This is a genomic window from Candidatus Pelagibacter sp. PS_40 (assembly GCF_059417765.1).
On the sequence record NZ_CM182064.1, the window covers coordinates 1,039,595 to 1,096,477 of the forward strand.

General features: G+C 29.4%; 60 protein-coding genes and 1 pseudogene (2 of these 61 only partly in view). 30 read left to right on the forward strand and 31 right to left on the reverse strand.

The features are described from left to right. From AC5SLW_RS05515 to AC5SLW_RS05540, 6 genes are all read right to left on the reverse strand, one after another. Positions 1-669, reverse strand: partial view of a cytochrome c oxidase subunit 3 gene (locus tag AC5SLW_RS05515; RefSeq protein ID WP_006997778.1) — the 5' portion only. The gene continues 120 nt to the left of window position 1, outside the view; the window shows 669 of its 789 coding nt (coding positions 1-669); its start codon is at positions 667-669; its stop codon lies off the left edge, out of view. A gap of 2 nt (positions 670-671) precedes the next feature. Further along, positions 672-1,208: a cytochrome c oxidase assembly protein gene (locus AC5SLW_RS05520; protein ID WP_011281494.1), complete on the reverse strand. Its 537-nt coding sequence runs from the start codon at positions 1,206-1,208 to the stop codon at positions 672-674. Between the two features lie 121 nt (positions 1,209-1,329). Beyond that, entirely contained in the window at positions 1,330-2,241 is a 912-nt protein-coding gene (cyoE, locus tag AC5SLW_RS05525) for a heme o synthase (RefSeq protein ID WP_006997775.1), read from the reverse strand. Between the two features lie 32 nt (positions 2,242-2,273). Beyond that, on the reverse strand, positions 2,274-3,908 hold the full coding sequence (ctaD, locus tag AC5SLW_RS05530) for a cytochrome c oxidase subunit I (RefSeq protein WP_011281496.1): 1,635 nt from the start codon (positions 3,906-3,908) through the stop codon (positions 2,274-2,276). Positions 3,909-3,910: 2 nt separating this feature from the next. Next, positions 3,911-4,726: a cytochrome c oxidase subunit II gene (gene coxB, locus AC5SLW_RS05535; protein ID WP_271616204.1), complete on the reverse strand. Its 816-nt coding sequence runs from the start codon at positions 4,724-4,726 to the stop codon at positions 3,911-3,913. A gap of 61 nt (positions 4,727-4,787) precedes the next feature. Next, a complete protein-coding gene (locus tag AC5SLW_RS05540) occupies positions 4,788-5,489 on the reverse strand; it encodes an RsmE family RNA methyltransferase (protein ID WP_271579938.1) in 702 nt (233 codons plus the stop codon). Between the two features lie 17 nt (positions 5,490-5,506). Between AC5SLW_RS05540 and AC5SLW_RS05545 the strand changes: the two genes are divergently transcribed. Next, complete coding sequence (locus tag AC5SLW_RS05545; protein ID WP_494574869.1) at positions 5,507-6,169, forward strand: haloacid dehalogenase type II; 663 nt, start codon at positions 5,507-5,509, stop codon at positions 6,167-6,169. Here the strand turns inward: AC5SLW_RS05545 and AC5SLW_RS05550 are convergent. Then, positions 6,162-6,521, reverse strand: a complete 360-nt coding sequence (locus AC5SLW_RS05550) for a winged helix-turn-helix transcriptional regulator (protein ID WP_006997770.1) — start codon at positions 6,519-6,521, stop codon at positions 6,162-6,164. The two genes, AC5SLW_RS05545 and AC5SLW_RS05550, sit on opposite strands and share 8 nt — an antisense overlap. A 94-nt stretch (positions 6,522-6,615) precedes the next feature. On the opposite strand from AC5SLW_RS05550, the gene AC5SLW_RS05555 reads away from it, so the two are divergent. The 5 genes from AC5SLW_RS05555 (at position 6,616) to AC5SLW_RS05575 (ending at position 10,721) form a co-directional block, all read left to right on the forward strand. Then, positions 6,616-6,852: a CDGSH iron-sulfur domain-containing protein gene (locus AC5SLW_RS05555; RefSeq protein ID WP_006997769.1), complete on the forward strand. Its 237-nt coding sequence runs from the start codon at positions 6,616-6,618 to the stop codon at positions 6,850-6,852. After that, positions 6,852-7,262 (forward strand): DoxX family protein, encoded by a 411-nt coding sequence (locus AC5SLW_RS05560; RefSeq protein WP_018413556.1) that lies wholly within the window; start codon positions 6,852-6,854, stop codon positions 7,260-7,262. The genes AC5SLW_RS05555 and AC5SLW_RS05560 overlap by 1 nt, the downstream gene beginning before the upstream one ends. A 97-nt stretch (positions 7,263-7,359) precedes the next feature. After that, complete coding sequence (locus tag AC5SLW_RS05565) at positions 7,360-8,898, forward strand: glutamate synthase-related protein (protein ID WP_011281501.1); 1,539 nt, start codon at positions 7,360-7,362, stop codon at positions 8,896-8,898. A 9-nt stretch (positions 8,899-8,907) separates the two neighbouring features. Next, entirely contained in the window at positions 8,908-9,747 is an 840-nt protein-coding gene (locus tag AC5SLW_RS05570; RefSeq protein ID WP_494574872.1) for a pirin family protein, read from the forward strand. Next, positions 9,747-10,721 carry a quinone oxidoreductase family protein gene (locus AC5SLW_RS05575; RefSeq protein ID WP_271579936.1) on the forward strand — a complete coding sequence of 325 codons (975 nt, stop codon included), beginning with the start codon at positions 9,747-9,749 and terminating at the stop codon, positions 10,719-10,721. Before AC5SLW_RS05570 ends, AC5SLW_RS05575 begins: the two co-directional genes overlap by 1 nt. Here AC5SLW_RS05575 and AC5SLW_RS05580 read toward each other — a convergent pair. Then, complete coding sequence (locus AC5SLW_RS05580; RefSeq protein WP_011281502.1) at positions 10,718-11,122, reverse strand: DUF2721 domain-containing protein; 405 nt, start codon at positions 11,120-11,122, stop codon at positions 10,718-10,720. The genes AC5SLW_RS05575 and AC5SLW_RS05580 overlap by 4 nt on opposite strands. A gap of 52 nt (positions 11,123-11,174) precedes the next feature. Here AC5SLW_RS05580 and ubiA point away from each other — a divergent pair, with 52 nt between their 5' ends. The 5 genes from ubiA to AC5SLW_RS05605 are packed head-to-tail and all read left to right on the forward strand — an operon-like array spanning position 11,175 to position 16,811. Next, complete coding sequence (gene ubiA / locus AC5SLW_RS05585) at positions 11,175-12,038, forward strand: 4-hydroxybenzoate octaprenyltransferase (RefSeq protein WP_494574874.1); 864 nt, start codon at positions 11,175-11,177, stop codon at positions 12,036-12,038. Continuing rightward, complete coding sequence (locus tag AC5SLW_RS05590) at positions 12,038-13,777, forward strand: ABC transporter ATP-binding protein (RefSeq protein ID WP_494574876.1); 1,740 nt, start codon at positions 12,038-12,040, stop codon at positions 13,775-13,777. The genes ubiA and AC5SLW_RS05590 overlap by 1 nt, the downstream gene beginning before the upstream one ends. Continuing rightward, a complete protein-coding gene (locus AC5SLW_RS05595) occupies positions 13,777-15,039 on the forward strand; it encodes a 3-deoxy-D-manno-octulosonic acid transferase (RefSeq protein WP_494574878.1) in 1,263 nt (420 codons plus the stop codon). Before AC5SLW_RS05590 ends, AC5SLW_RS05595 begins: the two co-directional genes overlap by 1 nt. Further along, positions 15,020-15,964 carry a tetraacyldisaccharide 4'-kinase gene (gene lpxK, locus AC5SLW_RS05600; RefSeq protein WP_494574880.1) on the forward strand — a complete coding sequence of 315 codons (945 nt, stop codon included), beginning with the start codon at positions 15,020-15,022 and terminating at the stop codon, positions 15,962-15,964. The genes AC5SLW_RS05595 and lpxK overlap by 20 nt, the downstream gene beginning before the upstream one ends. Beyond that, positions 15,951-16,811 carry a lysophospholipid acyltransferase family protein gene (locus AC5SLW_RS05605; RefSeq protein WP_494574882.1) on the forward strand — a complete coding sequence of 287 codons (861 nt, stop codon included), beginning with the start codon at positions 15,951-15,953 and terminating at the stop codon, positions 16,809-16,811. Before lpxK ends, AC5SLW_RS05605 begins: the two co-directional genes overlap by 14 nt. Here the strand turns inward: AC5SLW_RS05605 and AC5SLW_RS05610 are convergent. Then, positions 16,764-17,003: a DUF2093 domain-containing protein gene (locus AC5SLW_RS05610; RefSeq protein WP_494574884.1), complete on the reverse strand. Its 240-nt coding sequence runs from the start codon at positions 17,001-17,003 to the stop codon at positions 16,764-16,766. The two genes, AC5SLW_RS05605 and AC5SLW_RS05610, sit on opposite strands and share 48 nt — an antisense overlap. Before the next feature lie 21 nt (positions 17,004-17,024). On the opposite strand from AC5SLW_RS05610, the gene purD reads away from it, so the two are divergent. Both purD and rsmD read left to right on the forward strand, forming a co-directional pair. Continuing rightward, on the forward strand, positions 17,025-18,290 hold the full coding sequence (gene purD, locus AC5SLW_RS05615) for a phosphoribosylamine--glycine ligase (protein WP_494574886.1): 1,266 nt from the start codon (positions 17,025-17,027) through the stop codon (positions 18,288-18,290). Next, positions 18,287-18,853: a 16S rRNA (guanine(966)-N(2))-methyltransferase RsmD gene (rsmD, locus tag AC5SLW_RS05620; RefSeq protein ID WP_494574888.1), complete on the forward strand. Its 567-nt coding sequence runs from the start codon at positions 18,287-18,289 to the stop codon at positions 18,851-18,853. Before purD ends, rsmD begins: the two co-directional genes overlap by 4 nt. Here rsmD and AC5SLW_RS05625 read toward each other — a convergent pair. The 6 genes and pseudogenes from AC5SLW_RS05625 to AC5SLW_RS05650 all read right to left on the reverse strand — a co-directional run bounded on the left by AC5SLW_RS05625 (position 18,845) and on the right by AC5SLW_RS05650 (position 25,402). Continuing rightward, positions 18,845-19,987: a phosphoglucose isomerase-related protein gene (locus AC5SLW_RS05625; RefSeq protein ID WP_494574890.1), complete on the reverse strand. Its 1,143-nt coding sequence runs from the start codon at positions 19,985-19,987 to the stop codon at positions 18,845-18,847. The genes rsmD and AC5SLW_RS05625 overlap by 9 nt on opposite strands. Positions 19,988-19,990: 3 nt before the next feature. Continuing rightward, positions 19,991-20,443 carry a DUF3035 domain-containing protein gene (locus tag AC5SLW_RS05630; protein ID WP_494574892.1) on the reverse strand — a complete coding sequence of 151 codons (453 nt, stop codon included), beginning with the start codon at positions 20,441-20,443 and terminating at the stop codon, positions 19,991-19,993. Next, positions 20,430-20,931: pseudogene (gene lspA, locus AC5SLW_RS05635) on the reverse strand (signal peptidase II). The gene AC5SLW_RS05630 and the pseudogene lspA overlap by 14 nt, the downstream one beginning before the upstream one ends. Positions 20,932-20,943: 12 nt before the next feature. Beyond that, the gene (ileS, locus tag AC5SLW_RS05640; RefSeq protein WP_494574894.1) at positions 20,944-23,661 is read right to left on the reverse strand and encodes an isoleucine--tRNA ligase; all 2,718 of its coding nucleotides are present in this window, start codon (positions 23,659-23,661) and stop codon (positions 20,944-20,946) included. Position 23,662: 1 nt separating this feature from the next. Next, positions 23,663-24,580 (reverse strand): riboflavin biosynthesis protein RibF, encoded by a 918-nt coding sequence (gene ribF, locus AC5SLW_RS05645; RefSeq protein ID WP_494574896.1) that lies wholly within the window; start codon positions 24,578-24,580, stop codon positions 23,663-23,665. Positions 24,581-24,583: 3 nt separating this feature from the next. Next, positions 24,584-25,402, reverse strand: a complete 819-nt coding sequence (locus tag AC5SLW_RS05650) for a TIGR01459 family HAD-type hydrolase (protein WP_494574898.1) — start codon at positions 25,400-25,402, stop codon at positions 24,584-24,586. A 123-nt stretch (positions 25,403-25,525) separates the two neighbouring features. Between AC5SLW_RS05650 and groES the strand changes: the two genes are divergently transcribed. Then, positions 25,526-25,816, forward strand: coding sequence for a co-chaperone GroES (groES, locus tag AC5SLW_RS05655; RefSeq protein ID WP_006997749.1), 291 nt, complete (start codon positions 25,526-25,528; stop codon positions 25,814-25,816). A gap of 23 nt (positions 25,817-25,839) precedes the next feature. After that, complete coding sequence (gene groL / locus AC5SLW_RS05660) at positions 25,840-27,504, forward strand: chaperonin GroEL (RefSeq protein WP_006997748.1); 1,665 nt, start codon at positions 25,840-25,842, stop codon at positions 27,502-27,504. A gap of 191 nt (positions 27,505-27,695) precedes the next feature. On the opposite strand, the gene AC5SLW_RS05665 is transcribed toward groL, so the two are convergent. Beyond that, a complete protein-coding gene (locus AC5SLW_RS05665) occupies positions 27,696-29,486 on the reverse strand; it encodes a DEAD/DEAH box helicase (protein WP_494574900.1) in 1,791 nt (596 codons plus the stop codon). A 195-nt stretch (positions 29,487-29,681) separates the two neighbouring features. Here AC5SLW_RS05665 and typA point away from each other — a divergent pair, with 195 nt between their 5' ends. Further along, positions 29,682-31,508, forward strand: a complete 1,827-nt coding sequence (typA, locus tag AC5SLW_RS05670; protein ID WP_006997745.1) for a translational GTPase TypA — start codon at positions 29,682-29,684, stop codon at positions 31,506-31,508. On the opposite strand, the gene yczE is transcribed toward typA, so the two are convergent. Further along, complete coding sequence (gene yczE, locus AC5SLW_RS05675) at positions 31,505-32,152, reverse strand: membrane protein YczE (RefSeq protein ID WP_018413573.1); 648 nt, start codon at positions 32,150-32,152, stop codon at positions 31,505-31,507. The two genes, typA and yczE, sit on opposite strands and share 4 nt — an antisense overlap. Positions 32,153-32,205: 53 nt before the next feature. Here yczE and AC5SLW_RS05680 point away from each other — a divergent pair, with 53 nt between their 5' ends. After that, entirely contained in the window at positions 32,206-32,886 is a 681-nt protein-coding gene (locus AC5SLW_RS05680) for a DUF6134 family protein (RefSeq protein ID WP_494574902.1), read from the forward strand. Between the two features lie 2 nt (positions 32,887-32,888). Here AC5SLW_RS05680 and AC5SLW_RS05685 read toward each other — a convergent pair whose 3' ends face one another. Genes AC5SLW_RS05685 through tldD form a run of 3 tightly spaced genes read right to left on the reverse strand, consistent with a single transcriptional unit; the run spans position 32,889 to position 36,594 of the window. Continuing rightward, positions 32,889-33,860, reverse strand: coding sequence for an NAD(P)/FAD-dependent oxidoreductase (locus tag AC5SLW_RS05685; protein WP_494574904.1), 972 nt, complete (start codon positions 33,858-33,860; stop codon positions 32,889-32,891). Continuing rightward, positions 33,857-35,176, reverse strand: a complete 1,320-nt coding sequence (locus AC5SLW_RS05690; protein WP_271480768.1) for a TldD/PmbA family protein — start codon at positions 35,174-35,176, stop codon at positions 33,857-33,859. The genes AC5SLW_RS05685 and AC5SLW_RS05690 overlap by 4 nt, the downstream gene beginning before the upstream one ends. 5 nt (positions 35,177-35,181) lie before the next feature. Next, the gene (gene tldD, locus AC5SLW_RS05695) at positions 35,182-36,594 is read right to left on the reverse strand and encodes a metalloprotease TldD (protein WP_011281517.1); all 1,413 of its coding nucleotides are present in this window, start codon (positions 36,592-36,594) and stop codon (positions 35,182-35,184) included. Between the two features lie 110 nt (positions 36,595-36,704). Between tldD and AC5SLW_RS05700 the strand changes: the two genes are divergently transcribed. Genes AC5SLW_RS05700 through AC5SLW_RS05710 form a run of 3 tightly spaced genes read left to right on the forward strand, consistent with a single transcriptional unit; the run spans position 36,705 to position 38,006 of the window. Beyond that, positions 36,705-37,067, forward strand: a complete 363-nt coding sequence (locus AC5SLW_RS05700; RefSeq protein WP_494574906.1) for a rhodanese-like domain-containing protein — start codon at positions 36,705-36,707, stop codon at positions 37,065-37,067. Between the two features lie 3 nt (positions 37,068-37,070). Next, entirely contained in the window at positions 37,071-37,418 is a 348-nt protein-coding gene (locus AC5SLW_RS05705) for a thiol-disulfide oxidoreductase DCC family protein (protein ID WP_006997738.1), read from the forward strand. A 45-nt stretch (positions 37,419-37,463) separates the two neighbouring features. Beyond that, positions 37,464-38,006 (forward strand): tetratricopeptide repeat protein, encoded by a 543-nt coding sequence (locus AC5SLW_RS05710; RefSeq protein WP_494574908.1) that lies wholly within the window; start codon positions 37,464-37,466, stop codon positions 38,004-38,006. A 1-nt stretch (position 38,007) separates the two neighbouring features. Here AC5SLW_RS05710 and AC5SLW_RS05715 read toward each other — a convergent pair whose 3' ends face one another. The 3 genes from AC5SLW_RS05715 to AC5SLW_RS05725 form a co-directional block, all read right to left on the reverse strand. Continuing rightward, the gene (locus tag AC5SLW_RS05715; RefSeq protein ID WP_494573954.1) at positions 38,008-38,271 is read right to left on the reverse strand and encodes a hypothetical protein; all 264 of its coding nucleotides are present in this window, start codon (positions 38,269-38,271) and stop codon (positions 38,008-38,010) included. A gap of 782 nt (positions 38,272-39,053) precedes the next feature. Then, positions 39,054-39,182 (reverse strand): hypothetical protein, encoded by a 129-nt coding sequence (locus tag AC5SLW_RS05720; RefSeq protein WP_494574910.1) that lies wholly within the window; start codon positions 39,180-39,182, stop codon positions 39,054-39,056. 87 nt (positions 39,183-39,269) lie between these two features. Next, positions 39,270-40,154, reverse strand: coding sequence for a dihydrodipicolinate synthase family protein (locus AC5SLW_RS05725; protein WP_494574912.1), 885 nt, complete (start codon positions 40,152-40,154; stop codon positions 39,270-39,272). Between the two features lie 50 nt (positions 40,155-40,204). On the opposite strand from AC5SLW_RS05725, the gene AC5SLW_RS05730 reads away from it, so the two are divergent. Beyond that, complete coding sequence (locus tag AC5SLW_RS05730; protein WP_494574914.1) at positions 40,205-41,170, forward strand: glycosyltransferase family 9 protein; 966 nt, start codon at positions 40,205-40,207, stop codon at positions 41,168-41,170. Here the strand turns inward: AC5SLW_RS05730 and AC5SLW_RS05735 are convergent. Then, positions 41,167-41,673, reverse strand: coding sequence for a J domain-containing protein (locus AC5SLW_RS05735; RefSeq protein ID WP_494574916.1), 507 nt, complete (start codon positions 41,671-41,673; stop codon positions 41,167-41,169). The two genes, AC5SLW_RS05730 and AC5SLW_RS05735, sit on opposite strands and share 4 nt — an antisense overlap. A gap of 17 nt (positions 41,674-41,690) precedes the next feature. On the opposite strand from AC5SLW_RS05735, the gene AC5SLW_RS05740 reads away from it, so the two are divergent. Both AC5SLW_RS05740 and AC5SLW_RS05745 read left to right on the forward strand, forming a co-directional pair. Further along, on the forward strand, positions 41,691-43,766 hold the full coding sequence (locus AC5SLW_RS05740; protein WP_494574918.1) for a S9 family peptidase: 2,076 nt from the start codon (positions 41,691-41,693) through the stop codon (positions 43,764-43,766). 98 nt (positions 43,767-43,864) lie between these two features. Continuing rightward, positions 43,865-44,311 carry an Hsp20 family protein gene (locus tag AC5SLW_RS05745; RefSeq protein ID WP_006997730.1) on the forward strand — a complete coding sequence of 149 codons (447 nt, stop codon included), beginning with the start codon at positions 43,865-43,867 and terminating at the stop codon, positions 44,309-44,311. A 47-nt stretch (positions 44,312-44,358) separates the two neighbouring features. On the opposite strand, the gene AC5SLW_RS05750 is transcribed toward AC5SLW_RS05745, so the two are convergent. Beyond that, a complete protein-coding gene (locus AC5SLW_RS05750; protein ID WP_494574920.1) occupies positions 44,359-44,664 on the reverse strand; it encodes a hypothetical protein in 306 nt (101 codons plus the stop codon). Between the two features lie 131 nt (positions 44,665-44,795). Between AC5SLW_RS05750 and AC5SLW_RS05755 the strand changes: the two genes are divergently transcribed. Then, on the forward strand, positions 44,796-46,106 hold the full coding sequence (locus AC5SLW_RS05755; RefSeq protein ID WP_011281527.1) for an NCS2 family permease: 1,311 nt from the start codon (positions 44,796-44,798) through the stop codon (positions 46,104-46,106). 33 nt (positions 46,107-46,139) lie between these two features. Here AC5SLW_RS05755 and AC5SLW_RS05760 read toward each other — a convergent pair whose 3' ends face one another. Continuing rightward, positions 46,140-46,676, reverse strand: a complete 537-nt coding sequence (locus AC5SLW_RS05760; protein ID WP_011281528.1) for a phosphoribosyltransferase — start codon at positions 46,674-46,676, stop codon at positions 46,140-46,142. Between the two features lie 28 nt (positions 46,677-46,704). Between AC5SLW_RS05760 and AC5SLW_RS05765 the strand changes: the two genes are divergently transcribed. Beyond that, positions 46,705-47,001 carry a DUF1330 domain-containing protein gene (locus AC5SLW_RS05765; protein WP_018413583.1) on the forward strand — a complete coding sequence of 99 codons (297 nt, stop codon included), beginning with the start codon at positions 46,705-46,707 and terminating at the stop codon, positions 46,999-47,001. On the opposite strand, the gene AC5SLW_RS05770 is transcribed toward AC5SLW_RS05765, so the two are convergent. Together AC5SLW_RS05770 and AC5SLW_RS05775 are read right to left on the reverse strand one after the other, a co-directional pair. After that, on the reverse strand, positions 46,988-47,623 hold the full coding sequence (locus AC5SLW_RS05770) for a DNA-3-methyladenine glycosylase family protein (protein WP_271564009.1): 636 nt from the start codon (positions 47,621-47,623) through the stop codon (positions 46,988-46,990). The genes AC5SLW_RS05765 and AC5SLW_RS05770 overlap by 14 nt on opposite strands. Continuing rightward, entirely contained in the window at positions 47,616-48,500 is an 885-nt protein-coding gene (locus AC5SLW_RS05775; protein WP_011281531.1) for a DMT family transporter, read from the reverse strand. The genes AC5SLW_RS05770 and AC5SLW_RS05775 overlap by 8 nt, the downstream gene beginning before the upstream one ends. Positions 48,501-48,535: 35 nt before the next feature. On the opposite strand from AC5SLW_RS05775, the gene msrA reads away from it, so the two are divergent. The 4 genes from msrA to AC5SLW_RS05795 are packed head-to-tail and all read left to right on the forward strand — an operon-like array spanning position 48,536 to position 53,788. Next, positions 48,536-48,979, forward strand: coding sequence for a peptide-methionine (S)-S-oxide reductase MsrA (msrA, locus tag AC5SLW_RS05780; protein ID WP_494574923.1), 444 nt, complete (start codon positions 48,536-48,538; stop codon positions 48,977-48,979). Position 48,980: 1 nt separating this feature from the next. After that, positions 48,981-49,793 carry a rhodanese-like domain-containing protein gene (locus tag AC5SLW_RS05785; protein WP_494574925.1) on the forward strand — a complete coding sequence of 271 codons (813 nt, stop codon included), beginning with the start codon at positions 48,981-48,983 and terminating at the stop codon, positions 49,791-49,793. 3 nt (positions 49,794-49,796) lie between these two features. After that, positions 49,797-50,666 (forward strand): efflux RND transporter periplasmic adaptor subunit, encoded by an 870-nt coding sequence (locus AC5SLW_RS05790; RefSeq protein WP_494574927.1) that lies wholly within the window; start codon positions 49,797-49,799, stop codon positions 50,664-50,666. After that, positions 50,666-53,788: an efflux RND transporter permease subunit gene (locus tag AC5SLW_RS05795; protein ID WP_494574929.1), complete on the forward strand. Its 3,123-nt coding sequence runs from the start codon at positions 50,666-50,668 to the stop codon at positions 53,786-53,788. Before AC5SLW_RS05790 ends, AC5SLW_RS05795 begins: the two co-directional genes overlap by 1 nt. Here AC5SLW_RS05795 and AC5SLW_RS05800 read toward each other — a convergent pair. Further along, positions 53,785-54,384, reverse strand: a complete 600-nt coding sequence (locus tag AC5SLW_RS05800; RefSeq protein ID WP_271616188.1) for a transglycosylase SLT domain-containing protein — start codon at positions 54,382-54,384, stop codon at positions 53,785-53,787. The genes AC5SLW_RS05795 and AC5SLW_RS05800 overlap by 4 nt on opposite strands. A 425-nt stretch (positions 54,385-54,809) precedes the next feature. Here AC5SLW_RS05800 and AC5SLW_RS05805 point away from each other — a divergent pair, with 425 nt between their 5' ends. Beyond that, positions 54,810-55,526 carry a 2,3-bisphosphoglycerate-dependent phosphoglycerate mutase gene (locus AC5SLW_RS05805; RefSeq protein ID WP_494574931.1) on the forward strand — a complete coding sequence of 239 codons (717 nt, stop codon included), beginning with the start codon at positions 54,810-54,812 and terminating at the stop codon, positions 55,524-55,526. On the opposite strand, the gene AC5SLW_RS05810 is transcribed toward AC5SLW_RS05805, so the two are convergent. Together AC5SLW_RS05810 and AC5SLW_RS05815 are read right to left on the reverse strand one after the other, a co-directional pair. Continuing rightward, entirely contained in the window at positions 55,515-56,204 is a 690-nt protein-coding gene (locus AC5SLW_RS05810; protein WP_494574933.1) for a sugar phosphate nucleotidyltransferase, read from the reverse strand. The two genes, AC5SLW_RS05805 and AC5SLW_RS05810, sit on opposite strands and share 12 nt — an antisense overlap. Continuing rightward, positions 56,201-56,883: the 3' portion of an aminoglycoside phosphotransferase family protein gene (locus AC5SLW_RS05815; RefSeq protein WP_011281540.1), read on the reverse strand. It continues 283 nt past the right edge of the window; only the last 683 of its 966 coding nucleotides appear in the window; its start codon lies beyond the right edge, outside the window; the stop codon is at positions 56,201-56,203. Before AC5SLW_RS05815 ends, AC5SLW_RS05810 begins: the two co-directional genes overlap by 4 nt.

The window sequence follows — 56,883 nt, forward strand, 5'->3', positions numbered from 1 at the left end:
TGCTCTCATTAAACATACCGCTAAAAATATAGTACCAATGATAACGTGGAAACCATGAAATCCTGTTGCCATATAAAATACTGAGCCATATATATTTCCTGCGAAATCAAAAGTTGCATGCTGATATTCATAAACTTGCAGTAGTGAAAAAGAAAAACCAAGTATCACTGTTAGAACTAGTCCTTGAATAAAGCTTTTTCTATCACCTTCTAGCAATGCGTGGTGTGACCATGTTACTGTCGTTCCTGATAATAATAAAATTAATGTATTGATTAGTGGGATATCCCATGGATCAAAAGTTACAATATCTTTGGGTGGCCATATTCCTCCTATTGCTAAAGATGGAAATAAACTTGCATCAAAATAAGCCCAAAACCATGCAACAAAGAACATAACTTCTGAAGCAATGAACAATGTCATTCCATATCTGTGGTGAATTTGTACTACTGGTGTGTGATGACCTTGGTGCTCTGCTTCGATAACAACATCTCTAAACCACATGTATGTTCCATATAATAGTAGTGCTAATCCCAAATACATTCCCCAAGAAACTTCGCTATGTAGATAATAAACTGAACCTATTGCTAAAATTAAGCATGAAAATGAAACGTAGATAGGCCATGGACTTGGGTCTACTAAATGATAGTCATGTTTTTTTTCTGCGGACATTTTTATAATTTTGATTGGTTATAGTAATCTGATGAAAAAAAAGTATAGGACATAGTTACATCTTTAATATTTTTAGTATTGGGATCATTTACCATTTCTGGATCCAAATAAAAAGTCATAATATAAGTGGCCTTTTCGCCTGCTTTTAAGGCCTGTTTTTCAAAACAAAAACATCCCAATTTGCTATAATATTTACCAAATGATGATGGGGAAACATTGAAAGATGCAACTCCATAAGTCGTTTCATTGCCATAGTTTTCAACTTCAAATTCGATTCGGTTCACTTGACCAATTTTAACATCCATAACATTTGTTTTTGCTTTAAAATTCCAAGGAAGTTTATTTACATTTGTATCAAAACGAACGCTAACTTTTTGGTTTAAAATTATATCTGGCGCTTCTCTTGATATTTGTGTTGTTCCACCAAACCCAGTTACTCTACAAAATAAATCATACAAGGGTACTGCAGCAAATGAGAGTCCTAACATTAAAAAAAATATTCCAGCTAAAAGAATTGGAGTTAAGGTTTTATTTTTCACTATATTGATCTATCAAAAACACCCGTATTATAAAGTGTAAAAAAAAACAGAAATATCATAAATCCTATTATTGCTACTGCTGTTAAAATATTTTTTCGCTTAGTTTTTTTGTCTGGTATCATCATAATATCTTATCTATCAAAAAAATAACGAATATCAAAAACAAATATAAAATTGAATATCCAAATATTGTTTTTGCTTTCTTGGGGTTAAATTTATTTTTTTTAAACTTATAAAGCTCAAAACATAAAATGTTATAATACAATGTAAGCATTAGGGCTGGTACTAGAAATACTAATCCAACAAAATCTATTGCGTAGGGTAAAATAACCATTGGCAACATTAATAATGAATAAACTAAAATATTTATTTTAGTGCTCTCTATCCCATTAGTTAATGGAAGCATTGGAATTTTTGCCTTTTTATAATCATCTGATTTATAAAGACTTAACGCCCAAAAATGCGATGGTGTCCAAAAAAATATAATCAGAAAAAAGGTTATTGGCTCAAGAGATAATGAGTTAGTTGCTATAGTCCATCCAATTACTGGCGGTAATGCTCCTGCAGCACCTCCAATGACAATGTTTTGTGGAGTTTTTCTCTTTAACCAGATTGTATAAACAAAAACATAAAATAAAATTGTAAACAGCAGTAATACTGCTGAAATTGTATTAGCAAAATAATCTAATGCGATTACTGAAAAAAATGAAAGTGATGTTCCAAAAATTAAGGCTTGGTTTTTATTAACCTTTCCCATTGGAATTGGTCTCAAGCAAGTTCTTGTCATTAATGCATCAAGATCAGATTCGTACCACATATTTAGAGCACCAGCGGCTCCTGCACCAATTGATACTAAAAGAATTGCAATCATTGCATCTTTTGTAGAAACTGTAGAAGGCGCCATTAACAAACCCACAGCACACGTGAAGATTACCAAAGACATTACCCTTGGTTTCATTAGCTTGAATAATTCAGAAAAATTAAACACATTCACTTGGTTTAAATTTCTATTTTTTAATTTAGAGTTAATCATCAATATTTAATATAGAAAAAGCTGTAACTTTATTAACTAGATACTTTTTCAGCACCATCTGGATCTTCAAATTTTGGTAATTCCTCAAAAGTATGAAAATTTGGTGGTGATGGTACAGTCCATTCTAGAGTTGTAGCTCCTTCTCCCCAAGGGTTCTGAGCTGCAGCTTTTTTCTTAGAAAAAGAATAAATTAAGTTAGCAAAAAATACTAGTAAGCCAGCAACCGCTATGTATGAGCCGATTGACGAAACATAATTCCATCCAGCAAATGCATCAGGGTAATCAGCATATCTTCTTGGCATTCCAGCTAAACCTAAAAAATGTTGAGGGAAAAATACTAAGTTCACTCCAATGAATGTTAACCAAAAATGTAATTGTCCCATCCATTCTGAATACTCATACCCAGACATTTTACCAAACCAATAATAAAATCCTGCAAAGATTGCAAATACTGCACCTAAAGATAATACATAATGAAAGTGAGCAACTACATAATAAGTATCATGCATTGCAGTATCAACACCTGCATTTGCAAGAACAACACCTGTTACACCACCTACTGTAAATAAAAATATAAAACCTAATGCCCACATCATGGGAGTTTTAAATGAAATTGATCCACCCCACATTGTTGCAATCCATGAAAATATTTTAATCCCTGTTGGGACCGCAATAATCATTGTTGCAGCTAAAAAATATGCTTTAGTGTCTGTACTTAAACCTACCGTATACATGTGGTGAGCCCAAACAACAAACCCAACAACCCCAATTGAAACCATCGCATAAGCCATTCCTAAATATCCAAATACAGGTTTCTTAGAAAATGTTGAAACGATATGACTGATCATTCCAAAGCCAGGTAAAATTAAAATATAAACTTCAGGGTGACCAAAGAACCAAAATAAGTGTTGGTATAAAACTGGATCTCCTCCAGTTTGAGCATCAAAAAATGCTGTTCCAAAATTTCTATCTGTTAAAAGCATTGTGATAGCACCAGCTAAAACAGGTAGTGATAGTAATAATAAAAATGCTGTAACTAAAACAGACCAAGCAAATAAAGGCATTTTATGCAAAGTCATGCCTGGCGTTCTCATATTTAAAATTGTTGTAATAAAGTTAACTGCTCCTAAAATTGAAGAAGCTCCAGCTAAGTGTAAGCTTAAAATAGCAAAATCCATAGCAGGTCCTGGTTGTCCAGCTTTTGACGATAAAGGTGGATATAAAGTCCATCCTCCACCAACACCTTGCTGACCTGGAGGGCCATCTACAAATATTGAAAGTAATAGTAAAATAAATGAAGCTGGTAATAACCAAAATGAAATATTATTCATTCTTGGAAAAGCCATATCAGGTGCACCGATCATAATTGGGACAAACCAATTACCAAATCCACCAATCATTGCAGGCATTACCATAAAGAAAATCATTATTAATCCATGGCCTGTAACTAACACATTATATAAGTGATAGTTGCCACCTAAAATTCCATCACCAGGATGCATCAATTCAATTCTCATTAATACTGAAAAAGCTGTACCAATAATTCCTGCAACAATTGCAAAAATTAAATACATTGTACCAATGTCTTTGTGGTTAGTTGAGTAAGCCCAACGTTTCCAACCTGTTGGTGTGTGATGATCGTCGTGTGATGCTGTTTTTGTGTACATTTTTATTTACTCGCTAGTTTTTTATATTCATTTACTGCAATTGGCTCTTTTGCAAATTTCATTTTAGCCTCTGCTAACCATATTGCATATTCTTCATCTGTCACAACTTTTACTGTGATAGGCATAAAAGCATGCTCAATTCCACAAAGTTCAGAACATTGACCATAGTACGTTCCAACTTTTTCAGCTTTAAACCAAGTTTCGTTTATTCTTCCAGGAACTGCGTCTCTCTTAACTCCAAATGATGGTAATGCCCAAGCATGCAATACATCATTAGCTGTAATTAAAACTTTAACCACTTTATTAACTGGAACAATAACTTCATTATCAACAGTTAGTAATCTTGGTTGGTTTTCTTTTAATTCAGCTTCTTTAATCATATACGACTCAAAAATAATATTTTCATCAGGATACTCGTAGCCCCAGTACCACTGGTAACCAACAGCTTTAATTGTTAGGTCAGCTTTTGGAATAGTATCTTGTTTATACAAAATTTTAAAAGATGGAACGGCCATCACTATTAAAATCAAACATGGAATGAGTGTCCACAAAACCTCTACAGCAACATTGTGAGTAGTTTTTGATGGGTTAGGATTTTTTGACGCTCTAAATCTTATACAAACATAAATCATAAGAAATAAAACAAAAACACTAATAGCAATAATTACAGGAAGGAGAATGTTGTTATGAAAACTAACAATCTCAGTCATACTTTGAGAGGCAGAATCTTGAAAGCCTAGCTGCCAGTTTTTAGGCTGATCCGCCCAAGCGCTAGTCATTAACATTGTAGTTATAAATGTTATTAAAAATTTTTTCATTTGTTACACACTATATAAAGTGTCTTTTAAAAAATTACACTTTAGTTTTCGCGACAAAATATCAATTAATTAGGTAATTAACAATTGATAAGGCTGAAATTACAGCAGTTTCTGATCTAAGTATATTTTCGTTTATTTTAATTGGCTCAACCCCTTTAAAAGCAAGAATCTCCCCCCTTTCTTCTTCAGAAAAATCTCCTTCTGGACCAATAATTACACAAGTTGGATTATGAGTTAATTTATTAAAATCTAATTTTTTATTTTCAGAATTTAAATCTGTGAATATTAAGTCCATCTTTTCATTATTTAAAAAACTTTTTAATGATTGGGGATCTTCAATAAGTGGAACATTAATACGATTAGATTGCTCAGCAGCCTCTATAATTACTTTTTCTAATCTTTCTTTATTAATTTTTCTTACAATTGTTCTATCAAATATTATTGGTAAAAATTTAGTAACACCAAGTTCTGTTGCTTTTTGAATCATAAAATTAAAATAGTTAGATTTGATAGGTGAAAAAGCTAACCATAATTCTTTTTCATTTTCTTTTTGTCTTAATTGTTTTGTAATATTAAATTCAACTATACTTTTTGAAATAGTTAAAATTTTTGATTCCCACTCTCCACTGCTATTAAATAAAGAAAAAACCTCGCCCACTTTGATTCTCATTACTTTATTCACATAGTGAGATTGTGATTTATTAAGCTTAGCTGTTAAATTAAGTGATAAACTTTCTTTAAAAAATAATCTAATATTACTCATTAATGTTAAGTTAATTTATGAAAAATATTAAAGCAATAATTTTTGATGCATATGGCACTTTATTTGATGTCAATTCAGCAGCAGAAAAATGTAAAGATAAAATTGGTGATAAGTGGGAAGGTTTTGCAAATTACTGGCGAACTACTCAATTAGAATACACTTGGCTTAGAAGTCTAATGAATAGACACAAAGACTTTTGGCAAGTCACAGAAGACAGTTTAGATAAATCAATGAAGGCATTTGAAATAGATACTTCTATGAAGAATGAATTATTAAATCTTTATAAGGTGCTCTCACCTTTCCCTGAGGTACCTGAAGTTTTAAAAAAATTAAAAGAAAAAAATTATAAATTAGGTATTCTTTCAAATGGAACACCCTCTCTTCTTAACGAATTAGTTAAGAGTAATAATTTAGATAATATATTTGATGATATTTTTTCAATTGAAGAAGTTGGAGTTTATAAACCAGACGCAAAAGTTTATGACATGCCAATTAAAAAATACAAAATACAAAAAGAAGAAGTCGCATTTTTAAGTGCTAATACTTGGGATGTTTCTGGTGGTGGAAATTATGGTTACAGTTCTATTTGGGTAAACAGAAATAATAATATTTTTGATAATCTTGATTATAAACCTAAAGATGAGGTTAAAAACTTAAAACAATTGCTTGATATTATCTAATTCTATTTTCTTCAAAATTCTTATTTAGTTTTACTGAAATAGTTCGAGTATTTCTTTTATTCCACTCTGAAAAGGATCTTAAGATAGGCATAACCGAAAGCCCAAATTCTGTAAGTGAATACTCAACTTTTGGGGGCATTATTCGAATTACTTTTCTATTAATTATTCCATCTCCTTCTAGTTCCTTAAGCTGCTTGGATAACATTTGTTGTGTAATGGTTTTTAATCCTTTTTTGAGCTCACCAAATCTAATTTTTTTACTTTGCAGCAAACTAAACAAAATTCTAATTTTCCATTTACCTCCAAGAAAGTAAACGGCTCTTTCAGCTGGACAATCTATTAAATTTTTCATGGTATGTTTTTGTATACTAGTATGTTTACTTTGCGTTATTGCTTTATTAATACCAAAGCACTAAATAGAAGTCAAATAAATTGAAAGGATCAATATGACTAAAGGACAAAACGCAGGTAACGGACCAATTGCAGTAGATGTAGAGAAAGATAAATCTTACTACTGGTGTTCATGTGGAAAGAGTTCAAAGCAACCATTTTGTGATGGATCTCATCAAGGTTCAGAATTCACTCCTCTAGCTTACAAAGCAGAAGAAACAAAAAAAGTATTTTTTTGTGCTTGTAAACAAACTAACAACCAGCCTCTTTGCGATGGTTCACACAGCAAGTAATGATTAAAGCAAGTAAAAGAACTAAAAATATGAACAATATCTTAGATCTGACTGGTAGAATACTTATCTCTCTAATTTTTTTGTTAAGTGGAATTAATAAAATTGGAAACTATGAAGGAACAGTTGGTTGGATGGAGTCTTTAGGTGTGCCTGGCATTTTTTTAATACCAGCTATCATACTTGAGATAGGTGCACCGATATTAATTATGATTGGATATAAAGTAAAAGTTTCAGCAGCTTTATTAAGTATATTTTGTATCGCCACAGCGGTTATTTTTCATAATAATCTTTCTGATCAAATGCAGTTTATATCTTTTATGAAAAATATTGCTCTTGCTGGGGGTTTTTTATTCTTAGTTGTTAATGAAACAAAAGATTTCAGTCTAGATAAAAAATTAAATAATCGTTAATTAACTAAATATATAAGTGTCTTGATGCTTTAAATTAAGACACTTATAAAAAATTACATATTATTTTAAGATTTAATTTATTAGAGTAAGGGTATTAATGGACAAGCCAACTATAGCAGATAACAAACCTAAAAAAGTAGAACTAGTACAAAATGAAGAATACATGTTTTGTACTTGTGGAAAATCTAAAAACCAACCATTTTGTGATTGGTCTCATGCTGGTACTTCATTTGAGCCTATAAATTTTAAAGCTGAAGAAACTGGTGATGCTTATCTTTGTATGTGTAAACATAGTAGTACCAAACCTTATTGTGACGGTACGCATAAAAATTTTACCTCTGATCAAATTAATAAATCAGAAGAAGTTTCAGGCACTAATGAAACAAAGAGTACAGAAGAAGAGCCACATCTTGCATACATTCATGAGCTTGCAAAAAATGGCTTAACAAAACTTGGTCATCATGGAGAAATGGGAGCAATGGGTGTTCCCTCAAAAGACTTGCCAAAGTGGGAAGATATTCAAATACTTACAGCCCAACTAGCAAAAAAACCTCTTCTAGATAATGATAAAGTTGAGACAGATATAATTATAGGTAAAAACTCAAATAAACCTCTAACGTTAAAGATTCCAATTTTTGTATCTGACATGAGTTTTGGTGCGCTATCAGAGGAGGCAAAAATTGCTCTAGCAAAAGGTGCTGAGGGAGCTGGTACAGGAATTTGCTCCGGAGAAGGTGGAATGCTTTTAGAAGAGCAAAAAAATAATTCAAAGTATTTTTATGAACTTGCTTCTGCTAAATTTGGTTATTCAGAAGATAAGTTAAAAAATATTCAAGCTTTTCATTTTAAAGGTGGTCAAGCTGCAAAAACTGGAACAGGTGGACATTTACCAGGGAACAAAGTTAAAGGTAAAATATCTGAGGTAAGACAAATTCCAGAAGGTGAAGATGCTATCTCCCCTTCTACTTTCAAAGACCTGACAACAGTTGATGATTTTTTAAAATTCTCAAACAGAGTTAGAGAGTTAACTGGTGGTATTCCAATAGGATTTAAATTATCTGCTCAACATATAGAAGATGACATTGAATTTGCCGTAAGTGCTAGTGCTGATTATATTATTCTTGATGGGCGTGGTGGTGGAACTGGGGCTGCTCCTTTAATATTTAGAGATAATATTTCTGTTCCCACAATTCCAGCCTTAGCAAGAGCTAGAAATTATTTAGATAAAAAAGGTTATGACCATGTATCATTAATTGTAACAGGTGGATTAAGAACTTCTGCAGATTTTGTAAAAGCACTTGCTCTTGGAGCAGATGGTATTGCAATCTCTAACTCAGCCATGCAAGCAATAGGATGCGTTGGTGCTAGAATGTGTAATACAAATAATTGCCCCGCTGGTATTGCCACTCAAAGACCAGAACTTAGAAAAAAATTAAATATTGACGAATCTTCTGCAAGATTAACTAGATTTTTTAATGCATCTGTAGATCTAATGAAGATATTAGCAAGAGCATGCGGACATGATCATCTTAATAAACTTTCTATAAATGATTTAACAACTTGGAAGAAGGAAATGAGCGAACTATCTGGTGTGTCATTTGGTGGAATTATAAATAATAAGCAAAACAATAAATAGAGGATAGAAATGAGTAATATTGAAGTAGAAAAAATTATAGAACCAGTTGCAGCGTCAGATGGTGCTGGTGTTAAATTAAAAAGAAGTATTGGCACTCACCTTATTGATTACCACGATCCCTTTTTAATGTTAGATGAATTTGGTTCCGAAAATAAAGATGATTACATTGGGGGCTTTCCTCCTCATCCTCACAGAGGAATTGAAACAGTAACGTATATGCTTGCTGGCGACTTTGAACATAAAGACAGTACAGGTGGCGAAGGAATAATGACTGCTGGAGATGTTCAGTGGATGAAAACTGGAAGTGGTATCATTCATTCAGAAATGCCTGCAATGAAAGAAGGTAAGCTTCATGGATTTCAATTATGGGTAAACATGCCTGCTAAATTGAAAATGACTAAACCTGAATATATTTATATTGATGCAGATAAAATGAGCACTCATAAAGATGATGATAAAACTGTCAAAGTGATTGCTGGAAAATTTCAAGATGCAGAAGGACCTGTTAAAGGTCACAATGTTGAACCTGTTTATTTTGATGTAGAGCTTGAAAAAGGAAAAGAATTTAATTTTGATCTTCCCTCAACTCACAATTCATTAATATATTTAGTTGAAGGTGAAATTAAGGTAGGAGATCAAAACCATGACCAAGCTAAAAACTCTACTTTAATTATTCTAACTAGAGGTGAAAAATTAAAAGTCTCTAGCTTAACTAAAGCCAAGTTTTTATTGATATCTGGAAAGCCAATTGGTGAGCCTATTGCTAGAGGAGGTCCATTTGTAATGAATACTAAAGCAGAGATCTTGCAAGCAGTTCAAGATTATCATAATGATACATTTGTAAAATAATGAAAACTATTAAAATAGAAAAATTTGGTGGTCCTGAAGTATTAGAGGTTAAAGATATTGAAATCGGTAAACCAGGTCCAAAAGAAGTTCTTATAAAAAATCTATCAATTGGTCTTAACTATATTGATGTTTATCACCGAACAGGCTTGTACCCTATTCCTCTACCAAGTGGAATTGGCCTAGAGGCATGTGGAATAATAGAAGAAGTTGGTTCTGAAGTTGATCTGTTTAAAGTTGGAGATAGAGTGGCTCACTCTTCAATGCCAATTGGAAGTTATTCAGAAAAACAATTGTTTCCTCAAGAAAAATTAGTTTTAGTTCCAGAGGGTATCTCTGATGAAATAGCTTCTTGTATTATGCTTAAAGGGATTACTGCTGAATATTTATTACACAGAGCTTATCCAATTAAAAAAGGGGATAAAGTATTATACCACGCAGCAGCTGGTGGTGTAGGTCAAATTTTATGTCAGTGGGCTAATGCATTAGGAGCTGAAGTCATTGGAACAGTTGGCTCTAAAGAAAAAGAGGCTATTGCTAAAAAAAATGGTTGTCATCATGTAATAAATTATACTGATACAAACTTTGTTGAAGAGGTGGAAAAAATTGCAGGTAAAAATGGAGTTGATGTTGTCTATGATGGTGTTGGTATTAAAACATTCGATGGATCAATTGAAACCTTAAAGGTTAGAGGTATGATGGTCGCATTTGGTAACGCATCAGGTTACGTTGATACGATAGATGTTAAAAAACATATTAATGCAAAAGGATTATTTTTTACTCGTCCTTCTATTGCACATTATACAATGACAAGAGAAGAATTAGTTGAATCAGCTAAAAAAGTTTTTGATGCAATTTTGTCTGGAAAATTTAAAGTTGAAATTTCAAAAAAATACTCACTTGATGATGCTAAAAAAGCTCATGAAGAATTAGAAGCAAGACTATTAACCGGTCCTGCCGTTATTATTCCTAATTAATCTAAATTAACATCCATATCAGACATATGCAATTTTAATGCATTTGTTGATACTTGAATTTCTCTCATAAAAACAACAATTGAAATCATCATCGATAAACAACAAGATCCAAAGATTAATCTTGCAGCAAAAATTTCATTCAAATAAAGGGCAAACACAGTCAACATATTGAATAAGAAACCAAATGCAGCAAACATAATAGTCCATTTTAAAAGAACAATTCTTCCACTTAAATTTATAAACTGTTTTTTCCACTCAGGAGGAATATGATTTTCATACACATGTTCATCATGAAGCTGCCTAATAAGCTTGCTCAAAGAATGAAATCTGTTGCTATATACACTCATCAATAAAGGAATGGCCGGAAACATCAATGCTGTAACTGTGTAATCTATATTCATACGAATCAGTTTGATTATGAAACTAGCCTTTGTTATTTACAAGTAAATTATTATGAAACAATTAAATCTCTTTATTGAACTAACAAGATTGAAAAGACCTATTGGCTATATGTTATTATTTTGGCCTTGTGCGTGGGGACTAACTCTTGCTTATGATTTCTCAAAAAACTTAAATGATTATTTTTTTTACTTATTATTATTTTTTTTAGGATCAGTTCTAATGCGTTCTGCAGGATGTATTGTAAATGATATTTCTGACAAAGAATTTGATAAAAAAGTTTCAAGAACAAAAAATAGACCTATTGCGTCTAACCAAGTTTCCATAAAATTAGGAATATTTTATACTTTGATTTTATGCCTACTTGCACTTTTGGTTTTAATTAACTTTAATAACTTAACAATCTTGCTTGCTCTTGGGTCTATGCCTCTAGCCTTCACTTACCCTTTAATGAAAAGATTTACTTATTGGCCTCAATTATTTTTAGGAATAACATTTAATTATGGTCTAATTTTAGGATGGACTGCAATTCAGGGTGAAATAAATACTGTTGCTATTATCTTTTACTTTGGAGCCATATTTTGGACACTAGGATACGACACAATTTATGGGTTTCAAGATATTAAAGATGACGAAATTATAGGTGTAAAATCAACTTCAATAAAATTCAAAAATAAACCAAAAAACTTTGTATCCACATGTTATGTTTTTCTAATTTTTTCTATTTTAATTTTGGGCTATATGATGAATTATAATTACTTTTTTTATGCAAGCTTGTTAATAACAATTGCTCACTTGTTTTTTTACCAAATTAGATCTTTTAACCCAAAAAGCCCATCTATGTGCTTAAAAGTTTTTAAAAGCAATAATTTAGTTGGTCTTCTCATTTTTTGTAATATTTTAATTGGAAAGATTTAATGAAAAATTCAGAAATTTATAAAAGACTTTATAAAGATTATTCAAAAAAATATATCAATAAAATATTAATATCTGTTTTTTTTGGAGTTCTTGTTGCAGCTAGCACTTCTGCAATAGCTTGGCTTTTAGATCCTGCTATTAAAAAAATATTTGTTGAGAAAGATCAGTCACTAATATTCATAATTCCTTTATTAATAATTATAGCTTTTACTATCAAAGGGTTTGCTCTTTATTTTGCAAAAGCAATCATGATTAAAGTTGCTGAAGAAATTAAAAAAATTCTTCAATCTCAAATGGTAAAATCTCTAATTAAAGCAGATACTCAATTAATTGATCAAAAACATTCTGGAAAATTCATCTCAAACCTAACATATGATGTGACTCATATTACAACATTGCTTAGTAATGCTGTTTTAAATTTATTTAAGGATAGCTTAACTCTATTTGGGTTGTTATTTGTGATGTTTTATCAGAATTGGAAATTATCATTGATTGCAATAATAATGATTCCTATTGCTGGTTTAGCTTCAAAAACTCTTGGTAAAAGGATGGGGAAAGTCGTTACAGAGGCTCAAGAAAAATCAGGTTTTTTAAATACACACTTAATTGAATTATTTAAAAACCACAAATTAGTAAAAATATTTCAAAGAGAAGAATATGAAAGCAAAAGAACTGACGAACATTTGGACCAATTAAAGGATAAAAATATAAAAATAAATACAGTATTTGTTAGAATGTCTCCAATCATGGAAACCTTAACAGGAATAATGATCGCAATTTTAATATTCTATTCAGGGAAATTGGCTCTTAAGAGTGAAATTGAAATAGGTAATTTTTTTTCTTTTCTTGCAGCAATGATGCTCGCTTATCAGCCAGTTAGATCTTTATCAACAATCAATATAGCTTTAAACCAAGGGTTATCAGCAGCCAATAGAATTCTGCCTATTATTGATCATAAAAATACAATTATAGATCTCGACGATTCTAAGGATTTAAATATCACCGATGCGTCCATTAAATTTAATAAATTAAACTTTAAATACAATTCTAATGAAGAAAATGTCTTAAACAATATTAATATTGATATAGCCGGTGGTAAAATGACATCTTTGGTTGGACACAGTGGCTCCGGAAAATCAACAATTTTAAACTTAATACCTAGATTTTATGATGCTCAATCTGGAGATATTCTGATTGATAATCAATCTATATACAAAATAAAAATAAAATCTTTAAGAGATAAGATCTCACTTGTAAGTCAAGATACAACTTTGTTTGATGATACGATAAAAAATAATATTAAATATGCAAAAGATAATGTCTCTGATGAAGAGGTAATTTTAGCAGCAAAATTTTCTTATGCGAATGAATTTATAGAACAATTGCCCAACAAGTATGAAACTATAATAGGTGAAAATGGAATTAGGCTATCCGGGGGGGAGAAGCAAAGGTTGTCTATAGCTCGAGCTATGATCAAGAAAAGTCCAATAATTCTCTTAGATGAAGCAACTTCATCATTAGATTCTGAAACTGAAAGTAAAATTCAAGATGCCTTAAAAATATTAACTAAAAATAAGACAACCATTGTAATAGCCCATAGACTGTCAACAATTTTAAGCTCTGATCAAATTTACATTATTGACTCTGGAAATGTTGTTGCGAACGGTAAACATGATGAATTATTAAATAATTCTGAACTTTATAAAAATTTCTATGAGAAGCAAATTCGTAAAGAATAATGTTTTTTTTATATCAAATAATAATAACCATTACTCTAATATTCTCTCCATTAATTATATTTTTTAGAATTTTAAAAAAAAAAGAAGATAAAAAAAGATATAAAGAAAAATTTTGCTTTCCATCAAAAGAACGTATTAGTGGTAATTTAATTTGGTTTCATGGGTCAAGTGTAGGTGAACTCTTAAGTATTTTGCCTCTAGTTCAAGAGCTTGAAAAAAATAAGTCTATAAACCAAATTTTAATAACTACTTCAACTTTGAGTTCTGCTCAAATATTTAAAAAATTTAATTTTAAAAAAACTGTTCATCAATTTTTTCCAATAGACTCGATATTCTTTTCTTATAAATTTTTGAATTACTGGAAGCCAACTATTGCAATATTTATTGAGTCTGAGATTTGGCCTAGCATCTTTAAGATTATTAATAAAAAAAAAATTCCATTAACACTTCTTAATGCAAGAATTACAAAAAAAACTTTTGATAAATGGAGACGTGTAAAAAAATTTTCAAACTCAGTGTTTCAGAATATTTCAATTGCCTACCCTCAAAATGAAGAAACATTTAATTATCTTAAAAAATTAAACATCTCAAAAGTAAAAAAAATAGGAAATCTTAAGTTTTTTAATAATCAACAATCTAAATTTACTAAACTAGACAAAATTTTTTTAAAAAATATAAATCTTAAAAAAGTTTGGTGTGCTTCAAGCACACACCCAGGTGAAGAAATCATTTGCGCAAATACTCACGTAAAACTAAAGAAAAAATATAAAAATTTATTAACGATAATAATACCAAGACATATTCATCGTGTTAGTCAAATAGTTGATGAAATTAAAGGTTTAGATTTGAATATAGTTTTACACAGTTCAAAACCAAAAAAATTAAATAATACAGACATTTATTTGGTGGACACATATGGTGAGACAAAGAAATTTTATCAATCTTCCAATATAGTTTTTATGGGTAAATCGATATCGGGAAATGGTGGTCAAAACCCTCTTGAACCTACCAACTTAGGTTCTACCGTTTTGTACGGGCCACACGTAGATAACTTTAAAGATACCTACAAATTACTCAATAAACTAAAGATTGCTTATAAAGTTAATGGAGTAAAAAGCTTAACTCAATCAATAGACAAATTAATTACTAATCCCAATAACAAAAAAAACTATTTAAAAATTGCAAAAATAGGAAAAAAAATACTTAATGAAACCAAAGATGAGATAAATAGTTTATTTAATAATGAAATTAAAAAAACCTAAATTCTGGGATCATAAAAAACCATCCTTTTTTTCATATCTACTATTACCTTTTTCAATAATTTTAGGCTTAATCACTAAAATAAAATCAAAACCTAAATTTTCTAATTCAAAAATTAAAACAATCTGTGTTGGAAACATCTATATTGGAGGAACAGGCAAAACATCACTGGCCATCAAGATAAAAGAAATTTTAGATAAAAATAATATCAAATCTTGTTTTATTAAGAAATTTTATTCTAATCAAACTGATGAGCAAAAACTACTTAGTAAAAATGGAACTTTATTTAGTAATTTAAAAAGAATTACTGCACTTAATGAAGCCATTGCAGAAGGTTTTGAAGTTGCTATCTTTGATGATGGACTACAAGATAGCTCTATCAAATATGACTTAGAAATTGTTTGTTTTAATAATCTAAATTGGATTGGAAATGGACTTACACTACCATCAGGACCTTTAAGAGAAAATATTAATAATCTGAAATCTTATGAAAATGTTTTTTTAAATGGAAATGAAGAAAGTCTAATTGCCATCAAAGAACAGATTAAAAGAATTAACCCAAATATTAATATTAATTCTGGAAAATATACGCCGTTAAACATAGGTGAATTTGATAAAGATCAAAATTACTTGGTTTTTTCTGGTATTGGTAATCACAAAACTTTTGTAGAAATGTTAAAAAATAATAAATTAAAAATTGTAAGTGATTTAGAATATCCAGATCATTACCAATATTCAAAAAAAGATTTAGATGAAATAATAATCAATGCAAAAAAATTCAACGCACATATTATAACTACTGAAAAAGATTATTTAAGGCTAGAAAACTTAAATAGAAATGAAATTTTTTATGTTAAATCAAGTCTTGATATATCAGATGAGAAAAATCTCACAAACAAACTAATTAAATTAAATGAAAAAAATTAAATATTTTTTTGAATTTTTAATTATATCTTCTCTTTTTATTATTTATAAATTTTTAGGATTAAAAATTTCATCTTACTTCAGTGGAAAATTATTTGAAACATTTGGTCCAGTTTTCAGATCAAAAAATCTCATTAAAACTAATATTCAAAGAGCTATTCCCAAAATTAATTCATCAAAAATTAAGAGTATTACAAAAGATATGTGGAATAATTATGGAAGGACATTGTCTGAATATATGTTTCTTAAAGGTTTTAGAAATGATCAATTTAGATCAAATATTAATATTACAGGTAAAGAAATTCTTCAAAAAATAAAGCTTGAAAAAACCCCAGTAATTTTTGTTTCTGGTCATTTTAGTAATTTTGAATTAATGGCGATGGAAATTGAAAAATCTGGTGTAAATTTATCAGCAATATATCGACCATTAAACAATATTTTCTTAAATATATTAATGGAAAGAATTAGAAAAAAATATATTTGCAAAAATCAAATTAAAAAAGGAACTAGTGGAGTTAGAGAATTATTAAAGTTATATAAAAAAGACTACTCTATAGCCTTAATGATTGATCAGAGAGTCTCTCAAGGAATAAAATCTAAATTCTTTAATCAAGAAGCATTCACTACAACAATTCCTGCACAATTTATAAAAAAATTTAATTGTAAAGTAGTACCAATTTCTATTAAGAGGCATAATGGTGTAAATTTTAATATTAAAGTTGAAAAACCTATTGAGTTTTCAAAAAACTCCTCTACTGAAAAAATTACTAGAGAGCTAAACATTTGGCTGGAGAAAACAATTTTAAAAAATCCAGGGGAATGGATATGGTCTCATGATAGATGGAAGTAAGAATTTAGTGTGTCTCTTTTTTTTATGAGCTTCTACATATGAAAAATATGGTTCTTGAAGCTCAACATTCCAATAATTAAGATTTTCTAAACTAATTAATTTTCCTGATACAGCACAAACGACATGATCACCATTTTCAATAATTTCAAAGTTATTTGGTAAATATTTTAATTTTGCTAATTTTTTATTCATTTTTAGTTTATATACATCTATATGAAAGTTGGAATAATTGGAAGTGGTGGAAGAGAGCACGCTCTATGTCTGTCCATCAAAAAATCGCCTAGAGTTAACAAGATATACTGCTTTCCTGGTAATGCAGGAACTTCTGATATAGCTGAGAATATTGAAATTGATTTATCAGACTTTAACAAGATTAAAGAATTTTCAATCAAAAATGAAATTAGTTTATTAATTGTTGGACCAGAAAAACCATTAGTTGATGGAATAGTGGATTTCTTTAAAGATACTGAAATAAATATTTTTGGTCCTGATAAAATTTCTTCTCAGTTAGAAGGATCAAAAATATTTACAAAAAAAATATGTGAAAAGCACAATATACCAACTGCTAAATTTGGTATTTTTGAAAATGCCAATGATGCAATATCTTTTTTAGATAAAACTCAGTTTCCACTTGTTGTCAAAGCGGATGGTCTTGCATCTGGAAAAGGTGTTTATATTTGTGAAAATAAAGATGATGCAAATTTAGCAATAAAAGAAGTTTTTGATGGAAAGTTTGGATTAGCAAAAAATATATTAATTGAGGAATTTCTTGTTGGTGAAGAAATGAGCTATTTTATTATAAGTGATGGTAAAGAAATCAAGGGTTTTGAAACTGCACAAGATCATAAAAGAGTTCTAGAAGGTGATAAAGGAGCGAATACAGGTGGAATGGGTGCTTATTCACCTTCAAGACTACTCAATCAGCCTTTGGAAGAAAAAATATTAAATAAAATAATCAAACCTACCATTAATGCTCTAGAAGAAATGGGATCTAATTATAAAGGATTCTTATACGCTGGCTTAATGATAGTTAAAGATGAACCTTATTTGATTGAATACAATGTACGAATGGGAGATCCAGAGTGTCAGACTATTTTACCAAAATTAAAAACAGATTTATTTGAAATTATCAATGCGTGCTGCAATGAAAACCTAAAAGATATAAATATAGATTGGCATGATAAAAAAAGTCTATGTATTGTTTTATGTTCAAAGGGCTACCCAGATAAATATAATAATCAAATTTTAATAGATAATATTGGAAATCTAAAGCTTGATGAGGATGATTATTTTTTTCATGCTGGTACAAAAAAAATAAACGATCAGGTTTATTCAAATGGTGGAAGAGTAATTAATTTTGTTAGTCTGTCATCAAATTTTAAAAATAGTAGAGATAAAGCTATAAGTTTAATTAAAAAACTTAATTGGAAAGATGGTTTCTATAGAAAAGATATTGGTCATAAGGTGATTGATGAATGAGAATTATTTCAGGAAATTTTAAAGGCAAAAAAATTCTTCTACCTAAAGATAAACTAACAAGACCTCTCAAAGATTTAACAAAAGAGTCAATTTTTAATATATTAAAACATTCTAAATTATTAAATGTAGAGTTAGAAAATTCTAATATTTTAGATTTATTTTCAGGTGTTGGATCATTTGGTCTCGAATGTTTATCAAGAGGTGCTAAAAACATTACCTTCTTAGAGAGTTACACAGAAGTATTAAATATTTTAAAAAAAAATATAGATAATTTAAATCAACAAAATCAAACAAAAATAATTGAAAAAGATATTTTTTCTGAAAATACACTTAAACTATTAAATGACAAATTTGATATTATTTTTATGGACCCTCCCTATAAGGAAAAAAAATTACCTTTTCTGCTGAATGCAATAACTAAATTAGAATTGCTTAACACGGATGGCATTATAATTATTCACAGACATAAAAAAGAGGATGACGACCTACCAAAGGAATTCAACCTAATTCTAGAAAAAAATTATGGTATTTCAAAAATTATGTTTGGAAATGTTTTAACTTAATATTTTTTTTGTTTCTATTTTTATCAACTCAACAGAAGGTTGATCAAATGGATTAACCTTTAAAGCTCGACCAAGTAAAATAGTCTCTAATATAAAGAAACAGAACAATTCACCTAGAGACTGTTCATTTCTTTTTAAAATTCTAAAGCTTCTAAAAGGTATTTTTTTTGAAATAAAAACTTTCTCTGTAGCAATCATTTGAGATTGTTTTATTTTTTCGATTGATAAGTTTTTTAAAAACTTATGAGTATTTAAAACACTATCATTCTTAATTTTTATATTTCTATTTTCTAGAACATTAAAAAATGTATAAAAATACTTATTTGGGCCGTCTAAATAAAGCTGCATTAAACTATGATTATCTTTTGGCATTGAAGAAACAACGGGTAATAATCCAAGTGATTTTTTTCCTAAACTTTCAGCTATTAGTTGCTGATACCATTTAAATAAATTTTCAGATTGCTCATCATAATTTAAAATTATTGACGTTTGTTTTCCACTCTTAATTAAGTTTAAGGTAGTTGACACGTTGCTTACTAAATTATTAATAAAATTTTTATTTTTAATAAGGTTATTAAATTGCTTAAATTTCTTTTCATTCAAATTCATTAATTCTGCAGGTAGCATTCCAACTTCTGACAATACAGAATATCTACCTCCTACATAATTTTTATGCTCAAATATTTCTGCCTTTAGTTTTGCTGCTAAGTTAGTTAGATAGCTATTTTTTGACTCAGTAATAATAATATTTTTTTCTTTTTTGGTAATTAATGCATTGGCATTCGCTATTGTCTCCAATGTATTTCCTGATTTAGAAATAATTAAATTTAAATTTATATTTTTATTATTAAAATAATCTGCATTGCTGTTTAAATTATTTACAAAAGTAATTTTTTTTTTTATTTTAGGTTTTAAAAAATCATAAATAGCTTCAGAGCCAAGAACAGATCCACCCATACCGATTATTCTTAAATTTGATAATTTTTTATATTTTTTAATTATTTTTTTTGAATAACTATATTTATATGCGGGTTTTAAAGTTTCAAACAATGCTGGCTGATTTTTTAGTAGTTTCAAAAAATCTTTTTTTATTATTTTGGAACTTTTAATATTTAAAAAATTTTTAAATATCATTTTCTAACTATCAGATTTATTAAATTTATCTTTTAGTTTTTTAAAAAAACCTTTTTTTTTTGGTTTTTCATTATCTTCTATAGCTTCATCTAAATTTGTTTCTGTAGTTTCTATTAAATTAACTTTTTTTTCATTAATCTTTTTAATAATAGATTGCTCAATAGAATTTTTTGCATCACCATTTTTTTCACTTGTACTTATAGAAGCGCTTTGATTTATTATATCTTCAATATCTGATGTATCTTTTTTATCTGATATTATGTTTTCTTCAGGGTCCTTTCCTGGTTCTGGTAACTCTCCAAAGCTAGGTGGTAGAACTAAAGGGGACTTTTTTTCAACCAAAAATTCGTCACTTCCTTTTTTTTTACTTCCTCCCAATCCTTCAGCAATTGTGCCACAAGAGTTTAAAAAGAGAATTATTAAAAAAGAAGCTATTAATGGATTAGTTTTTTTCATTTGTTTTTTTTATTATTAAAGAAAAGTTCTACTAAAATAAGGCAAAAAACTCCAATGGTAATAAATATGTCAGCTACATTAAAAACAAACCAATGAAAGCCATAAAAATGTAAATCGATAAAATCTGGAACGGCTGTATAAACTATCCTGTCATAAAAGTTCCCAAAAGCGCCACCTGCAATTAAAGCAAAAAAGTAACGCTGAATATTATCATTTTTTAACATCATAAAAATAATACCAATAATAATAAGACCAATTAAGATTGTAATAAAATTATAGATAACACTTCCATCTATAGAAAATAATCCAAAAGCTATTCCTTTGTTCCAGATTAAAAATAAGTTTAAAAAAGGAGTGATATAAATATCAACCGAAGTTTCTACTTCTGCAAGTTTTAAGATATATAGCTTTGTTGTACGATCAAATATAAAAACTATTAATATAATTACTAAATTTAAATAAAAGTTTTTTAAGTTAATTTTGTTCATCAACCTTTTTAGTTAATCTGAATGTCTTTCACATTTAACTTTATTGATCTTCCAACAAACTGGGCATTTATTTCCTTCGGCTTTAATCGTTTCAATAATTATTTCATCAGTGTTTGATTGATGAACTAAAGCAGAGGATGTGATGCATATTTCTGAAAAATCTACATTTTTTGAAATTTCGAATAATGATTTATTTAGATTAATAATTAGACTAGCTTCTAAGCTTGATCCTATTTCTTTGCTAGCTCTTTTTGCTTCAATACTTATATTGCAGATATCTCTAATTTTTTTTAACTCTATCCATTTCTTATGCAATTCTTCATCTTGAAAAGACTCTGGATATTTCATGAATTGTTCAAGATGAATACTTTTTTGCTCTTTGTTTATCAGGGTAAAAATTTCTTCGGTTGTAAATGAAAGTATTGGTGCAAACCATTTAACCAAAGATTCTAAAATAATATTTAAAACTACTATACTACTCTTTCTTCTATCGGAATTTTTTGAGTCACAATATAAAGCGTCTTTCCTAATATCAAAATAAAATGAAGATAGGTCTACTGTGCAAAAATTTAAAAGCTCTTTATAAAGATTATGAAAATCATAAGATTTAAAATAATTTTTAAAGTTATTATTTAGCTCATACACTCTATGAAGCATATATCTCTCTAGCTCTGGCAATTGTTTAATGTCGAGACTTTCCATATCAATTTTTTGGAAATCATCATTTAAGTTACCTAGTAAATATCTGAATGTATTTCTAATTTTTCTATATGAATCAGCGTGTTGTTCTAAAATAGAATAATCAATTCTTAAATCCTCAGCATAATTAGATGATGCAACCCATATTCTTAAAATATCTGCACCATACTTTTTTAAAATATCCTCAGGTGCAATTACGTTTCCTACAGATTTTGACATTTTCAGACCTTTGCCATCCACAACAAATCCATGTGATAATATCGATTCATAAGGCGCTCTACCTCTTGTTCCGCAAGATTCTAAAAGTGACGAATGGAACCATCCTCTATGCTGATCTGAACCTTCTAAATACATTGATGCTGGCCATTGAAGATCTTCTCTTTTTTCCAAAACAAATGCATGAGTGCAACCACTATCAAACCAAACTTCAACAATATCACTTATTTTTTCGTAATCTTCTGCTTTATATTTATCCCCTAAAAATCTTTGAGGACTATCAGAAAACCAACAATCAGAACCTTCTTTTTCATAAATGCTCGCAATATTCTCATTTACGTTATCATCTACTAAAATTTCTTTAGTAGTTTTATGAACAAATATTGGAAGTGGAACTCCCCAAACTCTTTGTCTTGAAACACACCAATCTGGCCTTGTTTCAATCATTGCTTTTATTCTTTCTCTGCCTTTGTCTGGATAAAATTTAGTATCATCAAGGGCTTTTAACGCTTTTTTTCTCAAGCCATGACTTTCCATTGAAATAAACCATTGCGGAGTTGCTCTATGAACAAGAGGTGCTTTTGATCTCCATGAATGTGGATATGAATGAACTAGCTCTCCATTAGATAATAATTTTTTTTGTTCTTTTAATTTTTCAATAACAATTGGATTAGCTTTAAAAATATGAGTTCCCTCAAATAAAGGAAGGTTTTTAGTGTATTTACCATCACCATCTACTGTCTCTATGGCTTTTATCCCATGCTTTAAACAAAGATTAAAATCATCAGGACCATGACTGGGTGCACAATGAACAATACCTGTTCCCTGTTCTGTTGTAACAAATCTTGCTTCAAGCATTGGTATATCATAGTCATAACCTAGCTCTAAGAAAGGGTGACTACAAATTGTATCTTTAAAATCCTTACCTTTAAATTTTTTTATTTCTTTATAACTTTTGATTTCACAATCTTTAATAACGGATTCTAGTAGAGCTTCCGCAACAACTATTTTTTTATTCTTAAAATCTCCTTCATCACCTAATTCAATTATTAAATAATCTAAGGCTTCATTATAAGCTAGAGCTTTGTTTGCAGGTATAGTCCATGGTGTGGTTGTCCATATAATAATATCTGTATTTTCTAATTCTTTTATATTTGTTTTCTTAACTGGGAAGGCTGTATAAATTGTATCTGATTTACGATCTTGATACTCAACCTCAGCATCTGCTAAAGCTGTTTTTTCTACAGTTGACCAAAGAACAGGTTTAAAACCTCTATAAAGACTTCCTTCTTTTAAAAATTTTCCTAATTCTCTTACGATTTGAGCTTCTGCTTCAAAGCTCATTGTTGCGTAATGATTTTCCCAATCTCCAACAACACCTAATCGTTTAAATTGTGTTTTGTGAACTTCAATCCATTTTTCAGCAAACTCTCTACACTCTTTTCTAAATTCTGTTATTGGAACTTCATTTTTATTTTTTTTGTTTTTTTTATATTGCTCTTCGATTTTCCACTCAATCGGTAAACCATGACAATCCCATCCTGGGACATATACAGAATCTTTACCATCCATTTGATGAAATTTAACAATGATATCTTTCAAAATTTTATTTAAAGCTGTACCCATGTGAATATTACCATTCGCATATGGTGGACCATCGTGGAGTACAAACTTCTCTTTTCCCTTATTAGATTTTCTCAACTCCTTATAAAGATCAATTTTTTTCCAATATTCTAAAATTTCAGGTTCTTTGTTCTGTAAATTTGCTTTCATGGAGAAAGCTGTTTTAGGTAAATTTATATTTTCTTTGCTCATGTTAACTTTTTTTAGCAACTTTTAAGTCACTTTGAATTTGTTTTTTTAATTGATCAGCGTTTTTGAATTTTTTCTCTTTTCTTATAAATTTTGTGAACTCTACTGATAAATACTTATTATAAAGATTTCCAGAAAAATTAAAAATATGAACTTCTAATAAAATTTTTTTTTGATTAAAAGTTGGTCTATAACCAAGATTAGCAATCGCTTTTAGTGATTTATTGGAGTTTTTTTGTTTTACTTTAACAGCATACACTCCAGGCATTGCTATCACATAATCTTTAATATCAATATTGCAGGTTGGAAAACCAATTTTTTTTCCTTGCTGTCTTCCCTTTTGAACAATTCCTTCGATTGACCAATTTCGACTTAATAACTTATTAGTTTTCTTTAACTGCCCTTTTTCTAGAAGAGAGCGGATATATGTTGAGGAGATAACTTTTTTATTTAAAATTAATGGTTGTGGTTTTACTATTTTGTAATGGTATCTTCCTTCATTTTTTATTAACTGCCTAACATCTCCCTCTCTTTTATTACCAAATCTAAAGTTATTGCTAACAAATATGTATTGAGCTTCTAATTTTTTTGATAAAATTTCTTTAATAAAAAAATCAGACTTAATTGCAGAAAATTTTTTATCAAATTTTTTAGTAATTATAAAATCAACCCCTAAATGATCTAAAATTATTTTTTTTTGATTTATATTTGAAATTCTAAAGTTTTTAAAACTTTTATTAAAAAACATTTTAGGCATTGGCTCAAATGTTAAAACACCAATTTTTAGATCAAATTTTTTTTTATAAGTATTTGCTAATTTAAATAATTTTTGATGACCTAAATGAACGCCATCAAAATTTCCAATCAAGATAATTGATTTTTTATGATTGTTTGAAATATTAAAATCTTTATACAGCTTCATATTTTACCATTTTAATTCTGTTTGAATAAAGTTTACAACAACTTCATATTTTTTTGAAATTACATCAATACCTTCTTTTTTAATTTCATCTCTATGAACACCATTTGATATAATTAAAGAATTAAAATTTAAAAGATTAGCTCCCTTAATATCTGTGTTTAAATTATCACCGATAGATAAAACTTTTTTTCCTTCATTATTAATTGCTTGATTATAAACTTCAGGAAAAGGTTTTCCAAAATAAATAACCTCTCCTCCCATTTTTTCAAAAACAAGAGCTACAGACCCTGCACATAATTCTCTTCTGTTTCCTTTATCAACAATTAAGTCTGGGTTGGTGCATATCATTATTTTATTAATATGCTCTTTCAATAAATCTTTAAAATAGTTTAAATCTTCTGCCTGCTCTTCAAATAATCCTGTACATAATAAATATTGACTACCTTTAATATCTTTAGATTTATTTTTTTTAAAGTCTGAAAACAAATCAAAATCCCTAGTGGGCCCAATATGATAAAAAAGTTTATCTGAGTAGTTTTTCTTTAAATAACTTAATGAAGCCTCTCCTGAAGAATAAACTTTTTCTCTAATTTCTTTATTCATCCCCATTTTTTCTAAGATTGTTTTAACCACTTTATTAGGTCTTGGCGCATTGGTTAAAAGAACATAGTCTTTATTTGCTTTGGTGATTTCTTCTAAGGTTTCGATTGCGTTTTTATGAAGAGTTATCCCATTATGAACAACACCCCATAAATCGATATAAAAAATATCATAATTCTCTACAATCGACCTTAATCCATCCTTATCTAAATTCTTAGTCATTATGGGAGGTATAACTTATAAAAAACACAATTTCTCTGGTTTTTTGCCTTACATATTTTTTTTAACATCTCTTGAAATAGTAAACCTAATAGCTATATGAGTCGCATAATAAAAGGAGAATTTATGAAATTTAAACCGTTACACGATAGAGTTTTAATAGAAGTTTTAGACAGTAGTGAAAAAACTGCTGGAGGAATAATTATCCCCGATACAGCTCAAGAAAAGCCTCAAGAAGGTAAAGTTATTGCTGTTGGTGGTGGTGCAAAAACTGAAGATGGAAAACTAATTCCAATGGATGTGAAAGTTGGAGACAAAGTTCTTTTTGGCAAATGGTCAGGAACTGAAATCAAAATAGATGGCAAAGAATACAGCATAATGAAAGAGTCTGACATTATGGGTATTTCTGGCAAATAATTTAATTTAAAGGAGAAAATAAAATGGCAAAAGTTGTAAAATTCGACTCTGAAGCAAGAGCAGCAATGATAAGAGGTGTTGATATCCTTGCTAACACAGTAAAAGTTACTCTTGGACCAAAAGGTAGAAACGTTGTTATCGACAAATCTTATGGTGCACCAAGAATTACTAAAGATGGTGTTTCTGTTGCAAAAGAAATTGATCTTGAAGATAAATTTGAAAACATGGGTGCTCAAATGGTTAAGGAAGTTGCTAGCAAAACAAATGAGGAAGCTGGTGATGGAACAACTACAGCAACTATTTTAGCACAAGCAATTGTTAAAGAAGGTGTAAAATATGTAACAGCTGGCATGAACCCTATGGATGTTAAAAGAGGAATAGACTCAGCAGTAGATCATGTTAAAGCAAGTTTAATTGCTTCAGCAAAAAAAGTAAAAGATACTGATGAAATTGCTCAAGTTGGAACTATTTCAGCTAATGGTGATAAAGAAATTGGTAACATGATTGCAAAAGCTATGCAAAAAGTTGGCAATGAAGGTGTTATCACTGTTGAAGAAGCTAAAGGAGTTGAAACTGAGTTAGACGTTGTTGAAGGTATGCAGTTTGATAGGGGTTATTTATCACCATACTTTATTACTAACGCTGATAAAATGACTACAGAGTTAGAAAATCCTTTCATCTTATTACATGAAAAGAAATTAACTAACTTACAACCAATGGTTCCACTTTTAGAGGCCGTTGTACAAGCTGGTAGACCACTAATGATTATTTCTGAGGATGTTGAGGGCGAAGCTCTTGCAACTCTTGTTGTAAATAAACTTAGAGGTGGTTTAAAAGTTGTTGCAGTTAAAGCACCTGGTTTTGGTGATAGAAGAAAATCAATGCTTGATGATATTGCAATTTTAACAGGCGGTCAGGTTATCTCAGAAGATATTGGTGTTAAACTTGAAAACGTTAAACTTACTGATCTTGGATCTTGTAAGAGAGTTAAAGTTGATAAAGATAACAGCACAATCATTAGCGGCAATGGTAAAAAATCTGAAATTGAAGCTAGATGTGCTCAAATCAAACAACAAGTAGGTGAAACAACTTCTGATTATGACAGAGAAAAACTTCAAGAAAGACTAGCAAAACTTGCTGGTGGAGTTGCTGTAATCAAAGTTGGTGGTGCAACTGAAGTAGAAGTTAAAGAAAGAAAAGATAGAGTTGAAGATGCTCTTAATGCAACTAGAGCTGCTGCTGAAGAAGGAATAGTAGTTGGTGGTGGTTGTGCTCTTTTATACGCTTCACAAAGTCTTGACACACTTAAAGTTAAAGGAGACGATCAAAAAGCTGGTGTTGCATTAGTTGCTAAGGCTTTACAGGCTCCTATTAGACAAATAACTTTAAATGCTGGAGTTGATGGTTCAGTTGTAGTTGGAAAACTACTTGAACAAAATAAAAAGAATATGGGTTACGATGCTCAGAACGAAGAATACGTTGATATGTTTGCAAAAGGTATCATCGATCCTGTTAAAGTTGTAAGAACAGCTTTACAAGATGCAGCTTCGATTGCTGGATTACTTGTAACTACTGAAGCCATGATTGCTGACAAACCAGATGATAAAGATTCTGGTGCTGGTGGAATGCCTGGTGGAATGCCTGGTGGAATGGGCGGCATGGGTGGTATGGGTGGAATGGGCATGTAATCCCACTCTTTTCAAAAAGAAATTCAAAGGCCATCTTTTTAGGTGGCCTTTTTTTTTATTAAGCTGTTATAAGATTAAGATATGTCAAAAAGATACAGTGGAAAATCATTTAAAGATTCAAGTACTGCTAAAAAACCAAAATTAAGCCTGAAAGAAAAAAGAAAAAATAAAAAAGAGAAATCTAAAAAATCTTAGACTTTAGCTCTTTTTTGACTATGTTTTTTGAAGGTAAAGCTTTTAGGTCTATCACTTCTACTTTTAAACTTCTTCTTTCCATCAAAACTAGAGCTTTTTTTCTCTCCACTAGTAGATGAACTTTCAGATGTTTTTTTTCCAAAGTATTTTGGATTATTTGTAAATCCTGTTGGTTTCGAGTTATCTTTTTTTGTAAAACTAGATTTTCCTTTGTAACCGAAACTTTTTTTCTCTCCATCTCTTGATGATGAACTAGATCTTCCGTAACTAGAGGGTTTTGATTTATCTCCAAAACTAGATCTTCCGTAACTAGAGGGTTTTGATTTATCTCCAAAACTAGATTTTCCTTTGTAACCGAAACTTTTTTTCTCTCCATCTCTTGATGATGAACTAGATCTTCCGTAACTAGAGGGTTTTGATTTATCTCCAAAACTAGATTTTCCTTTGTAACCGAAACTTTTTTTCTCTCCATCTCTTGATGATGAACTAGATCTTCCGTAACTAGAGGGTTTTGATTTATCTCCAAAACTAGATTTTCCTTTGTAACCGAAACTTTTTTTCTCTCCATCTCTTGATGATCGGTCAGGTCTTCCTTTACCAAATGATTTTTTTTCATCTCTGAATTTTCTTTTTTTATTGTAAGGAGCTTTTCCTCTTTTTCCTCCTCTTGAGTCTCCTCTTGCGCCACGAGGTGCAGGTTTAAAATTTGGATCAATTAATTTACTAATTTCATTCCACATCGATCTATCATCTGGGGTAAGAAAAGTTAAAGCAGAACCTTCTGTTCCTGCTCTAGCAGTTCTTCCAATTCTATGAACATAATCTTCTGGTACTTGTGGAAGATCAAAATTAATTACATGTTGAATTAAAGGAATATCTAAACCTCTTGCAGCAACATCTGTTGCAATTAATATTCTCTTAAGGCCTTTTCTAAATGAGGTAATTACACGATCTCTTTTACTTTGACGAAGATCTCCATGAATAGCATCCGCTGAATGACCCTCTTCTTTAAGACGCTTAACCATTTTATCAGCACCTCTTTTAGTTTTAACAAAAACTAATATTGATCCTTTTCTTGCTATAAATTGGTCTACTAGTTGATCGTATTTATTCTCTTTAAAAACTTGAAGAGTTTCTTGTTTAATCTTTGCAATAGGTACTGATGTTGACCCTGTTGAAATTCTTTGAGGCTTATTTAGATATCTCTCAGAAATTCTAACAATATTCTGAGGTAGTGTTGCAGAAAATAATAAAGTTTGATGATCTTTTGGAACAAATTTTAAAATTAATTCTATTTGAGGGGTAAAACCCATATCTAACATTCTGTCAGTTTCATCTAGTACTAGGTATTTAGTGGCAGATAGATTTAAACTTTTTCTTTTTAAGTGGTCATTAATTCTTCCAGGAGTTCCAACTATTATTCTTGATCTATTACCTAGTTGTCTAAGTTGTTTTTGCATTGCCTCTCCACCAATAAGTAAGGCAGTTTTAATGTTAATTTTATCACTAATAATGCTTTTAATTGCAGCCATTACTTGAGTTGCAAGCTCTCTAGTTGGACACATAACTAATGCAAATGCATTTTTATCTAATATTAATTTATTTATTAGAGGAATGCTGAATGCCAATGTTTTTCCAGTTCCTGTTTGAGCTGTTCCTAAAATATCTTTTCCCTCTAAAGCAACAGGAATTGCCATCGCCTGAATTGGAGTCGGTTTCGTAAACTTCATTTTTTCCAATGAATTCTTTAACGAATCTTCTATTTTTAGTAATTTAAAGTTTTCCATTTAGGTATTTAGATTTTTTAAAATTTAAGGAGATATGCTCTTAATCCTTTAATACGTCTAATTTATATAGGGATATCTATACGTTTTTATAACAATCACAAGAAGTGAATTTTTAGAAAAATTAATTTAAGCGAGTAAATATTGATTTTTTTTAAGTTTTCAAATGACTCAATTAATGTATAAGAGCGTCAAATTATGAGTAACAATATTCGAAACATCACAATTATCGCTCACGTTGACCATGGTAAAACAACTATGATTGATAATCTAATGAAACAAAGTGGTTCATTTAGAGAAAATGAAGTTGTAGATGAAAGATTGATGGACTCTGGGGAGTTGGAAAAAGAAAGAGGAATTACTATTCTAGCTAAACCTGCTTCTATTGATTGGCAAGGTACTAGAGTTAATATTATCGATACACCAGGTCACAGAGATTTTGCGGCTGAAGTAGAACGTGTTTTAAGTATGGCTGATGGTGCTTTATTATTAATTGATTCTGCTGAAGGTGTAATGCCACAAACAAAATTCGTATTAGCAAAAGCTCTTAAGCAAGGTTTAAAGCCCATTGTTGTAATTAACAAACTAGATAAAGCTGATCAAAGAGCTAATGAAGTTTTAGATGAAACATTTGACTTATTTGTAAGTTTAGATGCAAACGAGGAACAGTTAGACTTTCCAGTTATGTATGCAAGTGGCAGATCTGGATGGGCTGATAAAGAAGTAGATGGCCCAAGAGAAAATTTACACCCATTATTAGATTTAATTATAGAACATGTTAAGCCAGCAGATCTTGATAAAACTAAACCTTTCGCAATGCTATCTACTTTATTATACGCAGATAGTTTCTTGGGTAGAAGTTTGGTTGGAAAAATATCTCAAGGAACAGCAAAAGCTAACCAGCCTATTAAAGCAATAAATCTTAAAGGTGAGAAAGTTGATGAAGGTAGATTAACTAAAATCTTCAGATATGAAGGAACAAAAAAAGTACCCATTGAAGTTGGTGAAGCAGGAGATATTGTTGTAATTGCAGGTTTAGAAAAAGCTAATGTAGCAGATACAATTTGTGATCTTGAAGTAAACGATCCACTTCCAGCAACTCCAATAGATCCTCCAACAATGTCTATTACTATAAGTGTGAATAGTTCACCTTTAGCTGGGACAGAAGGTAAAAAATTAACAAGTACTCAAATCAGAGATAGACTGGTTACTGAAGCACAAAATAATGTTGGAATTTCTTTTTCTCAAAATGCAAACGTAGACGCTTTTGTAATAAGTGGTCGTGGTGAGCTAATGCTTGAAATTCTACTGACACAAATGAGACGTGAAGGTTTTGAAATGACTGTAAGTCCTCCAAAAGTTTTATATCAAAAAGATGATAATGGTAACAGACTTGAACCAATTGAAGAGATTACTGTTGATGTAGATGAAGAGTTTTCATCAAAGATTATTGACTCAATGAATAGAAGAAAAGGTAAATTACTTGATCTTAAAGATACAGGAAAAGATAAAAAAAGATTAATCTTTCATGCACCAACAAGAGGCTTGATGGGTTACACAAGTAGATTTTTAACTTTAACAAAAGGAACTGGTGTAATTAATAGAATCTTCCATGGTTATGGAAAATTTGAAGGTGAAATGGATGGCAGAAAAAATGGCGCTTTAATTTCAATGGCAAACGGAAAAGCTGTTGCATTTGCAATATTTAACTTGCAGGCAAGAGGTGAAATGTTTGTAACTCATAATGATCCCGTTTATGAAGGAATGATTGTCGGATTAGCCCCAAAACCAGGTGATATGATTATAAATGTCATGAAAGGTAAGCAGTTAACGAATATGAGAACTCAAGGAACTGATGAAAATGTTGTGCTTACACCAGTAAGACAAATGTCAATTGCTGAACAATTAAGTATGCTAAATACTGATGAAGCTTTGGAGATTACTCCAAAATCTCTTAGATTAAGAAAAGCTATTCTAAATCCTAATGACAGAAAAAAGAATGAGAAATCTGGAACACCTCTTTAATTAAAAGTTTTTCCAACAAGATATAATCCTAAAGCAACCGAAGGTCCTATTCCAAAAGCAAATAATAAAGTTCCAATTCCAACTGTTCCACCTAAATACCATCCAATAGACATGACTGTTATTTCAAGAAAAGCTCTTACAGTTGCAATGGGTAAGTTAGTTTTTTTTTGTAAACCAACCATTAGTCCATCTCTTGGTCCTGCACCTAAGTTTGCAACAAGATAAATCCCCCCACCAAGACCAACCGTAAGTACAGCAATTGTTGCTAAAATTAATTGATTTAAATAATTTTCAGGGGTTGGTATAAATTTTATGCAGACATCGATCATTAAACCAATAATTATTGCATTTAAAATTGTTCCAATTCCAGGTTTTTGTTTAAGTGGTAACCAAAGAAACAAAACTCCAATACTAATTAATACTGTTATTATTCCAATTGAAAGATCAACATTCAATGCAATACCTTGTGCAAGAATAGACCAAGGGGAAGCCCCCGCAAAAGAAACTATTAATAATCCCTCACCTAGACCAAATAAAACTAATCCAAGACACAAAAAAAAGAAAGTTGAAATTTTTGGTTTAAGATTTAATGGTTTTTCAGAACTCCAATATACTTTAGGAATATTTTTAATTTTCAAGAACATATTTTCAATAAATTACTTCTTTTAAAACCAAAGTCTATTATTGTTACTCCTTTATGAAAAAATTTTTTATATTAATATTTTTCTTAGTATATTCACTCAGCTCTAATGCTCATATGGCGCATTATAATAAATTTAATAAAATTGAAATGGAGATTTTAAAAGATGGTGAAGTTATTGGTTATAATTATTATTTTTTTAAAAAGGATGGAGATAAGACAACCGTTACAAATCAAATTAAATTTGCAGTGAAATTATTTGGTGCAACTATTTTTGAAATTGAAGGGTTTGGAGAGGAAAAGTATATTAAAGATCAATTAATTTCTTTTAATTCTAAAACACTTCAAAATGATAAAAAAAAATATGTAAATTTAGAATTTAATAAACAAACAAATAAATTTGATATTCAGGGTTCTTCCTATAGTGGTATAGCATCAATAAATAACGTAGTTGGAAACTGGTGGAGCCATAAAATTTTACAAACTGATAGTCAAATTAGTCCAATATCAGGTAGCATCAAAGAACAAGTCGTAACCTTTGTTGCTAAAGAAAAAATCGAACTCTACGGTAAAACCTATGACGTGGATCATTTTAAATTAACCTCAAAAGACATGTCTTTACCAAAAGATAAAAGACTTAATTTTGATATATGGTTTGATAAAAAAAATTCATTAATTTTAAAGGTTACTTATTCTAGATTAGGAAATTGGGAATATAAGGTTAAAAAGTTTGAATAAAACTATTTATTTATTTTATTAAAAAGATCTTTAGCACTTATCCATCCTGACTCTAGTCTAGGTCCAACAAACCAATCAGCACAAACTCCTAGGTTTAAGGAAGAATTCCAATAACTTTTAATTCTCAAAGGTTTTGAGTTAGATGAATATTTCCAGCCATGATTTAATGAAAATAAAACTTTGGTTTTCTTAATACCTGTAAGCTTAAAAAACTTCTCAATCATAATCTTTGTGTTCAATTTTTTATTTTCTCGATTTTTATCAATTTTTTTATTGGCCCATGAGTAAGTGCTCTGCAAAGTCCAAAGATCATTTTTACTTTTAAATCGCATTTTACTATTTTCATTTCCAGCCCAACCTAAAATTTTATCATTAAAAAAATAACTACTAACATTAAGTTTACTTTTTTTTGTTGCCATCATGACTGTTATATTTGCATCCATTTTTATTTTTTGATTAATAAATGAATGTTTAATATATTTTTTTGAAAGTTTTTTTAATTGAAGAAATGGACAGGTTAATATCAATGATTTATATAATTTTTTTGATCCATCAGAAAAATATATTTCCCAAACTTTATTTTTATTAAAAATTTTAATTACTTCACTATTAAAATTGCAGTTGATATCTTTTAATAGATATTTGCTGATTGCGTTGTTACCTTTTTTTCCAATTATTTTAGTATGTTTTTTGTCTTCTTTCTTATCAGTATTTAAAAATAAATGTTTTCCTGGCCATTTTTTAACAACTTTTTTTAAAATTAAACTTTTTATAAATTTTTTAAATTGAATACTTTTTGGTGAAATATACTGAACACCATGATCAAAGCTTTCATTCTTATTAAGCTTTTTATTAGACGATCTTCCCCCAACTCCTCTCGCTTTGTCATAAACATCTAACGAATATTTTTTACTGAGAGAATTTGCAATTGTTGCGCCAGAAATACCTGAGCCAATAATACAGAAATCCTTCATTTACCCGCAACTACCATGCCTTCTATTAACATCGTAGGAGCATTGGTAGAATATTTAAACTCAAGATCATCAGCCAAAGTAATATTTTTGAATATATCTTTAAAATTTCCAGCAATAGTTATTTCACTTACTGGATATTTAAACACTCCATTTTCAACCATAAACCCTGTGGCACCAACTGAATAATCTCCTGTAACTAAATTACTTCCATGACCGATTGTTTCTGTAATATATAAAGTTCTTTGATTTAATTTTAATAAGTCCTTGTAAGAAATGGAACCTTTTTCAAAATATAAATTACTTGTTCCGCCACTTCTACCATTTGACTTAAGGTTTAGCTTTTTTCCATTATAGGTATCAACTAAATAATGTTTTAAAACACCTTGATCTACCAACTTTAATTCTTCAGTTTTCACTCCTTCAGAATCAAAATACCTTGACCCTAATCCTTTAACTATATTGGGTTTATCAAAAATATTTATTGCAGAGGTAAATATTTCCTCATTAATTTTGTCTTTTAAAAAAGATGTGCCTCTTGCAATTGAGGAAGCAGATATTGCGCTTGCAAAAGTACTCAATATTCCTTTTGAAATTCTTCTATCAAAGACAATACTGATTTTTTCACTTTCTATTTTTCTTGGATCTAATTTTTGTAGTGTTTTTTTTGCTGCCATTTCACCAATTTGACTGGGTCTTAACATATCATTTAGATGACAAGTACTGGTAAATTCATAATCTCTTTCCATTTTATTATTAGAATCTTTTGCTACAGCCACACATGATGCTGAAAAAGAAGAAGATTTATAACCATTTAAAAAACCATCACTGCTTGCTAATATAAAATTCGATTTTGACTCAGAGAAACCAGTTTCTGTATTAATAATTTCTTTTTTTTGAAATGCAGCCTCCTCTACTTCTTTTAAATACTCAATTTTTTCATCATTCTCTATATGGTCATCATCATATAAATTTAGATCATTAATTTTATTAGCCAGTAAGTCTTTATCTGGTAGTGAATTATATTCATCCTCTGGAGTAATTTTTGTTGTCTCAATACATCTTTCAACCAATGTCTTGATATTTTCTTCTGTAAGATTTGAAGAGGAAATACTTGATTTTTTTTTGCCAATATAAGTTGTAAGACTAACACCTAGGCTATCTGACCGATCAGATTCATCTAATTTTTTATTTCTAAAATTTACTGTTTCTGAGATGGAGTGCATCACAGCAGCAGTCGAATCTGTTGCTCCAAGTTTTTTTGCTAAATCTATACAAAAAGAAGCTGTCTTTTTTAAATAATCTTGATCTTTAACCATATGATTTATAATTGAGTTCCACCAACAGTCATTTTATCAATTAAGATTGATGGTTGTGCCACACCTACTGGAACACCTTGCCCTGCTTTTCCACAGGTTCCAATACCTGGGTCAAGCATCATGTTGTTGCCAACCAATGAAACCTCTTTTAAAATTGAAGGTCCATCACCAATTAACGTTGCACCTTTAATAGGTGATCCAATTTTACCATTAATAATTTCATAAGCTTCTGTACAGTTAAATACAAATTTTCCTGAAGTAATATCTACTTGCCCACCACCAAAACTTACTGCAAATATTCCTTTATCAACTGATTTAATCATCTCTTCTTGAGAATATTTTCCATTTAACATCATGGTGTTTCTCATTCTTGGTAGAACAACATGCTTGTAGCTTTCTCGTCTTCCACTACCTGTTGATCTTGTGTTCATCAATCTAGCATTTAGTCGATCTTGCATAAAATTTTTTAATATACCATTTTCTATTAAAACAGTTTTTTCAGTAGGTGTCCCTTCATCATCTATTGTTAAACTTCCTCTTCTATTATGAAGAGTTCCATCATCAACAATAGTAACACCCTCACTAGCAACTCTTTGACCCATTAAATTATGAAAAGCAGATGTTTTTTTTCTGTTAAAGTCACCTTCAAGACCATGCCCTATAGCTTCATGAATAAGTATTGCTGGCCAGCCCGATCCTAAAACAACTTTCATTTCTCCTGCTGGTGCAGGTTTACTTTCAAGATTTACTGAAGCAATTCTAAATGCTTCATCACATACTTTTTTCCAATTATCATCTTTAAGATATTCATCATAAGATTGTCTTCCACCAATTCCATAAACTCCTGTTTCTTTTTTTCCATCTTTCTCAAGCATAACTGAAACATTAAAACGAATTAAAGGCCTAACATCTGTTAACACTTCACCTCCAGATCTTATAATTTCTATAGATTTATGCTCACCTGCAAAACTAGCAGTGACTTGTTTTACCATTCCACCTTTAGCTCTCGTATAGTTATTAACTTCTTTTAAAAGATCCAATTTAGATTGTAGTGATTTTTCTTCTATCGGATTCACATCTTTATAAAATTTTTCATTAGTTTGAGGAATTTCATGATTGTAAATACCTTTTTGAGATTTCAATGTTGAGCTTAGATTGCTAGCTGATTGTTTTAATGATTTTTTTGAAATTTCATTTGAATGAGAATAAGCTACTACTTCACCAGTAACCGCCCTTAAGCCATATCCTAGATCAGAACTATAACTAGAACTCTTTATTTTATCATCATCAAGTACAATAGATTCACTTTTAGAGTTTTCCAAGTAAAGCTCACCATCATCACAACTATTTAATGTTTCTGATATAATGCTTTCAGCATCTTTTCTTGATAAATCTGTTTTAGTAAAAAAATCATTCATACATAACAAGTAATAGTTATAATTATTTTTTCAATTGTCGTATTTCGCACATATACAATCTATCGGATTCTATATAATTTTAGGAATAAATTAAAAAAAAGGACAATATAATGAAAAAATTTGATGAATTAATGAACGTTTCTAACGAGATAAAAAATATTTCGGTTAATGAAGCTAAAGAAAAACTAAATGACCCAAATGTTCAATTTATAGACGTAAGAGACAAAAATAGTTTTGAGTCAGAGACTATTGGTAATGCTGTAAATTTAGAAAGAGGCTTATTAGAGTTTTATTTAGCTGATGGTAGTCCTTTAGAAAATGAAATGTTTAAGAAAAATCCTGACAAAGAATATGTAGTTTTTTGCGGTCTTGGAGGTCAAAGCACACTTGCAACAAAAACTATGCAGGACATGGGAATAAAAAATGTGAAAAATATGGCTGGTGGAATGACAGCTTGGAAAGATAAAAAATAGATTGTGAAAGTTTATTTTAATAATTCATGTAAAATTTGCCGTGCTGAGATAAATTTGTATAAAAAACAAAATATTAAAGACATAGAATGGGTAGATATTACAAATAATAAATCAGCAGAAATAGAAACTCAAAGAAATGCTAAGAACCTTTTGCGTAGACTTCATATTAAAGATGGGGAGAAAGTAATTGGAGGGGCAGAAGCTTTTTTATTGGTGTGGAAAAAAATTCCTAAATATAAGTTTCTTTATAGTTTCTTTAAAACTCCAATAATTTTTACTTTATTTTCATTTTTTTATGAGATTATTGCTTTCTTTTTATTTTTAAAAAATAAGAAACAACTTTTGAAATAAGTTTTTAATGTTGAGATGAGGCACTGAATAAAATATATTTTAATTATGAAAGTTTTCATACTATTTGTATTTATATTTAGTTTTGTTTCTTCTGCTCAGTCATCGCAGAAAGTTATTTTAAATAATCTTTTTGACCAACTTCAAATTATTGATAATTCAAAAAGTGCTGCTCTATTGGAGCAAAAAATTTGGTCTGTCTGGAATGAACATCCTAATGATTTTAAATTAACTGAAAAGTTAGAGTTTGGAACAGAGCTGATGCAATACGGTGATTATAATTATGCATTAAAAGTTTTTAGTAATATCTTGGAGAATGACCCTAAATGGTCTGAAGCCTGGAATAAAAGAGCAACAGTATATTTTTTAATGAGTCAGTTTAAAAATTCATTAAATGATATTGATAAAGTTTTAGATATAGAGCCTAGACACTTTGGGGCTTTATCAGGACAAGCAAGAATTTTCATAAAACTTCAAGAATATGAAAAAGCAATTAAGAGTATTGAAAGTGCATTAAAATTCCACCCCTCATTTAAAAGTCGTGAACTAATACCTGAAATTGAAAGATTGATTAAAGAAGATAGTATCTAATTTAATCTTTTTTGGCTCTTTTTCTTGAAATTAACTGAGTTAACGAGTCAACCATTAGATCTGATGCTTTAAATATTTCATTTGATTTGAATTCATGAGATAAATTTTTTTCAGGATCTGATTTATCTTCAATGACTATTCCTTCGTCAGGAGAATTATTTTTTATATAAATTAATAACAGCCACTCTTCATCGGGTGCTTCATCCCATTTGATAAAGATTTCACCAGTTTCAAATCTTTGATCAATGCATCTAAAAATAGACATATGTCTAGTGATGTGCCGTTTATTTAGTTGAAAAACCAAACTACTGGCACTTCTGTAAAAGCTTTCAAGAGAAAGTTCAATTTTCTGCCTTGCAATTTTATAATCTTTTTCTTTTTGGAGTAAAGTATCTCTATCCTCATCACCTTGAATTTTTACTCCTAAAGCTTCTACTCTCTCTCTAATTTTTTGGTCTCTTATAATTCTATATTTATCTTTTAATTTCTCTATCCTAGCTTGAAGACCAGCATAATCATCTCTTTTTTCTTTTAATGAAATCTTTTCAAGTTTTTCTAATTCTTTAATCTCTCTTATCCTAAATTTCTCAATCTGTTTTTCTAATTGTAATTGTTTTAAAAATTGTTTTTGTCTTTCAGCATGTTCAATTCTAAGTAATGCTTGCTCCTTACGTAAAAATAATTTTATGTCTCTTGCTCTTTCCTTTTCAAGTTTAATTTCTTCTTTTAATGCTTTTTCTTTAAGTTTAGTTTGCTCCTCTTCTTCTTTTACTTTTTGTTTTTGGATTTGTAATTTTTCTTGTTCTTTTTTTTCAATTTCCTCAAGTTGTCTTCTTCTTTTTTCTTCAGCTTTTAAGGTTTTATATTCAGATATTCTATTGGCGATACTATCAAAAAAAGCTTGAATGTATTTTTCTAAATTAAAATTAATTTTAAAGTTAAATTCTGGTTTTAAAGAATTCTGAAGTGTAACTACTCTTGATATTAAGGTTACTTTTTTTCTAGTGTTAACTTTTTGTTTTTTCTTTTTTGTTTTTATATTTTTACTTATTTTTTTTTTTTATAAATATTTTTTTTTACTTTTAAATCTTTTTTATGATTTTTATTTGTAATTTTTTTAACCTTCTTTTTTACTAAAGGTTTTTTTTTAGCTGAATTTTTTTTTATTTTTTTCATACTTTAAGAAAATTAGATTTATCAATTAATTACTGATAAATATAGTCTCTTGTTTCAAAATGTTGTTAAAAAATTTGCTAGCTATATTTAAGCTGCCTTAAGTGATCCTAATGTAAAATTAAGCTTACCGAGATCTTCCACAAGTTGTTTTTTATCTTTTTCGTTTAAAAGACTAACCGGTGGTATAACATTTTTGTAACAATCGTCTTGATCTGACATAAAAGAATGTAATCCTGATATTAAATTGTATTGGTCAAAAGTACCCCTAACCTTGCATAGTATATCATTTACAGTTTGTTGTTTTTTTTCGTTAAAATCATCGTAAACTTTTCTAGATAAATTAGCAGTTACATTGCAAGTTGCCGTAATAATTCCATCACATCCAAGCTCAAGACCCTTTAGGAGTTTCAATTCTGATCCCGGCATAACAGAAAAATTATCAATCCTTAAATTTTCATATAGGTTATAGGAGCTATCTTTGACACCAACTATTTGTTTTGGAAATTTCTTAACAAGCTCCTCAACACACTCAACGCTAAACTTGTAGCCACATAACTTTTCAAAATTATATAATATAATCTTACTGTCTGGTACAGCTTCAACTACTTTTGAGTAAAATTCTATTACCTCACTATCACCATACTTATAATAAGCTGGTGGCATTATTAAAAAATCGCTAAAGTTTAAAGAGTTAGCTACTTTCATTAAATTTATAGTTTCATTTAAAGAATTTAGCCCAGTTCCAATTAAATATTTTTCTTTATATTTGCTATTCGATAATTCATTTAAGAGGCTAATTTTTTCACTTATAGATATAAGTTGTGCTTGCCCAGTGCTTCCAAAAATAGCAACACCATGACAACCTTGATCTATTATTCTTTCTGCATGATTTATAGTCTTTGCTATATTTAGACTTAAATCATCATTAAAAACTGACATTCCAGCTGCGTAAATACCTTTAATTTTACTCATATGCTAAACTTATATAAATAAAAATTTTAGTAAAGATGATAAAGTATTAAATGAAAATTTTAGTAGTACAAAATAAAATGGGAATTGGAGATATGGTAATCTACTTACCTTTTATAGATGCTATTTCAAAAAAATTTAATACTCCTGTAAGTATTCTAGTTAAACAAAGTTCAAAAACAGATCAATTCTTAAGAGATAATAAAAATATTGAAAAAATAATCATTCTTGAACAAGGTAACAATCTCAAGGGTGCTAGACACCAAGGTTTTGGTGGATTTATAAACTTGGCAAAAGAACTAAGAGAACATAACTTTGATAAAATTTTTATTTTTAATTCATCACTTAGATTTTATTTAGTTGCAAAATTTGCTGGCATTAAAAATATTTATCAATATCCCTTACTTGTAAAAAAAAACCAGCATATAATAGATGCTGCAAAAAAATTTATAAATAAAAACTTAAATTTAATTATAAAAGATGATCCAAAAATTATTATCAATGATCAATCTGTTCAGGATGCAAAATTAAAATTTAAAATCAATAATGATCAAAAAAATATTTTACTTGGCATAGGTGGATCAGGACCAACTAAAAGAATTCCAGCTAAAATATTTATAAAACTAATTCGTTTAATCTCTAATGCTTATAAGTGTAGGTTTTTTTTAGCTACTGGTAAAAATAAAGAAGAACAAGAAATTTTAAAAGAAATACTTAATACAGAATTTAAAGACAAATGTATTCCTTTGGATGACTTAAGTATAAGAGAAACTTTACCAATAATTAAAAATTGTGATATTTCTATTTGTAATGATTCTAGTTTTAGTCATCTTTCGTCAGGACTTGGTATTAAAACAATTGTTTTAATGGCAGACACACCATTAATATATGGGAATTATACCTCAAGAATGTATCCAATTATCCCTGATGGAGAAAATACAGTAAAACATAATACTTTAGGTAAAGAGAAAATTAATCCAGACAAAATTTTTAATCAATTAAAAAAAATTCTTAACTAAGAAATATCTTTTAATACAATCTCTTTAGCTTCATTTACAATCATCGATAACCTTGTGGTCTCTGGTGAAATATCTGGATGTATCTTTTTCTGAATTTTTATGTATGCATTTTTAACATCATCTTTACTAATATTTTTTTTTATATCTAAATTTAAAATTTTGTAGGCTTCCTCTATAGATATTTTAGAAGAATTTTTAACATTTTGATTTTGGTTAAATGAAAATCTCCCAGAGTTTCTAAGTGTTTGTATAAGTCTGAATAAACCAATTAATTGAAATATTGAAAACCCTTTTAACTTAACTAAAGCTAAGCTCAGTAATGTTAAAGGAATGCTTAATAAAAACTTGCCAGCAACTACAAATAATACTGCTAAAATTATCAAACCTAAGAAAATTAATTTTCTTAAATGTTTTGATATTTTTTTTGATGAAATGTTAGCTGCTAATTTAAGTAAAAAGTAAGCAATTCCCAAAAAAACTAGTGTATAAATAATAATATTCATATATTTAATTTCTATCCATGAAAATACCACATCTTAAAAAAAAATCAGAAATAAAAACGTGTCATAATATTAGTTGGGAAGATGATTATAGTTGGATACATCAAGATGACATCCTGGAGGTTTTAAAAGATAGCAAAAAATTAAACCCTGAAGTCAGAAAATATCTTGAAGAAGAAAACTCTTATACTGATTTTTACTTGTCAGATACCAAGACCATTCAAAAAAAATTATTTGATGAGATCAAAGGAAGAATAAAATTAGATGATGAGTCTCTACCTTTTAAAGATTTTGATTATGAATATTGGTCAAAAACAACTACCAAAGGAAATTATTCCATAAAATTAAGGAAAAAAATCGGAACTAATAATATTGAAGAAATTTGGAATGGAGATGAAGAAAAAGAAAAACTAAAAGTAGAATACTTTGGTGTTGGCGATTTGGAGGTTAGTTTTAATGACAAATATTTGGGATATTCTTTAGATACAAAGGGTTCTGAATATTACACAATATATATTAGAGATATAAATACAAAAAAATTAGTTACTGAAAAAATTGAGGAAACATCAGGTAGCATAACATTTAGTTTAGATGATCAGTTTGTTTTTTATTCAAAACTTGATGAAAATCATAGACCAAGAAAAATTTATAGACACAAATTAGGTACTAAAGTTAGCGAAGATCAATTAATTTTCGAAGAAAAAAGTGAAGCCTTTACGGTTGGAATTGGTTTAAGTGCAGATGATAAATATTTCTTTATCAGCTCTTCAGACCATAATACATCTGAACAATATTACTTTGATGTTAATGAAAAAAATCCCAAACCAAAATTAATAAAAAAAAGACAAAGAGGAATTCTTTATTCGGTCAATTCTTGGGATGGTAAATTTTACAATCATACTAATGAAAATGCTGAAGATTTTAAAATAGACATAAGTAATAGTTTGGAAAAACCAGACTGGAAAACCTTTATTGCTGCAAAAGATGAGGTTCTAATTGGAGGTTTAACATTCTTAAAAAATTGGATCATTAGATCTGAAACTTCAGATGCTTTAGATAAATTATTTGTAAAAAATATTACAACTGGAATAGAAGAAGAGTTAATTTTTTCTGATGAAACCGTATATGTTCCTGGTGCCTCTTTGATGCAAAGAGATAAAAATACAGACGAAATATACATAAGTTATTCTTCACCTAAAACACAATCTAGAGTTTATTCTTATAACTTAAGCACAAAAGAAAAAAAATTAGTTAAAGAACAAGAGATCCCATCTGGTCATAATCCTGATGACTACATTGTAGAAAGAGTAGATTGTAAATCACACGATGGAAGACTGGTTCCTCTTACAATTACTAGGCATAAAAAAACTAAAATGGATGGAAGTGCTCAATTGCTGCTTTATGGTTATGGCTCTTACGGAAGCTCTATGAGCCCTAGTTTTTCTGCTACTAGATTAAGTTTGATTAATAGAGATATCATCTGGGTTACGGCCCATATTAGAGGGGGTATGGAAAGAGGCATGAAGTGGTGGAAAGAAGGAAAGCTGCTAAATAAAAAAAATACTTTTGAAGATTATATTGCTTCTGCAAAATACTTAATTGAAAATAAATATACTTCAAAAAATCAAATAATAGGTATGGGTGGTTCTGCAGGTGGTCTTCTTATGGGTGCCGTAGTTAATCAAGCCCCTGAATTATTTCTAGGAATTATTATGGCAGTACCATTTGTAGACTCTTTGACAACTAATCTAGATCACTCCTTACCTTTAACAGTCGGAGAATTTGATGAGTTTGGAAATGCAAAAGATAAAAAAGATCACTTTGATTATATTTATTCTTATGCTCCCTATAATAATATTAAGAAAATGGATTATCCTCATATGTTGATCACAACAAGTTTAAGCGACAACAGAGTATTGTTTGATGAACCAGCAAAATTTACCGCCAAACTAAGAGAATATAAAACTGATAATAATTTATTACTTTTAAAAACTGAAATGAACGCAGGTCATGGTGGTAAATCAGGTAGAGATGGGGCTATAGAAGAAATTGCACTAGATTATGCATTTGCATTAAAAATTTCTAAAAAAATTTAGTTGTCCTATCTTGAAATTTTTAGCTTAATTCCTAAATATCATATGTAAGTCGCCTAATGGGGCTTACTAAATTAACCTTGCTAACAAAGGAGGAAACTATGACAAGTAGGGATCTATCTATATTTAACACTCTAAGACCTTTTTCAATTGGATTTGACGATATGTTTGACCAATTTGAAAATATGCTGGGAAATGGAGGGTTAACCATGCAGTCCAATTATCCACCGTACAACATTAGAAAAACTGGAAAAGACAACTACGCTATTGAAGTTGCTTTAGCTGGTTTTAATAAAAATGATGTAGAGGTGGAGTTTGAAGACAATTTATTAACTGTAAGAACAAAACAAGTTGATAAATCTGAGGACAAATCTGATGATGGTGAAATTATTCATAAAGGTATTTCACAAAGACAATTTGCAAGATCATTTACAATCGCTGAGGATGTGAAAGTTAATGGTGCTGAATTAAAAGATGGTCTTTTAACAATTGCCTGTGAAAGAATTGTACCTGAATATAAAAAGAAAAAACTTATTGAAATAAAATAAGTAAAAACCTTACTTGTGGGGTACATTCCCCACAAGTATTAAGTTTTTTAGAAACAACCGTTTGAAACAAAACCAATCACTATAGAATTAGAATCTACTTCAAATCTTCTTTCGCAAAGTATTCCATATTTTTTGGTGTTGTAAACAAGCTCTAAGTTACCTTTATCATTTTTAAAATCTTCATCTGGCTTACCTAATTCCATTTGTAAATTGCTTGAAGTTTTTCCAATGTATTCACTTAACTTAGCATTTTCTTTTTCAACAATTGCGTCTGTTTTATTTTTGATTGTTTGACAGCCGACAACAAAAGTTAAAAGAAATAAGCTTATTAAAATAAATTTTAATTTATGCATGCTTCAATGATAACACTCAAAATATGACATAAATATAAACTTATAAGTTGAAATATGTTGATAAACTTAGATTTTTAAGAGTAATTTCTTAATTAATCTAATATTAGTCCATCTTAATCTTAGGAGGATCAATGTTAGAAAAATATTTCGACTATAAAAAACACAAGACCGATTTTAAAACAGAAGTAATAGCTGGTGTAACAACATTTTTGACAATGGCTTACATTATGTTTTTAAATCCATTTATACTATCAGGTGAATTTGCTGGACCAGAAAAAGGGTTCTTTGAATTTGGAGCAGTATACACGGCAACAATTGTTGCAACAGCGCTTGCTTGTTTCATAATGGCATTTTATGGAAAAACATGGCCGATAGGTTTGGCGCCAGGTATGGGAATTAATGCATTCGTTGCATTTGGTGTTTGTGCTGGAATGGGCTATACGCCTCAAGAAGCTTTAGGAGCTGTACTAGTTGCTGGGGTTTTATTCTTAATCATTTCATTAACACCTATCAGAGCGTGGTTAATTAATTCAATTCCAAGAAGTTTAAAATTAGGAATTGGCGCTGGTATAGGATTATTCTTGGCAATAATTGGACTTCAGATCATGGAAGTTGTTGTTGATAACCCGGTAACATTAGTTCAATTAGGTGACTTGAGTGATCCACTTGTTTTATTGGGTTGTGCAGCATTTATTTTGATGGTTGTTCTTGAAAAAATGAAAGTTAAGGGAAATATCATTATTGGTATTTTACTATTCAGTATTATTGCATGGGCTACTGGACTTGCTAAATTTAATGGAATTGCGAGCTCACCACCTCCAATGACTTATCTATTTGATTTTGATTTATCAGCAGCATTAACAGCTGGTATGACAACTGTAGTGTTTACTTTATTATTTGTTGATTTCTTTGATACTGCAGGAACATTAACTTCAGTAGCAAACGTTGCTGGTAAGGTTGATAAAAATGGTAAAGTTAAAGACATTGAAAAAGCGATGATGGCTGACAGTGTTGGAACTGTAGCGGGTGCAATGATGGGAACAACAACTGTAACAAGTTATGTTGAGTCTGGTGCTGGTGTAAAAGCTGGTGGAAAAACAGGAATGACCTCTTTAGTAATTGGTCTTCTATTTTTGGCTTGTATATTCTTTGCTCCTTTAGCAACAAGTTTACCTAAACAAATTGATGGTGCAGCTTTAGTGTTTGTTTCTGTTCTTTTTGTTAGAAACATAACTGATATAGAATGGGATGATATTGGTGAAGCAGCTCCTGCTATTCTTGCTATGATTGCTATGCCGTTAACATATAGTATTAGTAATGGTATTGCTTTAGCATTTGTATCATACGCATTAATCAGATTATTTACTGGTAAGTTTTCTTCAACTTCACCAGCGATATGGATTATTGCAATTTTGAGTGTTGTAAGTTTTGCAGTTGCTTAAAATATAATTTTTAGGGCTGGAATTATTCCAGCCCTATTTATTTTTCTTAATTATTTCTTCCATAGACATCTCTTCATAATGCTCAGTTGGCTGAACAATCCATGGATCTGAATCAAGTTTAACTGGACAAAAATCTGGCTCAAATGTAGATGATTTTTTTTTCCATAAACAGGCTGTTTTAACTTCATTTATATAATCTTTAGTTGGTTCATAATTCTTTAACCACTCAATACTTTTATTTAAGGTTAATCCAGTATCAGATAAATCATCTACTAATAAAACTTTATTAAAATCTTTATTCTCAGCTAAAGAACTAATTTCTCTTGCAAACATTAATTGACCCTGTTTATCTTCCATTCCTTTTCCTGAATAACTTTGGATAACAATATAAGCTATAGGTAGTTTTAAAATTCTAGAGAGGATATCTAGTATAGGAGCTGCCCCTCTCATAATGCCTACTAGTACTGTTGGCTTATAATTATTGTGAATTTCTATTGCTAGTTTTTCTACAATTTTTGTATACTGATCAAAAGTGATAATTAATTTCTCTGCCATAAAATTCATTATCATATAAAAAATTATTTAAAAAGGAGAAATAATGAAAGCCTACTGGATCGCTTTATACAAAAGAATAGATAGCCAAGAAAATTTAAAAAATTATGGGGCAAAAGTTACTGGAATAATAAAAAGTTATGGAGGAAAACCTCTTGTAAGAGGTGGAAAATTTGAAACTTTAGAGGGTGAAACTTACCCAAGAACTGTAATTTGGGAATTTCCAAATCATGAGCAAGCTATGAAATGTCACGATTCTAAAGAGTATCAAGATGGTTGGGCTATAGCTAGAGATACTACTGAACGAAACCTACAAATAGTAGAAGGTTTTAGTACTGAATAGGTTCTGGATCTATACTTCTCCAAAGATACCAAGTTGCAACTGAACAGTATGGACTAAATCTTTTGTTTAATAATTTTACATAAGATTCAGGTGGTAGATATTTTTTTTTATAATTTTTTGAAATTCCTCTTAAAAGACCAATATCTTGTATAGGCCAAATATTTGACCGATTATAAGTAAACAATAAAATCATTTCAGCTGACCATCTTCCAATTTGTCTTAACTGAGATAAATAAATAATAGCCTCTTCATCTGACATCTTGGGAATTAATCTAGGATTAAATGATTTATCTAATATTTGTTTAGCTAAACTTTTTATTCCCTTAACCTTTTGTCCACTTAATCCACAGCTTTTAAGTTGGACAGAAGAAAGTTTAGAGACTGTTTTTGCATTAATCTTATTTTTACATTTCTTTTTGAATTTCAAAAAAACTGAGTTGGCTGCTGCAACACTGATTTGCTGCCCAATGATACTCTTGCATAATGAAAAAAATATATCTTTTCTAGAAGTAAGCACAGCCTCTGAAGGAGATTTATATTTATCTATCAATGATGACATTACTTTATCTTTATTGGATAAATATTTTTTTGCAGTATTCCAATATTTTGGTTTTTTATTCATGTCTAGTTGTTGATGGTATTTTTTGTTTATGATAAATTTCTCTTCTAAAAATTATAAGAGAGGCAAGAACTACAAGTGATGCACCAATAAGTGTTTTTATAGTTGGTATCTCATTCCAAATAAAATAACCAAAAAATATAGCAAATACCAAAGCTAAGTATTTTAAAGGTGCCACCAAAGATACTTCAGAAAGTTTATATGATTGAGTTAAAAATAAATTTGCAGAACCTCCTGTTACTCCAATTAAAGCTAAAAGAATAAAGTCTTGAAAATTTGGCATTTTCCATCCCATTGGAATTGTGGCCAAGCCAGCAATTGAAATAGTAATTGTAAAAAAAATTGAGATAAGCCAAATAGGTTCTGTTGTTGATAGCTTTCTAATCGTAATGGTTACAAAAGCCATTCCAATACAAAATATTAGAGGAAGGAAATAAAGATAATTCATACCCTTAAAGCCAGGCTCAGCAATTATAATAACACCTATAAATCCAATTAAGACAGCTAACCATCTAAAAATACCTACTTTTTCACTTAATAGAAAAATTGATAATACGGTAATAAATAATGGTGCCGCATATGACAGGCTAACAACGACTGCCAAAGGAAGTTCTCTTAACGCAACAACTATTGCTATCAAGGCCATTAAACCCATAAGGCATCTGAATAAATGTTCTTTTGATCTTTCAGTTGTATAAAAAGTTTTTAATTTACCTTTTGGAATTAAAAAATATGTGGGCAACAGACCAAAAAAACCTCTAAAAAATAAAACTTCCCCAGTTGGATAGTCACTTGACCATTTTACCAGCAAATCCATAACGGAAAAGGTGCATACAGATAGAAACATGTACAAAAAACCTAATTGATTTTTAGTTAGCATAGCAATAATTTGTAAATCAAATTAAAGTATAATCAATGGAAATAGCAGTATTAGGATTGGGATGTTTTTGGGGACCAGAAATTAAGTTTAGTAAACTTGAGGGAGTTATTAAAACTGAAGTTGGCTATTGTGGAGGTGGCAGCAAAACAGTCACTTACAAAGAGGTATGTACTGGTAATACAAATCATGCAGAAGTTGTTAAGTTAGATTTTGATCCTAAAATTATCTCTTATGAAAAGATTTTAGATTTCTTCTTTGAAATTCATGACCCTACAACCTTAAATTCACAAGGACCTGATTTTGGGACGCAATATAGAAGTGAAATATTTTACCTAAATGACAGACAAAAAGAAATTGCTGAGAGTGTTATAAAAAAAGTAAATTTAAAATTATCAGGAAATGTTGTAACAAAATCTTCTTTATTAAAAAATTATTGTCCAGCAGAAGAATACCATCAGAGATATTTGGAAAAAAGATAATATGTCTTTAGTTGACACAAATTGGTTAGAAGAAAATTTAGATAAAGTAAAAATTATTGATTGCTCATGGCACATGCCTCAGACAGAACGTAATGGTTTTGATGAATATAAAAACAATCATATTAAAAATGCAATTTTTTTTGATTTAGATAAAAACTCTAAAAAAAATACTGATCTACCTCATATGTTAACAGATGCTAAGTCATGGGAAAATATTGTGTCTAGCATGGGAATTAAAAATGATGATCAAATAGTTATTTATGATAATTCGGATGTAATTAGTTCATGTAGATGTTGGTATAATTTTATCTATTTTGGTCACAATCCAGAATTAGTCCATGTATTAGATGGAGGATTAAAAAAATGGATTCAAGAAGATAAAGCAACCACTAGTGATATAATTAAGATTATTCCCTCTAACTATATTGCAAATGAAAAAAGAGAGTTAGTAAAAGATATAAACCAAATTAACAAAAATATTTTAGAAAAAAATTTTAATGTTATTGATGCAAGAAGTTTAGAAAGATTTGAGGGTAAAGTTCCTGAGCCAAGAAAAGGATTGCGAAGTGGCTCTATCAAAAAATCTTTTTGTCTCCCCTTCTCTGAACTTATAAATCAAGATCATACATTTATTAGTAAAGAAAAGATTCATGAAAAGTTTAAAACAACTGGATATGAAATAGGTAAAAACATTGTGTTTACTTGTGGTTCTGGTGTTACCGCTTCAGTTTTGGCTCTTGCTTATTCCTTAATAAATAATAAATATATGCCTACTATTTACGACGGATCATGGAGTGAATATGGAAAAAATTAAAATATGAAAAGATCTACAAAAATTGGAACTGCAATCCTTGCCTTCTTTTTAATTATTACAATAGTAATTGTTGGAAGAACAATGATAGGAAATCATTTTAAAAAAAAATTTAGCAAAAGACCTCCTCCAGGAATAATAGTAACTGAGGTTGTAACAAAAAATTTCTCTCAAAAAGTTTCAACTTATGGAACAGCAATTCCTTTTAGAACTAAATCATATAAAATTGAAAAATATGAAATAGTTGACCCAATAGAATTCAATAGAAAATTGAAAAAAGGTGATTTAATAACAAAATTAAAAACTAGAAATTTAATAGCATCTTTTGATGGAGTGGTGACTAAAAGAGATTTTTCAAATGATATTAAAGTTTCTGAAAGTTCTCTTTTAATACAACTAGAGGATACTTCGATAATTTATGTAGATGTAGATATTCCTGAGCTTTACGCAAATTTTATTAAAGAAAATTTAAATGTTGATGTTAAATTTTCAGGTAATAGTGAAAAAATTTATTCAGGTGTTGTTGACTCAACAGCTGGCAGGATTGATGTGGATACAAGATCTTTAGCTATAAGAATAAAATTAGAAAATGATAATTTTGAAATTTTACCAGGTTCTCTTTTGGAGATTATAGTTAAATATAATGAGAGAAATTCCATGAGTATTCCGGATACAAGTTTAATCATGGAAGGTAACAAAACTTATGTTTATAAAGTTGCAGAAGATAATGTGACTAATAAAACTGAAATTGTTATTGGAATAAGAGATTCTGGTTTTATTGAAGTAGTTTCAGGTTTAGCTAATGGAGATAACATTGTAGCTGAGGGTTTAAAAAAAGTTAGACCAAGAGGCGAAATTAAACCAATTAAAAAATAATGTTTATAACTGATATAAGTATAAGAAGACCAGTTGTTGCTTGGGTAATGTCTCTTATATTAATTGTTTTTGGAATATTTGTTTTTTCACAATTGCCAGTAAGAGAACTGCCTGAGGGCTTACAACCACCTGTAGTTCAAGTTAAAGTAGACTACAAATCTGCATCAGCTCCTATAATTGATCAGGAAGTAACACAAGTAATTGAAGATGTAATAGGTGGAGTAGAAGGAATAAAAAATATTAACTCAACATCAGAAAATGGAAGCAGTTCAATTGATGTTGAATTTAATTCTGATATAGATCTTGATAATGCTGCTAATGATATAAGAGAAAGGGTTGCAAGAGTTGTCGATAGATTGCCAAGTGAAGCAGCAGCACCTCAAATACTTAAACAATCAGCAGGATTTTCAACTACTATGTGGCTGGCCGTATCTTCAGCAACCTGGAGTGATTTAGAGCTTGGAGATTATGTTGAAAGATATTTAGTAGATCAATTTTCAAGTGTTAAAAATGTTGGAACAATCTCAACTGGTGGCTTAAGAGATTTAAGTGTTAGGATCTGGATTGATCCAATTAAACTTGCTGCAAATAATTTAACTATTCAAGAAGTTGAAGGAGCAATAAGGAAAGAAAATGTCAGCCTACCCGCAGGAACATTAGAAGCTACCAACATAGATTTAATACTAAATTTAGATAAGTCATATAACGATATAGAAAAACTAAAAACATTACCTATTAAAAAAAATCAAAATAGTGTTGTAAGACTTTCAGATATTGCCAATGTTGAGTTAGGCCCAGTTTCAGAAAAAAATCTTTTTAAAGCTCAAAGTAAAGATGCTTTAGATTTAAAGACAGTTGGAATTGGTATTTATGCAAAAAGTGGCGCTTCAACTGTAGAGCTTTCTAAAGAAATAAGTAAAAAAATTGAAGAAGTTAAAAAAACATTACCAGATGATCTAAATATAGAAGTTGCTTTTAACAGAGCAACATATGTGGGTACAGCTATCGATGAAGTATACAAAACTTTAATCATCGCTTTTATACTTGTAGTTATTATTATTTATTTATTCTTAGGTAATATAAAAGCTGTAATTGTACCAGCAGTTGCACTACCTGTGAGCTTAATAGCATCGTTTTTGGGTCTTTATTTGTTTGGTTTATCAATAAACATATTTGTCTTATTAAGTTTTATTTTAGCAATTGGAATAATTACTGACGACTCGGTCATAATGACAGATGCAATTTATAGAAGAATTGAAAATAGAGAGAGCCCATTAATTGCAGCTTACAAAGGGTCAAAACAAATCAGCTTTGCAATCATTGCAACAACTTTAATTCTAGTTGCGGTTTTTATTCCTTTAATTTTCATAGATGGAATTGCAGGAACATTATTTAGAGAAACAGCAATAGCATTATCTGTTTCTGTCGTGGTGTCCTCTTTTGTCGCTCTTACACTATCACCTATGTTAGCAAGTAAGTTTTTAAAGAAAGAGCCAAAACAAAATTTTATAGTCACTAAATTTGATAAATTTTTTAAATCATTGTTAAAATTTTATGAAGAAACATTGGGGTATTGGCTAAATAAGAAAAAAATTATAATTTCATTTATTGTCTTCACTATTATTATTTCTAGTGTTTTGTTTAGTATTACAAAAAAAGAATTATTACCCTTAGAAGACCGAGGGGTTTATCTTGTTCTTGGATTTACAGATGAAGGAAGTTCTTTTGAATATACTGAAAAAAGAGCAGAAGATGTTGAAAAAAGATTAATTCCCCTTCTTCAAGCTGAGGATAGTCCATATAAAAGATTTATAATGAGAGTGCCAGGCTTTGGTAGTAATAAAAATTCTTTTAATAGCTTTATAATAATTGCATTATTGGATGAATGGGCTGAACGAGATAAAAGTTCACAAACAATAATGAGAGAAGCAATTGGAAAAATTGTGACTGTTCCTGAAACAGTAGCTTTTCCAATATCACCTCAATCAATTAGAGTTTCTAGTTACAATAAACCTGTTCAAATGGTTATATTGGGCAGCACTTATGAGGAGTTAGAGGAAATACAGTCTAAAGTTATCAATAAATTAAGACAAAATAAAAATTTATCTAGAATAGAATCTGACTATTCTAGAGACAAACCAGAAGTCAAATTAGTAATTAATAAAAATAAAGCTAAAGATTTAAGTGTGTCTACTGACTCAATTGGCAAAACCTTAGAAACCCTTTACGGTGGAAAAACTGTAACAAAATTTAATAGACTTGGTAAAGAATACCCAATTATACTTCAACAATACTTGGCAGATAGACGATCGCAAGAAGGCCTTTCTAAAATATTTGTTAGATCTGAAAGCTCTGGTAAACTTATATCTTTATCAAATTTAGTAGAGTTCAGTGAAATTGGATCTGCAAAAAAATTAGCAAGATATAACAGGCAGAGAGCTGTAACAATATCTGCAAATATATCGGAATCTTATACACTTACAGAAGCAATTGCATATTTAGAAGAAACAATGGAAGAAATTGGCTCTTCTAATCAAATTGCATGGAAAGGTAAATCAGAAGAAATAAAAGAAACTAGTAATGAACTATTTATTATTTTTGGATTAGCATTTCTAACTGCGTACCTAGTAATGGCTGCAACCTTTAATTCATTTATTCATCCATTTATTATTATGTTAACTGTTCCACTTGCTTTGTTTGGAGGTTTAGTCTTTATATTATTCTTGAACAGTTCTATTAATATCTTCTCACAAATAGCGCTTGTCATACTAATTGGAATATCAACTAAAAATAGTATTCTAATTGTTGATTATGCCAATCAGTTAAGAACAGCTGGAAAAAATATAGAAACATCTGTTAAAGAAGCTTGTCAATTAAGATTTAGACCCATAATGATGACGTCAATAAGCACAATGATAGCAATGATGCCATTGGTTATAGGAAATATTGGGCCAGGCGCAGGTGAAGCTTCAAGATTAGCAGTGGGTGCAACTATTCTGGGAGGAATGATTATATCAACATTTTTTACATTATATGTAACGCCAACCATGTATTTGGTGTTAGCAAAGAATACGAAACGAATTGATGCTGTTGATATTGAGCTAAAAAAACAACTTCGTTAAAATATAATATATTTATTTTTATTTAATCTTTTCTGGCAATCTTGTAATTGTGATTTGTATTTATTAGATTGTTTTTCTACTTTTTTAGCTAAACCTATAACTTTCTGATTATTCTTATAATCTTTATAACCACCCCACCCTTCATGATACGCAAGATACTGTCTAAAGGCATCTTTCTTAGAAATTTTTAAAAGAGATTCAGTTTTATCGGTATACCAACCAATAAAATCAACACTATCTTTAAACCTTGTTCTTGTTGCTAATTTATTTCCAGTTTCATTTTTATACTGCTCCCAAGTTCCCTTTACTGCTTGTGAATATCCAAATGAACTAGAAGGCCTCTTAAATGGAATAATCTTAAATAATTTTTGCCTTGGTGGTTTGGCTAGCCAATCAAAGTCCGATTCCATCTTAATTATAGCTAACTGAATATAAATTGGGGTTCCCCATTTTTGTTCAGTTTTCTTTGCATGTTTATACCAAAGATATCTTTCATTAAAAATTGAGCAACTATTTGAAGTGTTTTGAGGTATTGAAGAGCAGCCAACAATAAAAATAGCTGATAAAATTAAAAAATAATTTCTAAGTTTTGTCATACCTAATTACAACCTTATAGATAAATACTACTAATATAACACCTAGAATATTTCCAAATAAATCACTCATCTCAAATGCTCGAACTGGAATGATAATATGAAATAACTCCAAAATTATTGACAATAGAAACAAATAAAAAATTAAAAAATTAATTTTTTCAGTATTATGAAAAGAAAATAATCCTAGGCTTGTGAGCAAAATAAATGCATAAACATGATTTGCTGAAACTATAAAATCTTGAGTAATTTGGGGTTGTACATAACAATCATTATACAAAAAACATCCAAAAATACTCCCTGGGTATAAATAAAGTATTATCAATATGATATTTGAGGAATAAAACCCAATTCTAAAAAAGTATTTTAATTTATTCATAATAATCTTATTTATTTTATTTATTTTATCAGTTATCAGAATATATCAAATGGCTCATTTAATTTTAGTAAGACATGGTCAAAGTGAATGGAATCTTGAGAAAAGATTTACGGGTTGGGTTGATGTTGATCTCACTGGGCAAGGGAAACTAGAAGCCTGTAAAGCTGGTGAATACATTAAAGAAATTAAAATTGATATTAATCATTTTTATTCGTCATTTCAGTTAAGGGCTATTAACACACTAAAATTTATCCAAGACACATTAAGAGATAAAAGAGAACCAATTAGAGCCTGGCAATTAAATGAAAGACATTATGGAGCTTTAACGGGGCTAAATAAAGATGAAATGAAAGAAAAGCTTGGTGAAGATAAAATACATGCTTTTAGAAGATCTTGGGATGTTAAACCAGATCCATTAAGTAGAAACAATCCATATCACCCATTAAATATAGAGGTTTATAAAAGTATTCCAAAAGAAAATATTCCTGACACCGAGTCCCTTAAAGATACCTACGATAGAGTTATGAAATTTTATATTGATGAAATTCAAATGAAAATAAAAAATGATAAAAATATTTTAATTTCAGCTCATGGAAATTCTATAAGAGCGTTATGCAAATTTTTATTTAAATTAGACAATCAAAAGATAACATTACTCGAAATACCAACAGGCAATCCACTTTTGATAAATCTAGACTCAAAGCAAAATATTAAAGAATGCACTTACCTAGATCAAGATAGAGCTAAGGACTTGTTAGTTTTTTAATAATTTTTTGTAAATATTGAGATCTGTTAAATGTTTAAAGTCTTCAAAACTCTCAAAACCATATAAATCGTCTTTATCAATTAATTTATTCCAAATATTTGAAATGGGAAAATTGCCTACTTCATATGAGTCAAATAAACCCTTATTTATAATTTGGCACCCTGTATAAATTAAATGATTAAGTTCATCTTTTTTTAAAATATTTTTTTTAAGATTGAAATCACCCTTCAAATTTTTGTCAAAACTCAAGTTTTCATTAACTAATAAAAGTATATTTTTAACTTTATTTAAAAAATAAAATTTCTCCATATCTTTAATATATTTTTTATAACTCTCATTCCATAAGGTGTCTGGATTAAATATCATAAAATCTTTTTCATTAGATGAATTTATTAAATTTAAAATTCCACCTCCCGTATCTAAAATATTTGGGCCATCATTTATTGTTTTAATTTCTAAATTAAATTTCTTATCTTTAAAAAATTGTTCAATTTTTTCACTTAGGTAAAATGTGTTAATTAAAATCTTATTAATTCCCAAAGAGTGTATTAATTTAATACAATTTTCTAATAAAGTTATTTCATTTATCCTTAGTAAAGGCTTAGGGGTTCTCAGTGTTATTGGATTTAAGCGTTTACCATATCCAGCACATAAAATTAATGCAGTTTTAATCTTCATTTCTGATTTCTTATTTTTTTGGAAAAATTAAGCTCTAATAAGCTTTTGAGCTCAGAAAATTTTTTATTGTTGGAAATTCTTAATTCAATTAACTTCCAGGCATAGGGAATTAATTTCAAATATTGCTTTTTCTTATCTCTCATGGCCAATCTAGTGAATATTCCAATGATTTTCATATTTCTTAAAATGGACAATATTTCAAAATCACTTAATAACGTAGCCTTGTTAACTCTTTTTTTATTTAGTTTTAGATAATAACGATAAATTTTATTTTTAAATATTTCATCTGTCCTAAATCTAACATCATCAATTAGGGAAGCTAAATCATAAGCCCTATTTCCAATTAAAGCATCCTGTGAGTCGATAACTCCTATTTTATTTTTGAACTTCATTAAATTCGATACATGAAAATCTCTATGAACAAAAACTTTTTCTTTTGATTGAAGGTGCGTTAGTAAAAACCTAATTTGTTTTTTTATATCAATTTTAAACTTGGCTAGTTTATTTTGTTTTACAAATTTTTTTGCATACCATTCACAAAATAAATTTGCCTCATTGAATAATTTAACATTATCATAAATAGGAATTTTATAAGTTTTACCTTTAAAGTTTTTAGATCGATTTTGTTTAATTTTTTGAATCACTCCAAGTAAATCAATAGATTTTTTATAGAGAGTTT

Bases quoted from the DNA above. Each gene is read 5' to 3' on its own strand.
- cyoE (WP_006997775.1), bottom strand. From the start codon at position 2,241: ATGATTAACTCTAAATTAAAAAATAGAAATTTAAACCAAGTGAATGTG.
- ctaD (WP_011281496.1), bottom strand. From the start codon at position 3,908: ATGTACACAAAAACAGCATCACACGACGATCATCACACACCAACAGGT.
- coxB (WP_271616204.1), bottom strand. From the start codon at position 4,726: ATGAAAAAATTTTTAATAACATTTATAACTACAATGTTAATGACTAGC.
- AC5SLW_RS05540 (WP_271579938.1), bottom strand. From the start codon at position 5,489: ATGAGTAATATTAGATTATTTTTTAAAGAAAGTTTATCACTTAATTTA.
- AC5SLW_RS05545 (WP_494574869.1), top strand. From the start codon at position 5,507: ATGAAAAATATTAAAGCAATAATTTTTGATGCATATGGCACTTTATTT.
- AC5SLW_RS05550 (WP_006997770.1), bottom strand. From the start codon at position 6,521: ATGAAAAATTTAATAGATTGTCCAGCTGAAAGAGCCGTTTACTTTCTT.
- AC5SLW_RS05555 (WP_006997769.1), top strand. From the start codon at position 6,616: ATGACTAAAGGACAAAACGCAGGTAACGGACCAATTGCAGTAGATGTA.
- AC5SLW_RS05560 (WP_018413556.1), top strand. From the start codon at position 6,852: ATGATTAAAGCAAGTAAAAGAACTAAAAATATGAACAATATCTTAGAT.
- AC5SLW_RS05565 (WP_011281501.1), top strand. From the start codon at position 7,360: ATGGACAAGCCAACTATAGCAGATAACAAACCTAAAAAAGTAGAACTA.
- AC5SLW_RS05570 (WP_494574872.1), top strand. From the start codon at position 8,908: ATGAGTAATATTGAAGTAGAAAAAATTATAGAACCAGTTGCAGCGTCA.
- AC5SLW_RS05575 (WP_271579936.1), top strand. From the start codon at position 9,747: ATGAAAACTATTAAAATAGAAAAATTTGGTGGTCCTGAAGTATTAGAG.
- AC5SLW_RS05580 (WP_011281502.1), bottom strand. From the start codon at position 11,122: ATGAATATAGATTACACAGTTACAGCATTGATGTTTCCGGCCATTCCT.
- ubiA (WP_494574874.1), top strand. From the start codon at position 11,175: ATGAAACAATTAAATCTCTTTATTGAACTAACAAGATTGAAAAGACCT.
- AC5SLW_RS05590 (WP_494574876.1), top strand. From the start codon at position 12,038: ATGAAAAATTCAGAAATTTATAAAAGACTTTATAAAGATTATTCAAAA.
- AC5SLW_RS05595 (WP_494574878.1), top strand. From the start codon at position 13,777: ATGTTTTTTTTATATCAAATAATAATAACCATTACTCTAATATTCTCT.
- lpxK (WP_494574880.1), top strand. From the start codon at position 15,020: ATGAAATTAAAAAAACCTAAATTCTGGGATCATAAAAAACCATCCTTT.
- AC5SLW_RS05605 (WP_494574882.1), top strand. From the start codon at position 15,951: ATGAAAAAAATTAAATATTTTTTTGAATTTTTAATTATATCTTCTCTT.
- AC5SLW_RS05610 (WP_494574884.1), bottom strand. From the start codon at position 17,003: ATGAATAAAAAATTAGCAAAATTAAAATATTTACCAAATAACTTTGAA.
- purD (WP_494574886.1), top strand. From the start codon at position 17,025: ATGAAAGTTGGAATAATTGGAAGTGGTGGAAGAGAGCACGCTCTATGT.
- rsmD (WP_494574888.1), top strand. From the start codon at position 18,287: ATGAGAATTATTTCAGGAAATTTTAAAGGCAAAAAAATTCTTCTACCT.
- AC5SLW_RS05625 (WP_494574890.1), bottom strand. From the start codon at position 19,987: ATGATATTTAAAAATTTTTTAAATATTAAAAGTTCCAAAATAATAAAA.
- AC5SLW_RS05630 (WP_494574892.1), bottom strand. From the start codon at position 20,443: ATGAAAAAAACTAATCCATTAATAGCTTCTTTTTTAATAATTCTCTTT.
- ileS (WP_494574894.1), bottom strand. From the start codon at position 23,661: ATGAGCAAAGAAAATATAAATTTACCTAAAACAGCTTTCTCCATGAAA.
- ribF (WP_494574896.1), bottom strand. From the start codon at position 24,580: ATGAAGCTGTATAAAGATTTTAATATTTCAAACAATCATAAAAAATCA.
- AC5SLW_RS05650 (WP_494574898.1), bottom strand. From the start codon at position 25,402: ATGACTAAGAATTTAGATAAGGATGGATTAAGGTCGATTGTAGAGAAT.
- groES (WP_006997749.1), top strand. From the start codon at position 25,526: ATGAAATTTAAACCGTTACACGATAGAGTTTTAATAGAAGTTTTAGAC.
- groL (WP_006997748.1), top strand. From the start codon at position 25,840: ATGGCAAAAGTTGTAAAATTCGACTCTGAAGCAAGAGCAGCAATGATA.
- AC5SLW_RS05665 (WP_494574900.1), bottom strand. From the start codon at position 29,486: ATGGAAAACTTTAAATTACTAAAAATAGAAGATTCGTTAAAGAATTCA.
- typA (WP_006997745.1), top strand. From the start codon at position 29,682: ATGAGTAACAATATTCGAAACATCACAATTATCGCTCACGTTGACCAT.
- yczE (WP_018413573.1), bottom strand. From the start codon at position 32,152: ATGTTCTTGAAAATTAAAAATATTCCTAAAGTATATTGGAGTTCTGAA.
- AC5SLW_RS05680 (WP_494574902.1), top strand. From the start codon at position 32,206: ATGAAAAAATTTTTTATATTAATATTTTTCTTAGTATATTCACTCAGC.
- AC5SLW_RS05685 (WP_494574904.1), bottom strand. From the start codon at position 33,860: ATGAAGGATTTCTGTATTATTGGCTCAGGTATTTCTGGCGCAACAATT.
- AC5SLW_RS05690 (WP_271480768.1), bottom strand. From the start codon at position 35,176: ATGGTTAAAGATCAAGATTATTTAAAAAAGACAGCTTCTTTTTGTATA.
- tldD (WP_011281517.1), bottom strand. From the start codon at position 36,594: ATGAATGATTTTTTTACTAAAACAGATTTATCAAGAAAAGATGCTGAA.
- AC5SLW_RS05700 (WP_494574906.1), top strand. From the start codon at position 36,705: ATGAAAAAATTTGATGAATTAATGAACGTTTCTAACGAGATAAAAAAT.
- AC5SLW_RS05710 (WP_494574908.1), top strand. From the start codon at position 37,464: ATGAAAGTTTTCATACTATTTGTATTTATATTTAGTTTTGTTTCTTCT.
- AC5SLW_RS05715 (WP_494573954.1), bottom strand. From the start codon at position 38,271: ATGTCTATTTTTAGATGCATTGATCAAAGATTTGAAACTGGTGAAATC.
- AC5SLW_RS05720 (WP_494574910.1), bottom strand. From the start codon at position 39,182: ATGAAAAAAATAAAAAAAAATTCAGCTAAAAAAAAACCTTTAGTAAAA.
- AC5SLW_RS05725 (WP_494574912.1), bottom strand. From the start codon at position 40,154: ATGAGTAAAATTAAAGGTATTTACGCAGCTGGAATGTCAGTTTTTAAT.
- AC5SLW_RS05730 (WP_494574914.1), top strand. From the start codon at position 40,205: ATGAAAATTTTAGTAGTACAAAATAAAATGGGAATTGGAGATATGGTA.
- AC5SLW_RS05735 (WP_494574916.1), bottom strand. From the start codon at position 41,673: ATGAATATTATTATTTATACACTAGTTTTTTTGGGAATTGCTTACTTT.
- AC5SLW_RS05740 (WP_494574918.1), top strand. From the start codon at position 41,691: ATGAAAATACCACATCTTAAAAAAAAATCAGAAATAAAAACGTGTCAT.
- AC5SLW_RS05745 (WP_006997730.1), top strand. From the start codon at position 43,865: ATGACAAGTAGGGATCTATCTATATTTAACACTCTAAGACCTTTTTCA.
- AC5SLW_RS05750 (WP_494574920.1), bottom strand. From the start codon at position 44,664: ATGCATAAATTAAAATTTATTTTAATAAGCTTATTTCTTTTAACTTTT.
- AC5SLW_RS05755 (WP_011281527.1), top strand. From the start codon at position 44,796: ATGTTAGAAAAATATTTCGACTATAAAAAACACAAGACCGATTTTAAA.
- AC5SLW_RS05760 (WP_011281528.1), bottom strand. From the start codon at position 46,676: ATGATAATGAATTTTATGGCAGAGAAATTAATTATCACTTTTGATCAG.
- AC5SLW_RS05765 (WP_018413583.1), top strand. From the start codon at position 46,705: ATGAAAGCCTACTGGATCGCTTTATACAAAAGAATAGATAGCCAAGAA.
- AC5SLW_RS05770 (WP_271564009.1), bottom strand. From the start codon at position 47,623: ATGAATAAAAAACCAAAATATTGGAATACTGCAAAAAAATATTTATCC.
- AC5SLW_RS05775 (WP_011281531.1), bottom strand. From the start codon at position 48,500: ATGCTAACTAAAAATCAATTAGGTTTTTTGTACATGTTTCTATCTGTA.
- msrA (WP_494574923.1), top strand. From the start codon at position 48,536: ATGGAAATAGCAGTATTAGGATTGGGATGTTTTTGGGGACCAGAAATT.
- AC5SLW_RS05785 (WP_494574925.1), top strand. From the start codon at position 48,981: ATGTCTTTAGTTGACACAAATTGGTTAGAAGAAAATTTAGATAAAGTA.
- AC5SLW_RS05790 (WP_494574927.1), top strand. From the start codon at position 49,797: ATGAAAAGATCTACAAAAATTGGAACTGCAATCCTTGCCTTCTTTTTA.
- AC5SLW_RS05795 (WP_494574929.1), top strand. From the start codon at position 50,666: ATGTTTATAACTGATATAAGTATAAGAAGACCAGTTGTTGCTTGGGTA.
- AC5SLW_RS05800 (WP_271616188.1), bottom strand. From the start codon at position 54,384: ATGACAAAACTTAGAAATTATTTTTTAATTTTATCAGCTATTTTTATT.
- AC5SLW_RS05805 (WP_494574931.1), top strand. From the start codon at position 54,810: ATGGCTCATTTAATTTTAGTAAGACATGGTCAAAGTGAATGGAATCTT.
- AC5SLW_RS05810 (WP_494574933.1), bottom strand. From the start codon at position 56,204: ATGAAGATTAAAACTGCATTAATTTTATGTGCTGGATATGGTAAACGC.